Genomic DNA, 57327 nt, shown 5'->3' on the forward strand with positions numbered 1-57327 from the left:
CGGCGGCGGAAGCGAACGTGCATGAAGTGGCCGGTGCCACATCATAGGGAGCGGCTGGAATGGCGAAGGGTTACTGGATCGGACGGGTCGATGTCCACAATGACGAGGGCTACAAGCCCTATGCTGCGGCGAATCCCGCGATTTTCAAGAAATATGGCGGACGCTTCGTGGTGCGCGGCGGACCGTTCGAATGCCCGGAAGGCGAGGCGCGCAGCCGCAACGTGGTGATCGAGTTTCCCGATTATGCGGCAGCGCTTGCCTGCTACAATTCGCCGGAATATCAGGCCAACATCAAGGTGCGTCAGCCGCACGCGATCGCCGATATGATCATCATCGGAGGCTATGACGGGCCGCAGCCGTAGCCTCAAGCCGTCATTCCGGGGCGCGAACGCAGTTCGCGAACCCGGAATCCATAGCCACGACTGGGACTATGGATTCCGGGTCTCGCGCTTCGCGCTCGCCCGGAATGACGACGGTGTGTATATCCGCGGCGGAAGCTCGGAGACAAACCAATGTCCGATATGCGGCTGATCGTGGCGGGGGCGGGCGGGCGCATGGGGCGGACGCTGATCCGCGCCATCGCCGACACCAGGGGACTCACCCTGTCCGGCGCACTCGAAGATTCCGGCTCACCATTGCTTGGACGCAATGCGTCCGAGCTTGCAGGCGTCGGCGGCCAGGACATCCTGATCACCGACGATGCCGAGACCCTGCTTGGCGATGCCGACGGCATCATCGACTTCACCATTCCGAAGGCGACGGTGGCGCTGGCAAAACTCGCGGCCAAGGCCGGCATCGTCCATGTGATCGGCACCACCGGCTTCTCGGCGCAGGACGAGGCCGCCGTTGCCGAGGCCGCGAAAAAGGCGGTCATCGTCAAGTCCGGCAACATGAGTCTGGGCGTCAATCTGCTGGCTGCGCTGGTGAAACGGGTGGCGAAGACGCTCGATGAGGAGTTCGATATCGAAATCGTCGAGATGCATCACAACAGAAAGATCGACGCGCCGTCCGGCACTGCGCTGCTGCTCGGCCGCGCGGCCGCGGAAGGCCGGAACGTCGATCTCGATCAGCGGTCGGTGCGCGCGCGCGACGGCCATACCGGGGCACGGCAGGCGGGAGATATCGGCTTCGCCACCCTGCGCGGCGGCACCGTGGTCGGCGAGCACAACGTGATTTTCGCCGGCCCCGCCGAACGGATCGAGCTTGGGCATCGGGCCGAAGACCGCATGATCTTTGCGCGCGGCGCGGTAAAGGCCGCGCTGTGGGCGCGCGGCCAGAAGCCCGGATTGTATTCGATGGCAGATGTGCTGGGGCTGCAGGATTTTTGAGTTCTCCACCGCCCTCATCCTGAGGAGGCTGCGAAGCAGCCGTGTCGAAGGAGAGGCGGCCCCATCCTTCGAGACCCGGCCTTCGGCCGCTCTGGGTGAGGCCGAACAACCGAGGAAGTGCAAGCGATGTCTGACCGTCTTCTCGTGCTCGTGCGTCACGGCCAGAGCGAATGGAATCTGAAGAACCTGTTCACCGGCTGGCGCGATGTCGATCTGACCGAGCAGGGAATCGCGGAGGCGAAAGAGGCCGGCCGCAAACTGAAGGCCCAAGGCATCGCCTTCGACCTTGCCTTCACCTCGGCGCTCAAGCGCGCGCAACGCACGCTCGACCTCTTGCTGGCGGAGATGGGCCAGAGCGGCGTTCCGGTCGTCCGCGACCAGGCGCTGAACGAACGCGACTACGGCGATCTGTCCGGGCTCAACAAGGATGATGCCCGAAAAAAATGGGGCGAGGAGCAGGTGCATATCTGGCGGCGCTCGTACGATATCGCTCCGCCCGGTGGTGAATCCCTGCGCGATACGCTCGCGCGCACCTTGCCGTATTATGTGCAGGAGATTCTGCCCTGTGTCCTGCAGGGCAAGCGCACCCTGATCGCGGCGCACGGAAATTCACTGCGCGCTCTGGTCATGGTGCTGGAGAAGCTGTCGCCCGAGGGCATCCTGAAGCGCGAGATTGCGACCGGTGTTCCCATCATCTATCGGCTCAACGCCGATGCCACGGTGGCATCGAAGCTGGACCTCGCGGCGTGACCGAAACAACACGCTGAAAAATTATGGTTGCGCGATAACCTTGATTCGCCGTTGAGCTTGATCGCGGGCCCCGGCATGCTCATTGCGGGGGAATGAGAATGCTGACGGCCTTTCTGGGCATCGCGGTTGCGACCGCGACCCCGCAACCGGGAAACGCGCAGACCGGGCGCATGCCGGTGGAGCGTCCGCCGCAATTCGTCGCCATCGCCTTCGACAATTGCACCGAGCTTGAGCGCTGGCAGGAATGGACCGACTTCGCGGCCGGCCTCAACCGCGGCGGCGAGCGTATCCGCTTCACCTTCTTTGTCAGCGGGATCAATTTTCTCGCCAACGCCAAGAAGCATCTCTATCAGGGACCGGGGCAGGCTCGCGGTGGCTCGCGCATCAATTTCGGCGGCTCGGTCGAGGACGTGCGCCGCCGTGTCGCCTTGATGAACGCGCTGCACCGCGATGGGCACGAGATCGCCTCGCATGCCGTCGGTCATTTCGACGGGCGATCATGGCCGGCCGCTGCCTGGACCAGCGAGTTCAACAGTTTCGATAGTCTTCTTGCCAACGTGGCCCGCAACAACGAATTCGCGCCGGACCACGGGTTCGCTCTGAGCCCGAAGGATATCGTCGGATTTCGCGCGCCATATCTTGCGCACAGCCCCGGTCTCTATGCGACGCTCGCGGAGCGTGGTTTCCGCTACGACACCAGCGCGACCATGCCGGCCCACGCCTGGCCGGAGAGGCGCGACGGCCTCTGGCGCTTCAATCTCGCAGGCATCAAGCTTGCAGGTTCGGGTCGTGCGACCCTGTCGATGGACTACAATTTTCTGGTCGCCCAGTCGGGCGCAGCTCCGGTCGCGAGCCTGCGTGAGCAGTTCCGCCAGCAGATGCTGGATTCCTATCTGAATTATTTTCGCGCGAACTACACCGGCAACCGCGCGCCGATTCACATCGGCCACCATTTCACGGACTATCAGAACGGCGCCTATCGCGAAGCGCTGAAGACGTTTGCCCGCGCGGTCTGCGGACTGCCCGAAGTGCGCTGCGTAACCTACAGAGCGCTTGCCGATTTCATGGATGCACTGAAACCGGAAACGCTGGCGGCGTATCGCAAGGGCGACTTTCCACGTGCCGGCGAGCCAGCCTTTGCTGGGGTCTCGGATACCGTCCGGTTGAACCAGTAGGCAGCGGGCTTCGTCGAAGCGAAGCGGATCGGAGGGGTCAAGCCACCTGTCCCGCTTCCCAGCCCAGCATCGCACGCTTGCGCGTCAGTCCCCAGTGGTAGCCGGTCAGTTCGCCGCTCTTGCCGATGACGCGGTGGCAGGGAACCACGAAGCAGACCGGATTTTTTCCGACCGCGGCGCCGACCGCGCGCGCAGCCTTCGGCTTGTCGATGGTCCGCGCGATGTCGGAGTACGTCGTGAAGCGCCCCATCGGAATTTTCAGGAGCGTGTCCCAGACCCGCACTTCGAAATCGGTGCCGATCAGCACGACCCGCAGCGGTTGGTCCGGCCGCCAGAGCTTCGAATCGAAGATGCGCGCAGCGATCGGCGCGGTGGTTTCGTGATCCTCGACATATTTGGCCTTCGGCCAGCGGCTCTTCATGTCGGCGAGCGCCGCGCGCTCCTTGCCGACGTCGGCCAGCGCCAGTCCTGCAAGTCCGCGTGGCGCGACGATCACCAGCGCGGTCCCGAACGGGGACGGATGGAAACCGTAACGCAACGTCAGCCCTTCGCCGCCGGCCTTCCATTCGCCCGGCGACATCGCCTCGTGGGTGACGAAAAGATCGTGCAGCCGTCCCGGCCCCGACAGCCCGACCTCGTAGGTTGCGTCGAGGACGCTCGCGGAATCGCGCAGCAGCGTGCGCGCATGATCGAGCGTCAGTGCCTGAAGAAAGGCTTTGGGCGTGAGCCCCGCCCATCGCCGGAACAGGTGATGCAGTTCGGTCGGCGTGACTCTGGCCGCCTCGGCGATCGTGTGGATATCGGGCTGCTGACGCCAGTTGCCGCGGATATGGGCGATGGCGCGCCGCACCACGTCGTAGTCGGCGGCCGAGGCGGCAAGCGTCTTTGAGTCGGGGATGCGATCGGGGGACAGCATGGCGGCTCTCGTCATGGATGTGCCCCTCCGGGTTAAGCTCGCCGCTCCGGCCGGCCCACCCGATTTCTGCTCAGGCCAGCGCCGTGCGGTCCGGCCCGCGTTTGGCCGCCGCAAGCGCCGCCTGCAACGCGTTGCCGAAGCTTTCCTTCTCTTCCGGCGCGAGGAAGCTTGCGATGGCGCGCCGCTCTCCGCGCGAGACCAGATGCAGGCTCTGCACGCCGAATTCCTCGTGCACGTCCCAATCCAGTTTGACCCAAAGCGGATTGCAGCGCCACTCGATCGAAGCGCCGCGCGCGCTGACCTTGCGGAACATCAGCTCGGTCGGCGTCACAACGATCTGCTCATAGGCGCGTCCGTCGCGGTAATTGACCCGGAAAGCCCAGTAGATCAGCAGCACGTCGAGCCCGAAAAAACCGGTAACCGGCCACGCGCCGGCAATGGCGAAGATGATGCCTGCGATGAAACTGATGCCGGCCACGGCCAGCATCAAAATGCCGAAGCCGCGCTTCCCAAGCGAGCGGTTCGGCGACATCACCGCCGAAAACAGGGGGGTATCGGGATTCGGGTCGTTGTTCGCAGTCATCCCGCACAATATAGGGGAGAAATGGCAAAAAAGACGACCCGCCCGGCCGCGAAAGCCGTGAAAAGGCGCAAGGAGCGCGCCAAGGCAGCCGTGAAGGCGGCGAAAGCCGGCAAGGCTGCCAGGCGCAAATCCGCAACGGCGCAGGCCGAGGCCGATGTCGAGGCGGGCCACGGCGATATCCGGCCATGGACGCGGCCCGAGGTGATGGAGGCCTTCCGCCGTTTCCAGTCGGTGGAACCGGCGCCAAAGGGCGAGTTGCAGCACGTGAATCCGTTTACGTTGCTGGTCGCGGTGGTGCTGTCGGCGCAGGCGACGGACGCGGGGGTCAACAGGGCGACCCCCACGCTTTTCGCCGAAGCCGACACGCCGGAGAAAATGGTCGCGCTCGGCGAGGCACGGGTCCGCGACTTCATCAAGACCATCGGGCTCTTTCGCAACAAGGCGAAAAACGTCATCGCACTGTCGGAAAAGCTGATCGCGGAGCATCGGGGTATCGTGCCGGGTGATCGGGAGGCGCTCGAGAAACTGCCCGGTGTCGGACGGAAGACCGCGAATGTGGTGCTCAACATGGCATTCGCTCAGCCGACCATGGCGGTCGACACGCATGTGTTCCGGGTGTCGAACCGCACCGGGCTGGCGCCGGGGAAAAATCCGCTGGAGGTCGAACTCAGGCTCCTCGAAGTGATTCCCGGCGAATTCATGATGCATGCGCATCACTGGCTGATCCTGCACGGACGCTATGTGTGCCTCGCGCGCAGGCCGTTGTGCGAAAAGTGCATCATTGCGGATCTGTGCCGCTGGCCGGGGAAGACAATTCTTTCCCCCTCCCCGCTTTAGGGGAGAGGGAAGACGGATCACTCCGCTGCCTGCTTCCAGGTATCGATCTGCGGCTTCGGCTTGGCCTTCAGCCGCAATTCGGTGAGATCGGCGCGCTCGCGCTCCGAATTGCGCAACAACTGGTCACGCCCCGAGAGATATTGCGGCGGACAATGGATGTCCTCGGCCCCATACCAGCCCGCCGCGCGCATGGTGAAATAAGGGTCGATCAGGTGCGGGCGGGCGAGCGCGACCAGATCGGCGCGCGCGGCAGCGACGATGGTATTGACCTGATCGGCGGTGGTGACGGCGCCGACCGCCATGGTGGCGATGCCGGCCTCATTGCGGATCTGGTCGGAGAACGGAGTCTGGTACATTCGCCCATAGATCGGCGCGGAGAGCGGGTCGGTCTGGCCGGTCGAGACGTCGATCATGTCGCAGCCGGCCTCCTTGAACATCAAAGCGATCGTCACCGCGTCGTCGCCGGTTACGCCCCCGTCTATCCAGTCGGTGGCGGAGATGCGCACCGACATCGGCTTGTGCTCCGGCCAGGCCTTGCGCATCGCGCGGAACACTTCCAGCGGAAAGCGCATGCGGTTCTCGAGCGAGCCGCCATATTCATCCGTGCGCCTGTTGGTGATCGGCGAGATGAAGCTCGCGATAAGATAGCCATGCGCGGCATGCAGTTCGATCATGTCAAAGCCGGCGCGCCGCGCGCGTCCCACAGCCGCAACGTAATCGGCAACGGTCTTGTCCATGTCGGCACGGGTCATTTCGCGCGGGACCTGGCTGTGCGGGTAATAGGGCAGCGGCGACGCCGAGACGATCGGCCATGCGCCATTTTCGAGCGGCTCGTCGTTGCCTTCCCAGGACAGCTTGGTTGCGCCCTTGCGACCGGCATGACCGAGCTGCATGCAGATTTTTGACGCGGAATTGGCATGCACGAAGTCCACGATGCGCTTCCAGGCGGCCTCCTGTTCGTCGTTGTAGAGGCCGGTGCAGCCTGGCGAGATGCGCGCCTCCGCCGACACGTCAGTCATCTCGGTGAAGACAAGGCCGGCGCCGCCGATCGCGCGGCTGCCGAGATGCACGAGGTGCCAGTCGCCGGGCAGGCCGTCCTTGGCCGAATACTGGCACATCGGCGACACTACCACGCGGTTCGGCACCACCATGTCGCGAAGCCGGAAGGGCTGGAACATCGGCGGCACCGGTGTCCTGGTGTCGACTTTGTCAAATCCCGCAGCCTTGGTCTCGTTCGCCATCATGTGCGCGACTTCGTCGACGAAATCGGGGGCCCGCAGCGCGAGATTGTCGTAGGTGATCGCCTTGGAGCGGGTCATGAGGCCGAACACGAAGCGGGTCGGATTCATGTCCCAGAACCGCTTCACATGCTCGAACCAGACCAGCGACACATTGGCGGAATGCTGGGTCTTTTCCACCTCCTCCCGGCGCGTTGTCTCGTAATGCGAGAGCGCGGCCTTTACGTTCTGGCCCCCGACGGTACGGAAGGAATCGTAAAGACCGATCGCGTCTTCCATTGCGAGCTTGGTGCCGGATCCGATGGAAAAATGCGCGGTCGCCTTGGCATCGCCAAGGATCACGCAATTCTCGTAGACCCAGCGCTCGCAGCTGATGGCCGGAAAATTGCGCCACATCGAGCGATTGATAATCAGCTTGTGACCCTGCAATTCCTCGGCGAACAGCTCCTCCATCAGCGTTGCGGTGCCGGGCTCGTCGAGCGGATCGATTCCGAGTTTCGCAAACGTTTCCGGATCGGTCTCGAAAATCCAGGTCGATCGGCCCGGCTCGTACTGATAGGCATGGACAATGATGATGCCGTACTTGGTTTCCTTGAAGTAGAAGGTGAAGGCGTCCAGCGGCTTGGTCGAGCCCATCCAGGTAAACCGGTTCGGCCGCAGGTCCACTTCCGGCTTGAAATGATCCTTGAAGGTTTCGCGCACGCGCGAATTGATGCCGTCGGCCCCGATGACGAGGTCGGAGTCGCGCATCATGGCTTCGATATCGGTGATCTCGACCTGGAACTTCAACTCGACGCCGAGCGCCTGCGCGCGCTGATGCAGCAGCCGCAGCAGGGTTGCCCGCGAGCAACCGCAGAAGCCGTTGCCGCCGATGCGCCGCGTCGTCCCCTTGAAATTGATCTCGATGTCGTCCCAATAGGCGAAATTCTCGGTGATCGACCGGTAGCTTTCGAGATCGTATTTCTGGAACGTCTCGAGTGTCTGGTCGGAGAACACGACGCCGAAGCCGAAGGTGTCGTCGGGGCGGTTGCGCTCATAGACGGTGATCTGAGCCTGCGGCCATGCCTTCTTGTACAGGATCGAGAAATACAGCCCGGCGGGGCCGCCGCCGATCACATTGACCTTCATGGGAGCCTCCGCGCCTTGCGGCCGTTTTGATTATTTTAAGCTTAAAACAAATCCGCGCAAGCGGGATTTGATCTGGGTCAAGAATGGCGGCTTTTCGTCGTCTCGGAGCATGGCCAATGCTCCACCAGACGCCCCGGAATGATAGCATCCACTGCTTGAGCCCTATAAATTTTAAGCTTAAAGTATCCTCCGGTACCCCGGCGGATTTCGGACCCTCATGGCTCAGCTTTCGGGACGGCAGGCTCTCGTCACCGGCGGCGGCCGCGGCATCGGCCGCGCCGTGGCAGCCGCCCTGTCGGCTGCCGGGGCAACCGTGACGGTCCTTGGCCGCCAGAAGGCGGCGCTCGATGATGCTGTCGCGGCGGGTCATGCGGCTGGCGCCATCGTCGCGGATGTTACCGATCCCGCCGCCGTGGAGGCCGGGATCGGGCAGGCCGAAGCCGCCCGCGGCCCCTTTGACATCCTCGTCGCGAATGCCGGCGGCGTCTCTACCGCGCCTTTCGGCAAAACCGATCCGGCGCAATTCCAGAAGCTGTTCGACCTCAACGTGATGGGCATCGTGTACCCGGCGCGGGCGGTTCTGCCCGGAATGGTCGCACGCAAGTTCGGCCGCATCGTCGCGGTCGCCTCGACGGCGGGGCTCAAGGGCTATCCTTATGTCAGCGCCTATTGCACCACCAAGCACGCGGTGGTCGGCCTCGTGCGATCGCTGGCGGTCGAGACGGCGAAGACCGGCGTCACCGCGAATGCGATCTGTCCCGGATACACCGACACCGATCTGGTGCGGGAGTCGGTCGCGGCGGTGTCGGGAAAGACCGGCAAGTCGCGTGAGGACGTGGTCGCGCAATACGTGAAAGACGTGCCGATGGCGCGGCTCATCAGGCCGGAGGAGGTCGCTGCCGCCGTGCTGTATCTGTGCGGGGCCGATGCCGGTGCCGTCACCGGGACCGCCATGACGGTCGCCGGGGGAGAAATCTGAATGAACGGCGCAGCAACGTTACCGCTCGATGCGGAAACCAAGGTCGCCGAACGGCCCGCCGATCACGAGGCGGAACTGCGGCTGTGGCTGCGCCTTTTGACCTGCACGACACTGATTGAAAACGAAATACGCCAGCGGTTGCGCGCGGAATTCGACGTGACGCTGCCGCGCTTCGATCTGATGGCGCAACTCGACCGCGCCCCGAATGGGATGACGCTCGGCGAACTCTCGCAGCGCATGATGGTGTCGAACGGCAATGTCACCGGTCTGGTCGAGCGCCTGGTCTCGCTCAACCTGGTCGAGCGCAGGCCAGCGCCGAACGACCGCCGCGCCATGATCGTGACGCTGACGGCCGAGGGCCGCCGTACCTTTCGTTCGCTCGCGCGCACGCATGAGAACTGGATTGCAGAGATTTTCGCCGGGCTGGAACCGCAAGAGATCGACACGCTGATGAAGCTGCTTGCCAAGACCAAGACATCCGCCCGCAATGCGATCGATGCGGGAGGCACCAAATGACCCTGAACACCCATCATCCTGTTCCGCTGCCGCTTGCCTCTTACAGGGCGCAACATGTGAAGTTCGAGGTCAGTGGCAAGCTCGCGACTCTGACGCTGAACCGACCCGACCGCAAGAATCCGCTGACCTTTCAGAGCTATGCCGAGATCGCCGGCATTTTCCGCGCGGCCGCGGGCGACGACCAGGTCAAGGCGTTCGTGATTACCGGAGAAGGGGGTAATTTCTGCTCCGGCGGCGATGTGTTCGAGATCATCGGTCCGCTGATCGAGATGGACACGGTCGGACTGCTGAAATTCACCCGGATGACCGGCGAGGCGGTGAAGGCGATGCGTGCCGCGCCGCAGACCATCGTCGCCGCGGTCGATGGTGTTTGCGCGGGCGCCGGCGCGATTCTTGCGATGGCGTCCGACCTGCGCATCGGCACGACGAAGGCGAAGGTCGCGTTTCTGTTCAATCGCGTGGGGCTGGCCGGGTGCGACATGGGGGCCTGCGCGATCCTGCCACGCATCATTGGGCAGGGCCGTGCGGCCGAGTTGCTCTATACCGGCCGCGTGATGGGCGGCGAGGAAGCGGAGCGCTTCGGCTTCTTCAATAGGCTGTCCTCGCCAGAAAACGTGCTCGCGGATGCGACCGCACTTGCGAACGAATTGTGTGCTGGTCCGACCTTCGCCAACGGCATGACCAAGCGCATGCTGGAGATGGAATGGGCGATGTCGGTCGAACAAGCGATCGAGGCGGAAGCGGTGGCGCAGGCGCTTTGCATGGAGACCGAAGACTTCAGGCGCGCGTTCCATGCCTTTGCGAACAAGCAGAAGCCGGTGTTCGAGGGCAATTAGATGTCGCTCGCAGAAACCCTGACATGGCCCTTCTTCAACGACGCTCACCGCGACTTCGCGAAGCGTTTGACGGGCTGGGCCGCGGACAATCTGCACAGGCTGCCGCATGACGATGTGGACGAGGCCTGCCGCGCACGCGTGAAGGCGCTGGGAGAGGCGGGCTTTCTCGCGCCGACCGTGCCTGCGGAATTCGGCGGTTCCCATCCGCAATTCGATGTGCGCACGCTCTGCCTCGCCCGCGAGATTCTCGGCTATCACGACGGGCTCGCCGATTTCGCCTTCGCGATGCAGGGGCTCGGCACCGGCTCGATCACGCTGTTCGGCTCGCAGGAGTTGAAACAGCGCTATCTGCCCAATGTCGGCAAGGGCAAGGCGATTGCGGCCTTCGCGCTGTCCGAACCGGAAGCGGGTTCGGACGTCGCCGCCATGGCGATGACCGCCAAGCCCGACGGCAATACCCATGTCCGGCTCGACGGCCGCAAGACCTGGATTTCCAATGGCGGCATTGCCGACCATTACGTGGTGTTCGCGCGTACCGGAGAGGCGCCGGGCGCCCGCGGGCTCTCCGCCTTCATGGTCGATGCCGATGCGCCCGGCCTTTCCATCGAAGAGCGCATCGAGGTGATCGCGCCGCATCCACTGGCGACGCTCCGCTTCGACAATGTGCGCATCCCGGTGGCCAATCGGCTCGGTGCGCCAGGCGAGGGTTTCAAGGTCGCGATGGCGACGCTCGACATCTTCCGCTCCACGGTGGGCGCCGCCGCGCTCGGCTTCGCGCGGCGTGCGCTGCACGAGATGACCGAACGCGCCGCAAACCGGAAATTGTTCGGTGCGCCGCTCGGAGACCTGCAGATGACGCAAGCTGCGCTCGCCGATTCGATTGTCGATGTCGATAGCTCGGCGCTGCTGGTCTATCGCTCCGCCTGGACCAAGGACAATGGGGCGCCGCGCGTCACCAGCGAAGCCGCGATGGCCAAGATGCATGCGACCGAAGCCGCCCAGCGCGTGATCGACCGCGCCGTGCAGCTGTTCGGCGGGCAGGGCGTGACCAAGGGCGTCAAGGTCGAGGAACTCTACCGGGAAATCCGGGCGCTGCGCATCTATGAGGGCGCGACCGAAGTGCAGAAGGTCGTGATCGCGCGCGAAGCCTTGAAAAATCATGCGGCCGGAAAGTCCGCAGGCAAGTGATGGGCGAGGAAAAGAGCAGGGGTCAGACACGGAGCAACATCATGATCCGCTCGGGACATATCGATACCTTCGCGCGGGACAACCTCCCGCCGCAGGACCAGTGGCCGGAATTTCTGTTCACCCTGCCGGAACTGCAATATCCGGACCGGCTGAACTGCGTGACGGAATTTGTCGACCGGTGGGTGACGTCGGGGCAGGGCGGGCGCACGGCGATCGTTTCGCCCAACGAGACGCTGACCTATGCACAGCTCGCCGAGCGCATCAACCGCATCGCCAATGTCCTGACCCGCGATCTCGGCTTCGTGCCGGGCAATCGCGTGCTGCTGCGGTCCGCCAACAATCCGATGATGATCGCGGCCTATCTTGCCGTGATGAAAGCGGGCGGCGTGACCGTCGCGACCATGCCGCTCCTGCGCGCGAAGGAGCTGTCCTACACGGTCAAGAAAGCGAAGATCAAACTCGCTTTATGCGACAAGCGGCTCGGCGACGAGATGGAGAAGACCAGGGCTCTCGCGCCGGAACTCGAGCGCGCCGTCTATTGGGGCGAGGGCGAACTCGAAGCCCTGATGAACAAGCCGGGCTACGAGAACTTCACCGCCTGCGACACAGCGATCGACGATGTCTGCCTGATCGCCTTCACGTCCGGAACCACCGGCGAGCCAAAAGGCACCATGCATTTCCATCGCGACATGCTGGCGCCCTGCGATTCCTACGGAAAGTACGTGCTGCAGGCCTCGCCGGATGACCGTTTCATCGGCTCGGCGCCGCTGGCCTTCACGTTCGGCCTTGGCGGGCATGTGCTGTTTCCCTTCCGCATCGGTGCCGCGACGATTCAGCTCGAGAAGCTGACGCCGGACGAACTCCTGCCGGCCATCGAGAAGTACAAGGCGACGGTGGTGTTCACCGCGCCGACCGCGTATCGCGCGGTCACGCCGCATGTCGGCGCGCATGATATTTCAAGCCTGCGCAAATGCGTGTCGGCGGGCGAGACCCTGCCCAAGACCACCTTCGATGCCTGGAAGAAGGCGACCGGCCTCACAATCCTGGACGGCATCGGCGGCACCGAGATGATGCATATCTTCATCGGTTCTCCCGAGGCGCAAGTCCGCGGCGGATCGACCGGGCAGCCGGTGCCGGGCTATATCGCAAAAGTCGTGGACGACAGCTTCAACGAGGTGCAGCGCGGCACGATCGGGCGCCTTGCGGTGAAGGGACCGACCGGCTGCCGGTATCTCGCCGATCCGCGCCAGACCAAATACGTGCTGAAGGGCTGGAATTTCCCCGGCGACACCTACGTGCAGGATGCCGACGGCTATTTCTGGTACCAGGCGCGCTCCGACGACATGATCATCTCGTCGGGCTACAACATTGCCGGACCGGAGGTCGAGGAGGTGCTGCTCGCCCATCCGGCAGTCGCCGAGTGCGGGGTGGTCGGGGCGCCGGATCAGGAGCGCGGCCATATCGTCAAGGCTTACATCGTGCTGCGTGCCGGACATGTGGGTGACGCGGCACTGACCAAGGCGCTGCAGGATTATGTGAAGAACACCGTCGCGCCGTACAAGTATCCGCGCGCGATCGAGTATGTCACGGCGCTGCCGCGCACCCAGACCGGCAAGCTGCAGCGCTTCGAACTGCGCAAGATTGCGGAAGCGGGCGGGGAAAAGCTTGCTTCCTAATTTTCGATGGTCAAGCGCAAGCTTGACCCGCGCATCCATCGTGTTCGTTCGATGGATGGCAGGTTCAAGCCGGCCATGACCAAGAAAAGAAATCAGGAGAAGTGCCGTGTCGGACACCGCCGTTAGGACGCCCGCGACCAATATTGTTCTCAATCCACCCGGCTGGCCGCAGCCGAGAGGCTATGCGAATGGCGTCAAGGCGCGCGGCGAGATGGTGTTCGTGGGCGGGATGATCGGCTGGGACATTCACGGCAAGCTGCCGGACGGTTTCGTCGCGCAGACCAAACAGCTACTGGAAAACATCGTTGCCGTTCTCAAGGAGGGCGGCGCGGGGCCGGAACACGTCGTGCGCATGACCTGGTACGTCACCGACATGGACGCCTATCGGAACTCGCTGCCGGAACTCGGCAAGGTCTATCGCGAGATCATGGGCCGGAATTTCGGTGCCATGGCGCTGGTGCAGGTGATGTCGCTGGTGGAGAGGGGCGCACTGCTTGAAATCGAGACGACGGCGGTGGTCCCCGACTGAAGTCCTTTGACTCTCTCGCTCCAAGCGGCTGAGGTGAAAGCTCGGCCAACCTGGAGCCGTCGCCTTTGCCCTGGCTGTTGAACCGCATCAGCTTCAGCGCCGCGATCATCGCGGTGTCGGTCGCCGTGCATCTCGGCTTTGTCGGTGCGATCGTGCTGGCCGAGCGGCGGATTCTGCCGCCATCCGAGGTGCGGTCGATCGATGTCGACCTGGTCAGACCCGAGGAACTCGAACCGAAAGTGCCGGAGCAGCCAAAGCCGCCGGAACAGTTGAACCTCGAGACCCCGAAAATCGCGGAGGAAAAGCCGCGCGAAGCGCCGAAGCCGGCCCAGCAACGTCCGGAGCCGCCCACCAGGCAAGAGTCGCAAACGTCCCCCGCACGATCGGCCAAGGCCGCGCCGCCGGACCAGGCAGAGATCCCGGAGGCGCCGAATGAGAAGCCGGCGAGGCCCGAGGCGCCGGCAGGCGGCCCGCCGAGCGAAACCAAATCGAAACTCACGCCCGAAGAGATCGCGTCGTTGCGCGCGCAAATCCAGAAGTGCTGGAAATTGCCGGTCGGAATCCCAGGCATCATGGGGCTCGAAGTGGTGATACGGGTGGGCTTCGGACCCAAGGGCCAGCTCGCGGGCGAGCCGGTGCTGCTGCAGGCGCCGGCCTCCGAGCGCGGCCCAATGCTGGTCGGGATCGCCATGAACGCGCTCCAGGGCTGCTATCCGTACAAGCTGCCGCCGGCGAAATATGCTGACTGGAAGACGCTCGACCTGAAGTTCAATGCGACCGGCATGATGGGCCTTGGGGTGGCGCCGAAGCTGCCGAAGGCAGCGAAGGGGAAAGGCTGACTCAAAATCGGGTCGAATAGGATGGCAATCTAAAAGATAATATCTTTACTACCTTTCTGTCCTGCGCTAGCTTTCCGGCCTCCAGGATGGAAAGAGGCTGAAATCAGCCGTGAATAGCCAAACCAAGCTGATTTCCCGTTCCGGCGAGCCGTTCATCGCCGGCCGTTCCGGATCGCTATCGGCGCAGATCGTCGCCGACGTACGCGACGCCCTCACTGAGAAGCGGCTGAAATCCGGCGATCCGATCGGCACCGAGAAGGACCTCGCCGCCCGCTATGGCGTAAGCCGGATCGTGGCGCGCGACGCGCTGCGCACGCTGCAGGCGCTCGGCATCGCCGAAATCCGCATGGGCAAGGGCGGCGGCGCGCGCGTGGCGCGCGGCAACCCGCGGCTGTTCGCCGAAGCACTCGCCGTCCAGCTCGATCTCACCGGCGTCACCGCAGCCGAGGTGATGGATGCGCAGCGCGCGATCGAGACGCTCGCGGCCGAACTCGCCGCCGAGCACGCCACGCCCGCGGATCACGCGCGGCTGAAGCGGCTGCTCGCGGAGGCGGAAGCGATCATCGACGACGGCGACGCCTATACGCGCTCGTGCCGCGATTTCCATCTCGCGATCGCGGAAGCCTCGCATAACCGCGTGCTGGTGGTGCAGTTCATCTCGCTCAATCACATCTCATGGCCGTCGCATAACCGCACGCTGACGCCCGAGGTATCGCGGCGCGTTCTGGCGGTCCACAAGGAGCTCGCCGCATTGATCGAAATGCGCGATCCCGCGGGCGCGCGAAAGCTGATGGACGACCATGTCAAGATGATCCGCGCGCGCCGCGTGTCGGAGCGCGATCACGCGCATGGCGACGGCTGCTGCTGATGGTGTCGAACATAAATCCATCCATCCGCTCGTCCCCGCGAAGGCGGGGACCCAGAGCCAAGAAGAAGATTGGATTCCCGCCTTCGCGGGAATGAGCGGAGCTAGCACTCAGACAAGACTGACGACACTCGAAACGAAGCGCAAACGGGAGAACGCAAAATGGCAACCAAGCAAAAATTCATCATCGAACCGCATTTCCGCCTGCAGGAATGGATCGCGGAGGAGAAGGGCTACTTCAAGGACGAGGGGCTCGACTACATTTTCCGCGAGATGGTGCAGTCGACCGACGGCAAGATCCACGACAAGGGCAACAAGGTCGGCGCCTACCAGTCGTTCGAGGAAGGCCGCAAGTCGGACGTGAGCTGCGCCTGCCACTGGACCGTCAATGTCGCGGCCGCCTCCGGCCACGGCCGGCTCAATCGCGATGTCTATTCGGTGGCGCCGTCCGGTATTTTCGTCGCGCCGGATTCGCCGATCAGGACGCCGGCCGATCTTGCCAATGTGCCGATCTCGGTCGGCTTCCAGTCCGGCTCGCATTATGCGTCGATCCAGGCGCTGGAAAGCTACATGCCGAAGGATCAGATCAAGCTGTCCTTCAACGACGGCATGCTGTTCAAGCGCATGGAAATGCTGCTCGACGGTCAGGTGCCCGCGGCGACGCTGTTCTCGGGGCCGTATTACCTCGCCGAGCAGCTCGGCTTCCGCAAGATCATGGACAACACTTTCATGATCGCCAACATGATCCACGGCGATCCCGATTCCGAGGATCTGCGCAAGTATTTCACCGCGCTGAAGCGGGCGCAGCGCGACCTCGACCTGCGGCCGGAACTCTACACGCACTACTATAGCAGGGAGTTTCCGAAGCGCTGGCACGACATCATGGATACGCGGCGCTGGGGTCCTGGCGAGCGCATCGTGTTCGAGCCCTACACCGAAGAGACGTTCCAGGTGTCGCGCGACTGGATCGCCGACCACGACATTTTCGAGGGCGGCGACCTCGGCAAGAAGCGCTACGAGGACGCAACCGTCAGCGTGATGTGACGTATCCGCAGGCTGTCATCGCCCGCGAAAGCGGGCGATCCAGTCTTCGGGGGGGCATGAAAAAAACACTGGATGCCCCGCTTTCGCGGGGCATGACACTGTGATGGCTATTCCACCTTCAGCCCGATCAGACGTTCCAGCGTGGCCTCGTCCCGGATCAGTTCGGCCGACGGGGCGCGATGCGCCACTTCGCCCCGTTCCAGCACGATCGCATTCTGCGTCAGCGACAGCGCGATCTCGGCATGCTGCTCGACCAGAATGAAGGCGGTGCCCTGTTCGGCCAGCATCTTGCGGATGGCGGCGGTCAATTCCTCGACGATGATCGGAGCAAGTCCTTCGAACGGCTCGTCCAGCAACAGCAGTGACGGATTGGTCATCAGCGCGCGCGCCAGCGCCAGCATCTGCTGCTCGCCGCCGGACAGCTGGTTGCCCTTGTTGCCGCGCCGCTCGTCGAGACGCGGCAGCAATTCATAGATGCGTTCGATGGTCCAGTGCCCGGGCCGTGCGGTGACGGTCAGATTCTCCGCGACCGTCAGCGAGGGAAAGACTTCGCGCTCCTGCGCCACCCATCCGATGCCGCCGCGCGCGCGTCTGTAGGGCGCAACATGGGTGACGTCCTCACCGCGCCAGCGGATGCTGCCACGCGTCAAGCGCGTGAAGCCCATGATGGTGAGAAGCAGTGTCGACTTGCCGACACCGTTCCGGCCCAGCACCGCAAGGCTGCCGTTGTCGGCGAGATCGAACGAAATATCGTTCAGCACCACGGCGTCACCGTAACCGGCGCGCACGTTCTGAAGCGAGAGCAGTGCGTCAGCCATGATGCGCTCCGCCGAGATAGACTTCGCGCACGCGCGGATCGGAGGAAATCTCCTTCGGTGTGCCTTCCAGCAGGATCGCCCCGCCGACCATCACGATGATGCGGCTGGCGAATCGGAACACCACGTTCATGTCGTGCTCGATGAACAGCACGGTGATGTCCTGCGACAGATCGGCAATCACCGAGAACAGTTCGGAGCTCTCCTCCGGCGGCACGCCGGCGGCGGGCTCGTCCAGCAGCAGCACCTGAGGCCGCGTCGCGAGCGCCAGCGCGATTTCGAGCAGCCGCTGCTGGCCATAGGCGAGTTCGCGGGTGGTACGGTAGGCGTGATCGCCGAGCCGCAGCGAATGCAGGATCGAATAAGCCTCGTCGGCATTGTCGCGATAGGACGGCAACGCCTTCCACCAGGTGCCGGCATCGCCGGTGCGCTCGCAGATTGCCAGCGTGACCGCCTCAAGCGCCGACAGGTTGGGGAACAGTGTGTTGATCTGGAAGGTCCGCACCAGTCCGCGCTTCACCCGAGCATCGGGATGCAGCGCGGTGATGTCATCATTGCCGAGCATGATCTGCCCGGAATCAGGTTTGATCATGCCGGTCATCAGATTGATCAGCGTGGTCTTGCCGGCGCCGTTCGGTCCGATCAATGCATAGCGCTCGCCCTTCGGGATCGCGATCGAGATGTCGCGCGCGACCTGGAGCTGGCCGAAGCTCTTGTTGAGGTTGCGGGTGGACAGCGCTGGTGCGGTCATGTCCGGCGCCGTCCCATCAGCGCGCGGTACAGATGCGAAAGGCCGCCGAGGATGCCATTCGGCAGCAGCATCACGGTCGCCACCAGCAGAAGGCCGATCCAGAAATACCAGTATTGCGGATTGATCCCGGAAAACTGGTCGCGCGCGACCATGAAGATCACCGCGCCGATCAGACCCCCATAGAGCATGCCGGCGCCGCCCAGCACGAGCATGACCAGCACGTCGGCGGAGCGCTGGAAGTCGATCGAGCCGAGCGACACCGTGGAGGTCGTCTGCGCCAGCAGCGCCCCGGCGATGCCGGCAATGGCAGCCGACATGGTGTAGATCTTGCGGATATGCGCATCGCTCGGTGCCCCGATCGCGGGCATGCGCACGGAGTTTTCGCGAATGCCGCGCAGCGCCAGCCCGAACGGCGAATTGGTGAGCCGCCGCGCCACCAGGAAGATCACGAACAGCACGACCAGCGAATAGGTGTAGGCGGTGCGGCCCCAGAGATCGAACTCGAACATGCCGAGCAGCTTGCCGATGCGGATGCCCTGCAGTCCGTCGGCGCCGCCGGTCAGCCAGTGTGCGCTGTTGGCAAGCTCATGCACCAGAAAGCCGAGCCCGAGCGTGATCATGATCAGCGCCAGATGCTTGAATCGCGCGACGATGAAGCTCGTGGACAGACCGAACAATCCGGTCACCAGCGCCGCGGCCAGCAGGCCGAATGTCGGATCGCCGTAACCGTATTTCGAAAGGATGCCGGCAGTATAGGCGCCGATGCCGAAGAACGCCGCGTGGCCCAGCGACACGATGCCGGCATAGCCAAGGATGAGGTCGAGCGAGAGCGCGAACAGGGCGGTGATCGCGATCTGGCTGGCGAGCGACAGATAGTTCGGGAACAGGAAGAAGGGCAGAATGGTGGCAAGCCAGAACAGATATTCCAGCGGATGCCATCGAACCTGGGCGCGCAGATAAGTATGCGGTGTGACCGACGGTGCGCTCATCATCTCACCGCTTTCCGAACAGGCCCTGCGGCCGCCACATCAACAGCACGATCATCACCAGATAAATCATGAAGGCGCCGACCTGGGGCACGTAATACTTGCCGGCGATATCGCTGACGCCGATCAGCACCGCGGCGACAAACGAGCCCCAGATCGAGCCCAGCCCCCCAACCGACACCACGATCAGCACATACACCAGATAGGTCAGGGCGAAGGACGGGTCGAGGCCGACGATCTCGATCGCAAGCGCACCGCCCAGTCCCGCAAGCCCCGAGCCGAGCGCGAAGGCGACCGCGAAGGTGCCGTCGACGTTGATGCCGAGGCCGCGCGCCATGCGCTGGTTGTCGACCGCGGCGCGTACCTGCTGCCCGAAGCGGGTATATTCCAGCATCAGCACCAGCAGCAGCGTGACCGCGAGGCCGACCGCAACCAGGAACAGGCGATAGACACCGAAATTGATGCCGAAATATTGCAGCGAGCCGCGCAGATAGGACGGTGTCGCGGCGGGCTGAAGAATCGTGCCGAAGATATAGGCCGCGGTTGCAATCGACATGAATGCCAGACCGATGGTGAGCAGCACCTGGTCCAGCTCGCTTGCGCGGTAGAGCCGCCGGTAAAGGGTGCGTTCGAGAGCGACGCTCACCACCGCGGCGGCCAGAAATGCCACCGGCAAGGTCGCAAGGAACGGCCAGCCAAAGGTGTTGACCAGCGTCACCGTCACGTAACCGCCGAGCATCGCGAAGGCGCAATGCGCGAGGTTCACGAAATTCATCATGCCGAGCGTGACCGACAGTCCCACCGACAGCAGGAACAGCAGCATGCCATAGGCAAAGCCGTCAAACAGAACGCCGATGATAGGCCCCAAAGTCGTCCCCTCAGCCTAGCGTGTTCCCACCGGACAGATGCTGTACTTGCTGAAATTGCGCCCCGCAAGCCAACGCCCGGAGCAGGAGGCCCCGGGCGCCGGACGGTTCCAGAAAGCGGACGAACTATTTCTTCTTCATCCGCTCCTTGACCGGGTCCTTCACGTTCTCGACCTTGTCGAACTCCACGTTCTGGACCTTGCCGTCGACTTTCTCGACACGGCGGATATAGACGGTCTGGATGATGTCGCGGGTTTCCGGATCGATCGAGATCGGGCCGCGGGGGCTTTCCCACTTCGACCCCTTGGCCGCGTCGACCATCGCCTGCGCGTCGGTCTTGCCATTGGTCTTCTTCAGCACGTCATAGATCAGTTGCATGCCGTCCCAGCCGCCGATCGAGAAGTAGTCGGGATTGCGGCCGTAATCGGCATTGTAGGCCTTCACGAAGGCGGCGTTCTTGTCCGACTTGTGTGCCGGGTCGTAATGGCCGGCGGTGATGATGCCGAGCGCGGCGTCACCGAGTGTCTTCAGCGCGTTGTCGTCGGTGACCTCGAGCTGACCCATGACCTTGGTCTTGCGCGCATCGATGCCGCGTTCGGCGAGTGCCTTGCCGAGCGCCCCCGGCTGCGCGCCGCCCGGCACCCAGATATAGATCGATTCCGGGTTCAGGTCCTTGGCGCGTTGCACGAAGGCCGAGAAGTCCGGATTGGCGACCGGCATCTTCACCTGCCCGATCACCTCGCCGCCGGACTGCTTGAAGCCCAGCGTGAAGGCGCCTTCGGCATCGAGACCAGGCCCGAAGTCCGACACCATGGTGTAGACCTTCTTCTGGCCATCCTTCTTCACCGCCCATTCGCCGAGCGCCTGGTTGAGCTGCGGCGTGGTGAGCGAGGTGCGCACCATGTAGGGCGACTTGGTGGTGATGATCGAAGTGGCGGCGTTCATCACGACCATGAATTTCTTGGCCTGGTCCGACACGTCGCCGGCCGCGAGCGCGTTCGGGGTCAGGACGAAGCCGGCCAGAATGTCGACGCCGTCGCGCACGACCAGTTCCTGGGCGAGACGCTTGGCAACGTCCGGCGCGATGCCGCCGGTATCCTTGCGAATGAACTCGACCTTGCGGCCGGCCACGGTGTCACCGTTCTGCTTGACGAAAAGCTTGATGGCATTGTCCATCTGCGCCGCGGCATCGGCGAATTGGCCCGAATAGGGCATGATGAGCCCGATCTTGATCGGACCCTGCTGCGCCATGGCCGCGCCGGCAAACAATGCCGCGGCGGCAAAGGCGCCGAAACCAGTCAGTCGTTTGGACATTTTCGGTATTCCTCCAGATTTGCTTGAAGCTCGTGACATCCATATAGGCCGAAATCAGCGGCTTGCCGGTCGCCAGCTGGCACGATTCGTGACCTGCACGATCTGCTATTTTGCCATGCGGGCCTTGACCGGATCCTTGACGTTCTCGACCTTGTCGAATTCCACATTCACCAGCCCGTTTGGCGTTTTTTCGACGCGGCGGAAATAGACCGTCTGCACGACATCGCGCGTCTGCGGGTCGATCGAAATCGGGCCGCGCGGGCTCTCCCAGGCCATTCCCTTCGCTGCGGCAAGAAAGGCGTCGCCGTCGGTCTTGCCGCCCGTCTTCTTCAACACCTCGTAGATCAGGTGCATTCCATCATAGCCTCCGACCGCGAACAGGTTCGGATTGATCCCCCCGGACAGCGCCCGGTAGGCCTGCACGAATTCCTTGTTGCGGGCGGAACCATGATTATGGTCGTAGTGGTAAGAGGTGATCACGCCGAGCGCGGCGTCGCCGGCGCTCTTGAGTGCGGTGTCGTCGGTAATCTCGCCCTGGCCGAGAATTTTGATCTTGTCCGGCGTAACCCCGCGTTCCGCCATCGACTTCATGATGGCGGCCGGCTGGATGCCGGCGGGAACGAAGATGAAGATCGATTCCGGGTTGGCATCCTTGGCGCGCTGGACGAAGGCCGAGAAATCCGGGCTCGCGATCGGCATGCGCAATTGTCCGACGATCTCGCCGCCGGCCCCCTTGAAGGAGCGGTGAAAGGCGGCTTCCACGTCGTGACCTGGCGCATAATCGGAAACCATGGTGAACGCCCGCTTGATGCCCTGCTTCGCGGCCCAGGCTCCGAACGGCTCGATCAGCTGCGGCAGAGTCATCGAGACGCGCAGGCTGTAATCGGATTTCGTGGTGACGATCGAGGTGCCGGCATTCATGATCACCATCGGCTTCTTGGCCTGCGCGGAAACGTCGGCGGCCGCGAGCGCGTTGGGCGTCAGGACGAAGCCGGCCAGGATGTCGACGCCGTCGCGGGTCACCAGTTCCTGCGCGAGGCGCTTGGCGACATCCGGATTGGCGCCGGCCGTATCCCTGCGGATGATTTCGATCTTGCGGCCGGCGACGGTATCGCCGAACTTCTGCATATAGAGCTTGATGCCGTTGTCCATCTGGGTTGCGGCATCGGCGAACTGGCCGGAAAAGGTGCCGATAAAGCCGACCTTGACGCTGTCTTGTGACTGAGCGGACGCCGTTGAAGCGAACACGGCTGCGAAGACGCCGCAGGCGATCGAAAGATTGCGCATTTCTCGTCCTCCCAACCGTTTCCTGTCGCAAGCGTTTGTTGGTTCTGGTTTTTCGGGAAACTAGCGGCGGCGGCTGGCAACGTCAATTTTCGGTCCGATAGTTGCAGCGCGAACGGCCATGGAATTCGCGCGAGCGGTGGGCAGAGCGATGGGACATTGCCAAACCGTAAGGAACGGTTAGGAATTGCACAGATGTCAGGCATTCAATTTCAGCTCAACGGCCGCTGGCGCACCGAAAACAACGTCGCCCCGACGACGACGCTGCTGGATTATCTGCGGCTGAATGCGCGCCTGACCGGCACCAAGGAGGGCTGTGCGGAAGGCGATTGCGGCGCCTGCACCGTGGTCATCGGGCTGCCGCAGGATGACGGGCGCATCGCATATCGTGCGGTCAATTCCTGTCTGGTGCTGGTGCCGCAGGTGGATGGTCTGCCGGTCATCACGGTCGAGGGTCTCGCGCAGCCCGACGGCACCCTGCATTCGGTGCAACAGAGTCTGGTCGACGCCGACGCCACCCAGTGCGGCTTCTGCACGCCCGGCTTTGCGATGGCGATGTTCGCGCTCGCGCAGGGTGGCGAGGCGCGCGATGACGGCACGATCCACGAGGCGCTGGCGGGCAATCTCTGCCGCTGCACCGGCTATCGCCCGATCGTGGAAGCGTGCAGGACCATGCGCGCCGATCCGCCGGGCTGCGGTCTGGCCGAGCGCGTCGGCGAGGCCGCGTCCGAATACCGCCAGGGTGCGCAGCTCTATCTTGCGCCGCGCAGCGTCGACGAACTGGTGGAGGCGAAAGCCAAACACCCCGATGCGTTCGTGCTTGGCGGCGGCACCGATCTCGGCATCCGTGTTTCCAAGGAGCGCGAGGCATTCCCGGTCGTGATTTCGACCCAGTGGGTGCGCGAGTTGCGCTCGATCTCGGAAGACAGCGGGAAGCTCGCCATCGGCGGCGGCGTCACCTATACCAGGGCGCTGCCTTTCCTCGACCGGCATTTTCCGTCCTTCGCCGCGATGGTGCGCCGGATCGGTTCACGCCAGATCCGCAATATCGGCACGCTCGCCGCCAACATCGCCAATGCCTCGCCGATCGGAGACACCATTCCCTGCCTGATGGCGCTCGACGCTTCGATCATCCTGCGCTCAAAGCGCGGCGCCCGCAGTGTGAAGGCGGATGAGTTTATCATCTCCTATCGCAAGACCGCGATGGAGAAGGACGAAATCATCGCTGCGATTGAAATCCCGCTGCTCAAGGACGGAACAAGCTTCACCACCTATAAATTGTCGAAGCGCTTCGACCAGGACATCTCCACCGTGATCGGCGCCTATCGGCTCCGCGTGGACGGCGGCAAGGTCGCAGAACTGCGTGCAGCCTATGGCGGCATGGCAGCGACCACGGCGCGCGCGACGCATGTCGAGGCTGCGCTCGTCGGCAAGCCGTGGACGGCTGAAAGCTTGCGCGACATCGACGCATTGATCGCGCAGGATTTCCAGCCGATGACCGACCATCGCGGCACCGATGCCTATCGTTTGAAGGCCGCGGCCAATCTGATCCGGCGGCTCCGGATCGAAACCACGGGCGGTCAGCAAACCGGAGTGTGGCAGCTATGAACGCACCTCTCTCCCGCATCCGTGGCGGCGTGCATTCGTCGGTCCGTCACGACAGCGCCGCCGGCCACACCAATGGCCAGGCGCTCTATCTCGATGACATTCCGGCCGTGCCGGGCACGCTGGAAACCGCGCTGGTGCTTTCGCCGCATCCGCATGCGCGGATCAGGTCGATCGATCTTTCCGCTGCGCTTGCATCCGAGGGCGTCGTTGCGGCTGTCACGGCCGCCGATATCCCGGGCAAGAACGACATCGCGCCGATCCGAACCGACGAGCCGCTGCTGGCCGCGGGCCTTGTCGAACATGAGGGGCAGGTCGTCGCTGCGGTCGCCGCGGCGACACTCGATCTCGCACGCGCGGCCGCGAAGCTGGTCAAGGTCGAATACGAGGTGCTGCCGGCCGTGCTCACGGTCGAACAGGCGGTGGCGAAGGAGCTTTATGTGGCGCCGGTCCAGAAGATGGATCGCGGCGACATCGATGCTGCGCTGAAGTCCGCACCACATCGGCTTTCCGGAGAATTCCGCTGCGGCGGGCAGGATCACTTCTACCTGGAAGGCCATATCGCCATCGCTACCCCGGGCGAAAGCCGGGATGTTCATGTCTATTCCTCGACGCAGCATCCGACCGAAGTTCAGCATGGCGTCGCACATGTGCTTGGCATCCCGTTCAATGCGGTGACGGTCGAGGTGCGGCGCATGGGCGGCGGCTTCGGCGGCAAGGAGAGCCAGCCGACCATCATCGCCGGGATTGCCGCGCTGCTGGCCGTCAAGACCCGCAAACCGGTCAAGCTGCGACTGCCGCGCGACGACGACATGCGCGCCACCGGCAAGCGCCATCCGTTCTATTATCGATACGAGGTCGGCTTCGACGATGACGGCGCGATCCTCGGCCTCGACCTTCTGCTTGCGGCCAACGGCGGTCACGTCGCCGACCATACGCCGGCGGTGCTGACGCGCGCGCTCTGCCATGCTGACAATTGCTACTGGCTGCCGGTGCTTCGCTTTCGCGGGCTCGCCTGCAAGACCAACACGGTGTCGAATACCGCGTTTCGCGGCTATGGCGGACCGCAGGGCATGTTCGCGATCGAGACCATCGTCGACATGATCGCGCGGCATCTCGGAAAGCCGCTGGAACAGGTGCGCAGGCGCAATTTCTACGGTCACGGCCGCGACAACGTCACGCCCTACGGCATGACGGTCGAGGACAACATCATCCAGCGTGTGATCGACGAACTCGATGCCAGCGTCGATCTGAAGGCGTGGCGCGACAGCGTGATCGCTTTCAACCGGACGAGCCCCATCGTGAAGAAGGGCCTCGCCACCATGCCGGTGAAATTCGGCATCTCGTTCAACCGGCCTGCGCTCAATCAGGCCGGCGCGCTGGTGCATGTCTACATGGACGGCAGCGTGACGCTGAACCACGGCGGCACCGAGATGGGGCAGGGGCTGTTCGTCAAGGTCGCGCAGGTGGTCGCCGAAACCTTCCAGATCGACATCGACAATATCAGGATCACCGCGACCACCACCGGCAAGGTGCCGAATACCTCGCCGACTGCCGCCTCCTCAGGCTCCGATCTGAACGGTATGGCGGCGCAGAACGCCGCCGAGCAGATCAAGGACCGCATGGCCGACGTCGCGGCCGAGCAGTTCAATGTCCCCAAGGCCGAGATCGTTTTCTCCTCGAACCGCATCTATGCCGGCAACCGCTCGATCTCGTTTGCCGAACTCGCGGCCTTGTCATGGGAGAAGCGGGTGTCGCTGTCGGCGACCGGCTTCTACCGCACGCCGAAGATCCACTGGGACTTCACCACCAATAGCGGGCGACCGTTCTATTACTTCACGTACGGCGTTGCCGCGGCGGAGGTTGCCATCGACACCCTGACCGGGGAAATGCGGGTGCTGCGCGCCGAGCTTCTGCAGGATTGCGGGGAATCGCTCAATCCGGCGATCGATCTGGGCCAGATCGAAGGCGCCTTCGTGCAGGGCATGGGCTGGCTCACCACGGAAGAACTGGTCTGGGACACAAAAGGCAATCTGCGCACGCATGGGCCCTCGACCTACAAGATCCCCGGCAGCCGCGACGTGCCGCCCGTGTTCAACGCCCGCATTTTGCAGAACGCGCCGAACCGGGAAGAGACGGTGTTCCGCTCCAAGGCGGTCGGCGAACCGCCGCTGATGCTGGCGCTTTCGGTCTGGCTCGCGGTGCGCGATGCGATTGCGTCGCTGTCGGATTACCGGCTGGCGCCTTCGATCGACGCGCCAAGCACGCCGGATCGCGTGCTCGCAGCGGTGGACGAGATGAGGGCAAGGGCCGCGTCCTGATTCGTCATTCCGGGGCGCGACCAGCGGGTCCGGCCCGCTTGGGCCGGCCCGATGACAAGCTCCGTCGCGAACCCGCAATCCTGTGTGATCAGCGATTGTGTATGCGGTTCTGGATTCCGGGCCCGGGCGTCACACGCCCGTCCCGGAATGACAAAGCGCCTACAACGTCAGCTGCCGCACCGCGTCCTCTGCGGCCTTCACCTTGCCGTCGATCTCCTTCTGCAGCGCCGCGTCGCGCTTCTCGATCTCGGCGAGCCTGTCTTCCTGCGTCTTCAGCGTTGCGAGATACCGCCGGCCGAGGTCGGAACCCTGCCCGACGGCCTGGAGGTTGCTGCGAACACGTTCCTGGTCGCTGGTGATCTTCTCGCGCTCGCCGTCGAGCTCGCTGCGCTGCGCTTTCGCCCGGTTCATCTCCTCGACCAGCGAAGCCAGCCTGGCGACCGTTTCCTTGAGCGCCGGACTGTCGTTCTCCAGACCGCGAATCCTGACCAGCATGTCGCTGGTGTCAAGTTCGGTCAGCACGATCCGCTCGCTGTCCAGACGCTCGGTGACGAAGCTCGCCTTGGTGGTCGTCCCTTTGCGGGCGGAAATGGTGTGGCGGTATCGCGTCGGCGTTTCCTCGATGCCGGGACTGCCGGACGCCGGAACCCAGCCCGCGATCCGCGCTTCCTCGACCACGATCTCGCGATCCTCATCCGGCGGTGTCGTCACCTCGTAGTCGATCGTGCGCCGCGAACGGGTCTGCACGGTCAGCGTGCCGTTCAGCGCCTTGCCGAGCGTGCTCCTGACGACGCCCTTGTCATCGCGGCGGATCGCGGTCTTGGTGTCGACGGCGAAGGTCGCGAGCCGCGATGCGTCTCTTGGCAATAGCGGCAGCTGGGCGTCGCCGACGAAATTGGTTCTGCCGTCGCCGGTGACTTCGTAGGCGGTGACGAGACCGGCCGGCAGCGCGCTGTCGCCGTCGTTGCGGATGCGCATGGCGGCGAGCGGCCGGTTTGGCACCACGTCCGGCTGATACAGCCAGACGCGGGTGACGGGCAATTCGCGGTCGGCGAACGGCACCATCATCGTGTGACCCGTCGCCAGCGAGAGCCTGGCCGGGAAGCGGTAGAGGAGCTGCGTGGACGCTTCCTCGGCAGCCGCGGCGTTGGCCGCCTTCGCTGCGGGGGGCGGGGTGAAAGCGGCCAAAGGTGCCGCCGCGCTGCCGGGTGTGATCGCGAGCTGCCGGGTCCGCGATGCGACCGCGAGCCTTTCGGCGCGGGCGGCCTCGGCGGGTGGAGAGTCGCGCTCCTGCACGTCATCCTTTCGCGGGACGACCCGCGTCCCGGTCGAGACCGGGACTTCCGGCCGGTTCGCGAACAGCGCCGTGTAGAGCGGCTGCCGCAGGGCGACCGGGTTGCCGGAAACGAGGGTCAGATCGACATCCTTCCAGTCACCGCCGGTCAGGTTTTCGACCACTGCCCAGCCCTGCAGCCGCGCCGTCTTGCCGTCCTTCGGCAGCACGACCCGGTAGGCGGTCTTCCAGACCGGAGCGCCGACCACATAGCTGATCGCGACATCGCGCTTGCCGGCGCCGAGAAATCCGACCGACAATGTGCGCCGCTCTTTCGCGCGATTTTCGATCAGGCCTGCAAGGAGCCGTTCGATCTGCTGGCGCGTCTGTGGATCGCTGAACCGCAATTCGGTCACTTCCTCCAGGATCGCCTGGGTCAGACCGGACGGCGTCATCAGCGTGAGTCGGTGCCGCGTCGTGGTGCCGCCATTATTTGGCAGGGAAACCTGCTCGCGCACGACGCGGAATACGCGACCCCTGGCGTTGACCGGCCCGGCAATCTCGATCTCGCTGCCGGTCAGGGCGTTGAGCAGGTCGGGCGACGAATTCAGCGCCTCGGGCCCGAATGGAAGGTCTCGGAACAATTCGGGCAGGGGCGTCTTGCCCGGCAGGCTGACGGTGCCGACCGCGCCGGCGCGGTCAAACACGGTCAGGCTCTTGAGAATGTCGTCGACCTGGTCCAGCCGGACCACCAGCTCGATCACGGAATCGCCGGTCACCGGCCCGGCATGCGTGAACTGGGCAAGCCCGGAATTCGACAGAACCACCTGTTTGAGCGGCAGCTCCGCGGCGCCGGCGGAGCATGCCGACGCGGCGGCCAGAATTGCCGCTCCAAGTGCTGAGCGAGTCATGGAATGGATCTCCGCGTCCCCGTGGGATTGATCTGGTCGCGCCAAGTCGGATGGTAGACGAAACGGCGGGACATCGGGATGACGAGCCTGTGTCCCAATTCAGGCCGGGATGAGGAACAGACCGCCGGTCCCCGGTGGTCCAGCGGACGGCTTTCGCTCGGCCAATGGCCGAGGATCCGGTACCGATCGGTTTTCTTGGGGTCTCGGATCACAAACTTTCGGCGCTGTTCTCCGCGATCGCCATTGACTTGCCCAGTTTCATCTGAATATCAGAGCGAACATTCATTCGTTTTATGCTGCGTCGCACAATAGCTCGGAGAGCTTCCTTGCGTCAGGCCAATGCCCAATTGCGCTCCGACCGCCGCTCGGAAATCCTCGACGCGGCGCGGCGATGTTTTGCCCGCATGGGTTTCCACCAGACCTCGATGCAGCAAATCTGCGCCGAAGCCGGGATGAGCCCTGGCAACGTCTACCGCTATTTTCCGTCGAAGGAAGCGATCATCGCCGGCATCACCGAGCGCGACCGCGCCGAGGTGGCCGCGCAACTCGCGAGTGCGCAGTTTTCCGCCGACTTCTTCTCGACCTTTGCGGCGCTCGCACGGCATCATTTCGTCGAGCGCACCGCAGAGGAGGTCGGGCTGTGCGCGGAAATCATGTCGGAGAGCCGTCGCAATCCGACCATCTCCAGGATCATGAACGAGTTCGACGCCGATGTGAAAGAGCGGCTGATCACCATGCTGCAGAGCGCGCAGGCCCGCGGCGACATCGCGCGCGATGCCGATATCGGCACGGTGGTCGAGATGCTGATGATCATCGCCGACGGAGTCTGGTGGCGACGCGCGGTCGATCCGAATTTCGACGCCGAGGCGGTGCTGCCGATGTTCTTCGACGTCACGAAATACATGCTGCTCGATCGCGGCGCAGGCCGGAAAGCGGAGGCCGACTGGGTCAGTGCGAGCGCGGCGGGAGAGAGACAATGAAAGCGAGCCGGATAGTTGCGGTCGGCCTCGTTGCCGGCGCGGTCGCATGGGTCGCATCGGGGCATCTGGTGCCGCATGAATCCGCCGAAAGCCGAGCGGCGATCCGTGCCGAAGCGGGCGGCGCGAAGCCGTTTCGCGTCGCCGTCGCGGAAACCCGCGTCGCACCGCATGCGCGCAAGCTGACGATGTCCGGCCGCACCGAGGCCGACAAGAAGGTGACCATCACAGCGCGCACCGGCGGCGTACTGACCGAGATGCGCGTGCGGCGCGGCCAGCATGTAAAAAAGGGCGATATCATCGCCGTTCTGTCCGACGACGCGCGCGAGGCGCAGGTTGCGCAGGCGACCGCAATCTTCAACCAGCGCAAGGCCGAATTTGAAGCGCGCCGCAAGCTGATCGAGCAGGGCTCGCTGCCGAAGCTTGAGGCGGTCAATCTGGAAGCACAGTTCAAATCCGCCGAAGCGGGCCTGGCCGCGGCAACGGCGGAACGCGATCGTGGTGTGCTCCGTGCGCCGTGGGACGGCATCATTACCGACAACGCCGAGGTCGGCGGAGCGGCATTCGCCATGGCGGGCGCGCCTGTTGCCCAGATGGTGGCTCTTGATCCGATGCTGGCGGTGGTCGAGGTGTCGGAACGCCGTCTCGGCGGGCTGAAGATCGGCGACGAGGCGGAGGTGCGGCTCGTCAACGGTCAGAAAGCAATGGGGCGCGTGCGCTACATCGCCAAGATCGCAAGCCAGACCACGCGGACCTATCGCGTCGAGGTTGAGCTGAAGAACGCGGACGGCGCGATCCCCGATGGCATCACCGCCGAGGTGTCGATACCGATGGCGCCGGTGCCGGCGGCGCGGGTGCCGCGCTCGGCGCTGACCTTCTCTTCATCCGGTGATCTCGGTGTGCGCATCGTCAAAGGCGACACCAAGGTGGATTTCGTCCCGATCAGCGTGGTGGAGGACGACCAGAATCACATGTGGGTGGCCGGCATTCCGGACGGCGCGCGCGTGATCGTGCAGGGACAGGATTTCGTGCGCGAAGGCCAGCAGGTGGTCGCGGTGCCCGCCGAAGTGGCGGTGGGATCGGCACGTTAGTTTTTCCTCCCCCGCAAGCGGCGAGAGGAAATCGCGCGTTGCGCGAAGGTTGTTGGGAACGGACTGAATGTTCAGGCTCATCGATTACGCCATCGGTCATTCGCGGCTGACGATCGCGACCCTGATCTTCCTGCTGGTGGCGGGCTTCGTATCCTATCGCACCATCCCGAAAGAGGCGGAGCCCGACGTAAAGATTCCCATCATCTATACGCAGCTCACCCAGCGCGGCATTTCGCCGGAGGATTCCGAGCGCCTGCTGCTGCGTCCGGTCGAGACCCAGCTGAAGTCGGTCGGACACGTCAAGGAAATGCGTTCGACGGCCTATGAAGGCGGCGGCTATGTGCTGCTCGAATTCGAAGCCGGCTTCGATTCCAAGGCGGCGCTGGCCGATGTGCGCGCAAAGGTCGACCAGGCCAAGCGCGATCTGCCGCGCGACGCCGACGAGCCGGTGGTGACCGAGGTCAATCTCTCGCTCTATCCGGTGCTGGTTGTGGCGCTGTCCGGCGACATGCCCGAGCGCTCGATGCTGCGGATCGCGCGCAACGCCAAGAACCTGATCGAGCAGGTTCCGGGTGTGCTGTCTGCAGAACTGCGCGGTTCGCGCGACGAGGCGGTGGAGATCATCGTCGAGCCGATGCTCCTGAAAAGCTATGGCGTCTCGCTTGACCAGCTGATTTCGACGGTCAACGCCTCCAACAGCCTGGTCGCGGCGGGCGCGCTGGAAGGCGGAACCGGACGTTTTGCGGTGAAGGTGCCGGGCCTGATCGAAAAGCCGCAGGATGTTCTGAAAGTGCCGGTAGCCGCGACATCCGGTGCGGTGGTGACCGTCGGCGATGTCGCGCAGGTCAAGCCGACCTTCAAGGATGCGACGTCGATCACCCGCGTCAATGGCCGCTCCGCGATGACCATCGAGGTCTCCAAACGCACCGGCGCGAACCTGATCGAGACCGTCGACGGCGTCAAGGCGGCGGTCGAGAAGATGAAGGCGACCTGGCCGGGGTCGGTCGACGTCACCTTCACGCAGGACAAGTCGAAGGTGATCCGGCAGATGCTGGCGGACCTTCAGAATTCGGTCGCAACGGCAACGCTGCTGGTCGCCGTCATTATCCTGTTCGCGCTGGGCTTCCGCGCCTCCCTGTTCATCGGCATCGCGATCCCGGCATCATTCCTGGCCGGCGTGCTCGGACTGCAGCTTGCCGGGCTGACGATCAACATCGTGGTGCTGTTCTCCCTGATCCTTGCGGTCGGCATGCTGGTCGACGACGCCTTGATCGTCTCGGAATTTGCCGAGCGCCGCATGTCGGAGGGCATGCCGCCGAAGGAGGCCTATTCGCTGGCAGCCAAGCGGATGTCAGGTCCGGTGATCGCGGCGACCGCGACCCGCGTGGCGGCGTTCTCGCCACTCCTGTTCTGGCCCGGTGTGGTCGGCGAATTCATGAAATACATGCCGATCACGCTGATTGCGACACTCTCCGCATCTCTGGCGGTCGCGCTGTTCTTCACGCCGACGCTCGGCGCGCTTCTTGGCAAGGCGTCTCCGATACCGCATGACGAACGCGTCTCCGATCGCGGCCCCTACATGCGCACCGTGAAGTTCGCGTTGCGCTATCCGGGCGGAACGCTCGCGGCTGCCTTCGCGCTGCTCGTTGTGGTGATCGTGGTCTATGGCAAGGTCGGCAAGGGCGTCGAATTTTTCCCGAGCGTCGAACCCGATTACGGCCAGGTGATCGTGCATGCGCGCGGCAATATTTCGCTCGATGAGAAGAATCGCATTCTCGGCGAGGTCGAAAGGCGCGTCATGGAATTCGACGGCCTGACCACGGTCTACACGCGGGTCGGTGAGCAGCCCCGCGGCATGAGCGAGATCAGCGAGGACACCATCGGGGTGATCCAGTTCGAATTCGGCAACTGGCAGCGGCGCGATCCGGCGAACAAGATCATGGACGCGATCCGGGCAAAGACCGCGGACATTCCCGGGATCCTCGTGGAGGTAACCGCGCCGCGCGCGGGGCCGCCGACCGGAAAACCGGTTCAGGTGCAGATCGGGGCGCTCAATCCGGAGGTGCTGCCGGGCGTAGCGAAGAAGGTGGCCGGAATTCTCGCACAGCGGAGCGACGTGCGCGATCTCGACGATGGGTTGCCGCTGCCCGGCATTGACTGGAAGATCGATGTCGACAAGGCCGAGGCGGCAAAATACACGGCGAGCCCGAACACGGTCGGCACCGCGGTGCAACTCGTCACCAATGGTGTGAAGGTCACCGAATATCGTCCCTCGGAGAGCGACAAGGCGGTCGATATCCTGGTCCGCTTCCCGAACGACCGGCGTAGCCTCGACCAGATCGACGAATTGCGGGTGCAGACGCCATCCGGACAGGTTCCGATCGGCAACTTCGTGAAGCGGGTGCCGGCGCAGCGCGTGGGCTATATCAACCGCGTCGGCGGCAACCGCGTGATCACGGTCTCGTCCAACGTCGCGGAAGGCGTGCAGAGCGCCAGGGTGCAGCAGGAGATTGCGGCCGAACTCGCCAAGACCGATCTCGGGCCGGGCGTTACGTTCCGGCTCAAGGGCGAGGACGAGGAGCGCGAGAAAGCCGGCGCCTTCCTGATGAAGGCATTCGGCACGGCGATCTTCCTGATCTTCGCGATCCTGCTCGCGCAGTTCAATCGCCTGACCTCGGTCCTCCTCGTGCTGAGTGCGGTGATCCTCTCGACCATCGGCGTTCTGATCGGGTTGATGGTGATGGGCCAGCCGTTCGGCGTGGTGATGACGGGCATCGGCATCATCGCCAATGCCGGCGTGATCGTGAACAACAACATCGTGCTGATCGACACCTATGACCGGCTGCGGCGAGAGGGCATGGCGGCCTATGAGGCGATTCTCGAAACCTGCCGCGAGCGCGCCCGCCCGGTGGTGCTGACGGCAATCACCGCCATCCTCGGCGTGCTGCCGATCGCCTTTGGCGTCAATCTCGACTTCATCCTGCGCGAGGTGACGATCGGCGCCCCGGCGACGCAATGGTGGATTTCGCTGTCCACCGCGATCGTGTTCGGGCTCGGCTTTGCGACCATCCTGACGCTGATCGTGACGCCTGCGGCGCTGATGCTCATTGCCAATGGCGCATCGTGGCGGGTGAGCAAGGTGGCGAAGCTGCGGTCGTGGTGGGGACGGCGGAAGATGAAGACCGCAAGTGCAGCCTGAGAGCTTCCATCGTCACTCCGGCGCGCGCGCCGAAGTTCAATGCTCCGCCAGCAGCGACCCGAACCCGTCCATCCGGTCCTCGATCCCGTTCTGCCGCAGCGCCCACCAATAGGTTGCCGTGTTGATCGCAAGCACCGGCTTGTCGAGCCAGAATTCCGCAATGGCGGCGAGCCGCGCCATCGCGAGATTGGTGCCGACCTGGAGCACGGCGTCCACATCGTCGCCGTCGACCTCGACGATCGCGTCGCGCAATTGCCGCTCCGAGACATGCGCGATTGCGACCGGGCTTGCGCATTTCAGGCCCTTCAGGCGCACCACCTCGAACCCGCAATCGCAGAGAAAGCGCCGCACCTGATCGTCGCCGACCGGCATATAGGGCGTGATCACGCCCAGCCGCTTGACACCCGGATAGCGGCGCAAGGCCGCCTGGCAGGCATCCGAGCCCATCGCGACCTTCACGCCGGCATGGTTCTCGATCCGCTGCTTCAGCGCGATCGAGCCCTCGAGCCCGTCCCAGAAGGTTTCGGAGGACATGCCCATGACGAGGTAGTCCGGCTCGCAGGTCATGACCCGATCGATCGCGCGAAGCAGTTCGCTGCGGATATTCACCATCAACTGGTTGAAATCATCGTCGTTGCGGATCGGATCATTGGGAATATGCACGCGCCCGAAATGATTGGTCACGCCGCGCGGCCGCATGGCGTCGAATTCCGGCTGCACGCTGGTGTTGGTGGAAGGCGCGACGACGGCGAATTTCCTGCGGTAACCGAGCGAGTCCGTCATGCCGTCCCTGGCCTTTCCTTTTCCGTTCGCGCAGGTACCCGGCTTGCCGGTGGGCTGCGGAAATGTCGCCCCTGACCTACAGCCTGGTGCGAAATCGGCAAGATCGAAATCGGCAAGATGATGCCCTGATATTTCAGGGCGGCCGCCGGCAAATCTACAGCGTCGCTGCCACCGCCTGCCGCAAGGCCTTCGAGACATTTGGGCGTACGCCATAGAACGCTTCGAATGCCGGCACCGCCTGGTGCAGCAGCATGCCGAGGCCGTCGACCGCGGCATTTCCGCGCCTGCGCGCAGCGGCGAGCAGTTCGGTCTCCAGCGGGTTGTAGACGATATCCGACACCATCGCGGTCGCTGGCAGGGCATCCAGCGACAGGTCGAGCGGCGGATAGCCGACCATGCCCTGGCTTGTGGAGTTGACGACAAGAGCGGCGCCATCGAGCGCATCGTGGCGCCGGGCCCAGTCGATCACATGAATGCGGGACGGATCGATCCGCGCCAGCTCCTGCGCGCGGTCCTGGGTCCGGTTGGTCAGCCTGATGTCCGTCGCCCCGTCATCGAGCAGGGCGACCGCGACCGCCCTTGCGGCGCCGCCCGCGCCGAGGATCACGATCGGCCCGGTGCCGGCCCGGAAGTCCGGCCGCGCATCGCGCAGGCTTGCCAGAAAGCCATAGGCGTCGGTGTTGAAGCCGGACAGCGTGCCGTCGTCCTGCACCACGACCGTGTTCACCGCACCGATCCGCGCCGCGACCGGATCGACCCGGTCGACCAGCTTCAGCACGCCGGGCTTGTGTGGAATCGTGACATTGCAGCCGGAAAACCCGAGCGCAGGCAGGCCGCGGATCGCATCGGGCAGCCGATCCGGCTGCACCGGCAGTGGCAGATACGCGCCCCTGATTCCGTATTGTGAAAGCCAGTGTCCATGCAGGACCGGCGATCGCGACTGCGCGACCGGCCAGCCGATCACGCCGGCCAGTCTGAAGGATTGCGGTGATGCGGCAGGACTCATGATGATCGGTCTGGTATCTCACGCCGCGGTTTTCGTCGAGGCGAGGCGTCATGAGCAAACCGATCCAGATCCGAATGGGTGGTTACGGTCCGGCCACGACCGGCTTCAGCAAGGCGCTGGCGTTCATCGGCGACCGGCTGATCGCGGAATTCGGCGATCAGGTCGACATCAGGTATGTCTGGAACATCCTGGATTTGGGCTACCGCTCCGAGGACATCCTCTGGCTGGTCGAATCCGGCGTGCTGTCGCTCGGCTACCAGTCGTCGAGCTACCTCACCGATCGCGTGCCGGAGCTTGGCCTTGTCGATCTGCCGTTCCTGTTCGCGACAAGGGCGCAGGCGCGAGGCGCGATGGACGGCGCGCTCGGAGCGAGGCTGGCACAGGCGATCGAGGACAAGGTCGGTTACCGGATCGTCGGCTGGTTCGAGAACGGCTTTCGCCATATCTCCAACCGCCTGCGCCCGGTGCGCAGTCCCGCCGATCTCGCCGGCATGACCATTCGCGTGCTGCCGAGCGAGATTCAGAAGCGCACCTTTGCGTTGCTGGGTGCGCTGCCGCAGCGCCTCGATCTCACAGAAGCGCTCGAACGGATTGTCGCCGGTACCATCGACGCGCAGGAAAACCCGCTCGCCAACACCGTGACCTATGGCGCGCACAAATATCATCCCTTCCATACGCTGACCGGTCATTTCTACATTTCGCGGCCGATCTTCATCTGCCGCGCGCAGTTCGATTCATGGCCGATGCCCCTGCAGGACGCGATGCGGCGAGCCGCGCGCGATTCCGTCGCTTTCCAGCGCAGCCTGGCGATCGAGGAAGAGCGCGATGCCCGGCGCGCCATCGAGGCGCAGGGCTGTCGAATCGAGGAACTGACCCCGGCCGAGCACGAGCGTTTCGCACGCGCGGTGGCTCCGATGATGGCGGAAGCGGCCCAAGTTTTTGGTCCTGAAATGCTGCGGCAGGTGGGCAGGTGAAAAGAAATTTCATATCGCGAAATCAGACTTTGCCATCTCGAAAATGCCTTGACTCTGCTGCCCACCCGCCGTTTTCTGTGGGCAACAAATAACAAGCTGCCAGAGGGAAACGCCGTGTCTGATACCGCGATCAGCCCGATTCCGCTTGCTTCCATGCCATCGAATGGAAGCGCCAAGTCCTCCAACGGCAGCGCGAAGTCGCCGCATCGCGGTTCGATACAATCCGTTGACCGCGCGCTTTCTCTGCTGGAGGGGCTCGCTGAAGCGGGCGGTGAGGCTTCTCTCACCGACCTGTCGCGGCGCACGCATCTCAATGTCTCGACCTGCCATCACCTGCTCTCGACGCTGGTGAACTGGGGCTATGTCGCGAAAGTCCCGGGCCGGCGGTCCTATGCGCTCGGCGCCCGGGTGCTGTATCTCGGTCACGCCTGCCTGCGGCAGGTCGACCTGCCGCGGCGTGCGCAGGCCCATATCGATCACATCAATCAGGTGACCGGCGAGAGCGTGCATCTCGCCGTGCTTCAGGCCGACAACATCATCACCCTGGTCAAGCGCGAGGCGCGTCACGCGGTGCGGGTCGATTCCGGCATGCTCGGGCGCAGCGATGCGCCGCATGCGACCGCCACCGGCAAGGCGATGATCGCCTGGCTGCCGGAGGATCAGATTCGCCGGATGCTCCCCGACGGCCTGAAACGGTTCACCGACGCGACGATCTTGGATTTCGACACGCTGATCGAGGAATTGCGGCATGTCCGGCGCAATGGCTTTGCCATGGATCGCGAAGAGTTCCAGCCCGGCGTGATCTGCGTCGGCTCTGCAATCCGCGACCATGCCGGCGCGGTGGTGGGCGCCGTCAGCGCTTCGGCCCCGGCGATGCGCGCGAGCGACGATCATATCGCACTGATGCGCCGCGAGGTCATCGCTGCGACCAACGCGCTGTCGGCCGAACTCGGCGAGCCGGGTGCGATGAAGCCGATCGCGGCAACGGTCTGATTTTCAGCGGCTTTCCTTTTTGCAATGGAGTTTGGGCGATGTACGCACCGGCGGGCGTGAAAACCAGCAAGGACTTTCCGGTCCCCGACATGATGAAGGCCTGGGTGCTCGGCGATCCCGGCGAGCTCAAGCTGATCGACAAGGCGGTGCCGGTACCGAAGAAGGCCGAGGTGCTGGTCCGGATCGACGCGGTCGCGATCTGCGCCACCGATCTCGAGATCATCTATCACGGCCCGCCCGCGATGATTCAGGGCGGCATGCCGCACAACAAGAACTTCACCCCGGGCCACGAATATATGGGCACCGTGGTCGCGCTCGGACCGGGCGTCGACGAATACAGGATCGGCCAGCGCATCACGGTCGAAATTCACGCCGGTTGCGGCCAGTGCAAGCGCTGCCGCGAGGGCATGTACACCTCGTGTCACAATTACGGCCTGAACTACGGCGACGTCGACAAGGGCCACCGTGCCAACGGCTTCACCACCGACGGCGGCTTCTGCGAATACCAGGTCAACCACATCAACACGCTGGTTGCGATCCCCGACGACATGACCGACGAGGAGGCGACGCTGGTCGTCACCGCCGGCACCGCGATGTACGGGCTCACTGAACTTGGTGGCCTGGTCGCGGGCGAGAGCGTGGTGGTGACCGGTCCCGGCCCGATCGGATTGCTTGGTGTGGCGGTCGCCAAGGCGCTCGGTGCGCAGCCCGTGATCCTGACCGGTACCCGCGACAACCGTCTGCAGATCGGCAAGGAACTCGGCGCCGATCACGTCGTCAACATCCGCAAGGTCAACGACGTCGTGCAGGCGGTGAAGGATCTCAACGGCGGCAAGGGCGTCGATTACGTGGTCGAATGCTCGGCCGCGCCGAGCGCGATGAACGAGGCCGTGAAGATGGTCAATCGCGGCGGCAAGGTCTGTCTCGCGGCGTTCCCGCATGGCGAGGCGCCGGTCGACATCGCGCATATCGTGCGCAACAACATCTACATCTACGGCATCCGCGGCGAGGGCAAGACCGCGACCCATCGAGCCGAAGCCTTCATGAAGCAGAAGCGCTTCGACGCCACCAAGATCCACACCCACACCTTCCCGCTGGAGGATCTCCCGACCGCGATCCGCTACGCCAAGGATCGAGTCGAGGATGCGATCAAGGTGGTGGTGAAGATGAAAGCCGGCGCCGCACAGCGCGTGGCGGCGGAGTAGTCGAAGTCGCGCGAGCGGCGATCTTTCTTCTCTCTCCCCTTGGGGGAGAGGGTGCCGAGACGCGTAAGCGGCGAGGCGGGTGAGGGGTCACAGCCTCACCGTCACCCCTCACCCGGCTCGGACCTTCGGTCCTCGCCAGCCTCTCCCTCACGGGGAGAGGGTGAACGGAGCAAGTGGCAACCATGCTTCTCTGCGACCAATATCTGACGCCGGTATCGCTCGATGAGGCCTTCTTCCTCATGGACGCGCATCGCGGGCGCTATCGCCTGGTCGCAGGCGCCACCGATCTGTTGCCCTGGGCGCGCCAGGGCCGCGCCGGTGACGTGCATATTCCGGTCCTGATCGACGTTGCGCGCATTCCCGAACTGCGCGAGCGCAGCGTCAACGACACGCAGGTCCGGCTCGGCGCCGCAACGCCGATCCAGCGCTTCCTCGACGATGCCGCGCTCGGCCGCGCGATGCCGGCGATGCCGCGCTGCGCGGTCTGGTTCGCAGACGACCAGTTGCGCGAGTCCGCAACCATCGGCGGCAATATTGTCAATGCATCGCCCGCAGCCGACGGGACGCCACCGCTGTTTGCCCATGACGCAGTGCTTGAACTGGCGAGCCGCAACAACGGGCGCATCGAAGCACGCAGAATCCCGATCGCGGATTTCATCGCCGGTCCCGGCAAGACCACCCTCGCCGACGACGAAATCCTTGTCGCGATCGAGTGCGCCGCGCTTCCCGGCTATGGCGGCAGCTTCGAGAAGGTCGGGCATCGCCGCTCGCTGGTGATTTCGACCGTTTGCCTGGCGGCAATGGTGAAGCTCGATGCCTCCGGCCGCACGTTCGAGGACGTTCGGCTCTGCATCGGCGGCATCGGCCCGATCCCGGATCGTCTGTACGACGTGGAAGCCTTCCTGAGATCCGGGCCGGTGAGCATGAATCGGCTGGAACAGGCTGCCGACATGCCGGTGAGCCTGGTTCGTTCGCGAACGCGGCAGGATTACCGCCGCGATGTGGTGCGCGGCTTCATGCTGCGCGGGCTGTTCAATGCGGCGCAGCGCGCCGGTGCGGAGCCCGATGTGCTGACGCCGGAGCTGGAGGCCGCTTGTGCCTGAGATTCGGATCGAGACGATCATCAACGGCCGCAAGATCGCGCGCAGTGCGGAGCCGCATCAGCGGCTGCTCGATTTCCTGCGTGACGACATGCATCTCACCGGCACCAAGGACGGCTGCGGTGCGGGCGAGTGCGGCGCCTGCTCGGTATTCGTCGACGGCGTCTTGATGAAGTCCTGCCTGATGCCCGTCGGCAAGGCGCAGGGATCGAAGATCGACACCGTCGAGGGGTTGGCGCAGAAGGGCGAGCTGTCGGTCCTGCAGAAGGCCTTCCACAAGACCGGCGCCAGCCAGTGCGGCTATTGCATCCCCGGCATGGTGATGGCGGCGACCGCGGCGCTCCGCGTCAATCCGTTCGCCGACCGCGAGGAGATCAAGGAGCGGCTCGGCGGCAATATCTGCCGCTGCACCGGCTACCAGAAAATCTTCGACGCGGTCGAACTGGCGCGCGACGTCCAGAACGGCCGGCTTCCCGTCACGGCGCTCGCCGAAAGTGAAGTCGCGGACGGCAAATATATCGGCGCCAATGTCCGCCGCCTCGATGCGCCGGGCAAGGTTTCGGGCGCGCTGAAATATGCCGGTGACATGACGATGCCCGGCATGCTGCATCTGCAGGTGCTGCGCTCGCCGCACCCACATGCCGTCATCGAGTCCATCGACATTTCTGAAGCGGAGGCCATGGACGGCGTCGGGGGTGTCATCACCTGCGACGACGTTCCGGGCGAGGACGGCTTTGGCGTGTTCGTGCACGATCAGCCGGTGATGGCGCGCGGCAAGGTGCGTTATGTCGGCGAGGCGGTGGCTGCGGTTGCGGCAGAAGATGTGGTCACCGCAAAGCTTGCGCTCGCGAAGATCAAGGTGACATACCGGCCGCTGCCAGCGATCTTCGGCGCGCTGGCGGCGATGAAGCCGGGTGCGCCGGTCATCCATGATTACGCGCCGGACAACGTCACCAAGCATATTCCGATCCGCAAGGGCGATATCGAGAAGGGATTTGCGCAATCCGACCTCGTGGTCGAGCAGGATTACGATACCCAGGCGATCGAGCATGCCTATCTCGAACCGGAGGCAGGCCTGGGATATGTCGACCACGACGGAGTCGTGACCATCGTGTCGCCGAGCCAGAACATCACCCATCACCGCCACATGCTGGCGAAGATCATCAACAAGCCGATCGCCAAGGTCCGCTTCATCATGTCGCCGGTGGGCGGCGGCTTCGGCGGCAAAGAAGACATGATCTATCAGGGCATGCTGGCCCTGATGGCGATGAAGACCGGCCGGCCGGTGCGTCTTGTGTTCACCCGCGAGGAATCGATCGCGACTACGGCGAAGCGTCATCCATCGCGCACCACATTGCGCATGGGGCTCACGCGCGGCGGCCGCATCCAGGCGGTGGCGCTGAAGATGATCTGCGACGGCGGCGCCTACGGTCTGTCGACCGAAGGCGTAATGCGCAAGGCGGCGATCCTCGGCGCAGGTCCTTATGCAATTCCGAACCTGCAGGTCGATACTTACGGCATCTACACCAACAACACGCCGTCCGGCGCCTTCCGCTCCTTCGGTGCGCTGCAGACGCAATTCGCGACCGAGTCCCATCTCGATATTTGCGCGGAGCGTCTCGGGCTCGATCCGTTCGAGATCCGCCGCATCAATGCGATGCGCGATGGCGCGGAGACGCATACGAAACAGCGGCTGAAATCGGTGAGCTATCTGCGCGTGCTGGAAGCCGCCGAACGCGGTTCGCGCTGGGAAAAGGGTGCGCCGGCCTCGCGCGGGGAGACGCGCTCCGATCTCGCAGGCAACGGCGTGCGAGAGCCGTGCAGTCTCGGCGCGCGGTTCACCACGGACGGCAAGCTGGAGGCGGCTGAATAATGGCACGCAGGCGCGGACGCGGCATGGCCGGCTGCTGGTACGGGATCGCCCGCACCGCGACGGTCGATCGTGCCGGCGCCTGGGTCGAGATCGACGATGGCGGATCGGCGAAAGTCGTCACCGGCGTCACCGAGATCGGCGAGGGCATCCTCACCGTGCTGGCGCAGATCGCGGCGGAAGAACTCGGCGTGCGTCCGGAGGATGTCACGATTGGCGACAACGACACCGCACGTTCGCCGGAAGCGGCGCATGCCGGCGCTACCCGCCAGACCTACATGATCGGCAACGTGGTCGCGCTCGCCTCGCGTGAAGCCTTCGGCAGGCTCGCTCAGGTCATGGCGAATGAATGGGGCGTGCCGCCCGAAACCATCGAGGCTGCGTCCGGCGAGATCTGGGCCGAGGGCACCAACCATCGCACCAGTATGGACAAGGCGGTGCATCTCGCAAAAAGCCGCGGCGTGGTGCCGCTTGGCTCCGCGAGCTTTGGCACCGACACCACCGGCCTGCATCCGGTGGATGGCGCCGGCCGCCCGTGGCAGGCCTATGTGTTCGGCTGTCAGGTCGCGGAGGTGGAGGTCGATACGATAACCGGCGAGGTGCAGGTGCTCGGCATCTGGGCCGCGCACGACGTCGGACGCGCGGTCAATCCGAAAGGCGTGGAAGGCCAGATCGAGGGCGGCATCGTGCAGGCGCTCGGCCAGGCGCTGATGGAGGATTACCGGCTGGAGAACGGCCACACCACCACGCCGGGCTTTGCGAAATACATCCTGCCGACCTCGCTCGATGTGCCCCATGTCACCTCGATCATCGTCGAGGACCCCGATCCGATCGGCCCGCTCGGCGTGAAGGGCATCGGCGAGCCGGCCATGGTGCCGACCATCCCGGCCATCATGAACGCAATCTACGACGCGGTCGGCGTGCGCATCACGTCGCTGCCGGCGACGCCGGAAAAAGTCCGGATGGCAATCCGCGACAAGGAGCGCATGGACCGCGAGCGGCGCCTTCACGTGGAGGCGGCGGAGTAATGCTCGACCGGCCCGTATCCGCAGCGCAGGTCTTCGACGCCGATCTCGCGGCGATCCGGGCGCTGGCGGCCGTGGTGCCAGGTCCTTTGCCGGTTGCCTTGAATGCGGTGAAGTTTGCGGCCTCGATCCGTCCGCGGAAATTCGTGATCGAAGGCGGCGACGAGACGCCGGTGACCATGCCGCGTACGGCGTATCAGGTGGTCTATCCGGACGGCACCGTGATGATCGATGCCGGGATGGACAAGGCCACCCATGATTCCTTCGGCGAGGGCGAGCCCTACGACAGCGACGCTTTCGCGCAGGTGATGCGGGCGCTCCGCGCCGCGCGCATGATCGTGCTGACGCATTATCACGCCGACCATGTCGGCGGCATCGTGACGGCGGAGGATTCCGACGCGCTCGCAACGAAGACGATCGCCACCGCCGAGACGTTGTCGCTGATGATGAACCAGCCGCATCGCCCGCATCTGAAATTGCCGGAGCGCCGCGCCGAGCATTTCATCTGCATCAGCTACGGGCGCTATTATCCGGTCGCGCCCGGCATGGTGCTGATCAAGGCGCCCGGCCATTCGCCCGACATGCAGATGATTTACCTCCGCCTGCAAAGCGGGCGGGAATACCTGCATTCGATCGACGCCGCCTGGAACGAGGCGAACATTCGTCATGTGAAAGGAAAAGCCGCGCCGTGGGTAAAGGAGGATGTGACGGCGGTGATGGCGCAACTGCGCTGGCTCAATCGGCTGACGAGCGATGAGCCGCAACTCCACATTTTGGTCACGCATGACGGCGAGCTTCTCGATCGGATGATCGGTAACGGTGCCGTCGGTGGAAGCCTCAAGGTCTGACAGGGACTGCACCATAACGATGAAGGGGAGAACAATGACTGCACGACGAACCTCCGTTGCGACGCTCACTCTCGCGGCAGCGTTGCTGCTGCCGGCGCTGGCGCACGCGCAGAATTATCCGTCGCGGCCGATCACGGTGGTGGTGCCGTTCCCGGCGGGCGGTCCGAGCGATGTGGTCGCACGGATCGTCACCGACGGCATGTCGAAGCATCTCGGCCAGTCGATGGTGATCGAGAATGTCGGCGGCGCCGGCGGTACGCTCGGTTCGGGCCGCGTCGCCACGGCCGATGCGGACGGCTATACGCTGCTGGCCGGATCGATGGGCTCGCATGTCGCGGCCCCCGTTCTGACCCCGAATGTCCGCTACGATTCCGAGCGCGACTTTGCCCCGATCGGCATTACCGCCGATGCACCTGCGGTGATCGTGACGCGCGGGGATTTTCCCGCGAAGAACCTCAAGGAATTCGTGTCCTATGTGAAGGCGAACGGCGACAAGGTGAAGCAGGCGCATGGCGGCGTCGGCTCGTCGTCGCACATGGCCTGCCTGCTGTTCACGACGGAGGCCGGCCTGAAGCCGACGCTCGTGGCCTACAAGGGCACCGGTCCCGCAATGAACGATCTGATCGGGGGTCATGTCGATTTCCTTTGCGAGCAGTCGGTAAGCGTTGCGGGGCAGGTCCGCTCCGGCAAGGTGAAAGCGCTCGGCGTGTCGACCGCCGGCAAGATCGAGGCGCTGCCGCAGGTGCCGCCGGCGAGGGACGGCGGCGTGAACTACGAGATGAACATCTGGTCCGGCATTTTCGCGCCGAAGGGCACCCCGAAAGAGGCGATCGACAAGCTCGCCGCGGCACTCGACAAGGCGCTCGACGATCCGACCGTGATCAAGCGGCTGACCGATCTCGGCGGATCCATCCCGGCAAAAGCCGAGCGAAATCCGGCGAAGTTCGACAGGCTGGTGAAGGATGAAATCGTGCGCTGGAAGCCGATCCTGAAGGCCGCCGCGCCGCAGCCGAAGAGCAACTAACGTCGCCTCTGGCGAGGATCCGGATCGGCCTCATCCTGAGGAGCGCACGCAGTGCGCGTCTCGAAGGATGGGGCCGCTTTCGCCCCTTCGAGACGGCGCTTCGCGCCTCAGGATGAGGGCGGAAGCTGGTACGCAAATTGGTTTGATCCCATGCTCACACGTCCCTCCGACGGCGAACAGCGCGACGCGATGCGTACGCGCGCCCGCGCGATCCATGAAGCAGGCTCGCTTGCAGAGGCGTTAGCCGGAGGCGCTCTGCCGAAGCTAGTTGAGACGACGCTGTCGGAAGCCCTCGTCCTCGGACTGCTGAAGCAGGGCGTGAGCAAATATCTCGCGATCTTCGGCCATGGCTCGACCGATCTCGGCGACGTGCTGCGCATCTACGAGGAGGAGGGCGTCACCCGCACCTTCAATTTCCGCAACGAGGTCGAGATGGCGCATGCCGCGACCGCGTTGCGCTGGCAATATGGCGAAATCCCCGCCGTCGTCACCTCGATCGGGCCGGGTGCACTGCAAGCCTTCGCAGGCTCGCTTGCGGCTGCATCGAACGGCGTCGGTGTCTATCATATCTACGGTGACGAGACGACCTTCGGCGAAGGCTACAACATGCAGCAGGTGCCGAAGGAGGAGCAGGGCCTGTTCGGCCGCATGACGGCGCTGATGGGTGGCTCCTATGTGCTGCACACGCCGGAAGCGCTGCGCGACGCGCTGCGCCGCGGCACACTCGCGGTCAATCATCCCTATCGTGCCGGCCCGTTCTATCTGCTGCTGCCGCTCAATACCCAGCCGCAGCGCATCACCGTGAACATCGCGGCTTTGCCCGACCGGCCCGATTTACCGGTGCTCGCGCCCGTCGACGACAAGCCCTATGTGAAGGCGGCGCGGCTGATCGCGCAGGCGACGAGCATTGCGATCAAGGCCGGCGGCGGCACCCGCGGCCATGACGCGGCCGTGCGGCGCCTTGCCGAGATGTCGGGCGCGGCGGTCGTATTGTCGCCGGGGTCGACCGGCGTCCTGCCCGACGCGCATCCGCAGAACATGCATGTCGGCGGCTCGAAAGGTTCGATCAGCGGCAATTTCGCGATGGCCAATGCCGAACTGGTCATCGTGATCGGCTCGCGCGGCGTGTGTCAGGCGGATTGCTCCGGCATTGGCTACAAGGCGGCGAAGCACGTCATCAACATCAACGGCGATTTCGCCGACGCGCTGCATTACAACCACACCACCGCGCTTGCGGGTGACATCGGCGCGGTGATCGAGCGGCTGTGCGTGCATCTCGCCGGCGCCAGCGCCAACAAGGCGGACTGGCTTAAGTCCTGCGCCGCGAAGAAGGCGGAATGGACAGCCTTCAAGAAGGCGCGGTTCGATGCGCCGCCGGCCCATGACGCGGCATGGCAGCGTGCGGTGCTCTATCAGCCCGCCGCGATCAAGGTGGTGGCGGATTTCGCCAAGGAAATCGACGCGGCAAAATTCTTCGATGCGGGTGACGTCCAGGCCAACGGCTTCCAGATCGTCGAGGACGACCAGACGGGCGACACCTTCACCGAGTCGGGCGCGTCCTATATGGGCTTTGCGGTGAGCGGTCTGCTCGCGTCGCCGATGGCCGACAAGCCGCGTTACGGCATTGCCTTCACCGGGGACGGGTCCTTCATGATGAACCCGCAGGTGCTGATCGACGCGGTCGAGCACAAATTGCGCGGCATGATCGTGATCTTCGACAACCGCCGCATGGCTGCGATCACCGGACTGCAGATCGCGCAATACGGCCGGGAATTCCGTACCAGCGATTCGGTCGCAGTCGATTACGTGCAGCTTGCCGGCGCGGTGAAGGGCGTGCGTGCGGCGCATGGCGGCTGCAGCGCGGACGAATTGCGCGCTGCTCTGAAACAAGCACACGCGCATAACGGCCTGTCCGTCCTGCATGTGCCGGTTTACGCGGGGCCGGAAGAACTCGCCGGGCTCGGCGCCTTCGGGCAATGGAATGTCGGCAACTGGTGCGAGGGCGTCCAGCGCGAGTGGATCACACAGGATATTTGAGGCGCCGGGACGCGTACGGGGCACGCGTACGGGGTCACAAGACCAGGCAAAATAAGACCTTCCCGCGCCGATATTAGCCTTTTTATCGACTTTTCCCTGGCAGCCGCTTGACCAGGGAACCCGTTGTTCCCCATGCTTATGGCTGTCGACCCGGCCAGGTGGTCCGGGTGGCAGTAGACGGCTGTCAGAGTATGGAGGGAGCCATGAAAAAAATCGCGATTGCACTTCTGATGACGGTTTCATTTGCAGCAAGCGCTTACGCCGCGGCACCGGCCAGCTGCGCCAGCAAGCTGGTCGGCGTATGGAGCCACCAGAACGGCTTCACGACCGTTTATCCAAACGGCGTGGCGGTTGCCGTGTGGCCCTACCGGTGGACTTGCAAGGGCAATCACTACACCTTCACCAGCCCGAGCGGTATGTCATGGACACAAAGATTGTCCCGGAACGGCAAATACTTGATCGGGCCGCCGTTTAACTCGGCACGGGTTCGCTAGAATCGTGTGAAGGAAGCGCTGCATGGGGTTGTGACCTCCGTTGCAGCGCGGTCGCACAGCCTTGTCCGGTGAGAATCGCCGGCAACACCAGCCGCACGTGATTGCGGCATCGGCGCCGCCGCTACCGGCGGCGGCAGTGGGTGAATTCGCCTCGACTTGTCGACGGGTGAGGCCGCAAGTGATTTTGCGTGCCACGCCGAATCCGGTCTTTGCGTTCGCGGCGGCGACCGCGACTATACGTGCTTGTACGCCCGCGCGTGATAGACCAGCGCCTTCTCGGCGTTGGCGAGCCGGATCGCCGCGACTTCGCCGAAATAGATGTCGTGGGTCGCGACCGACTTCATTTCAAGTACCCGACAATCGAGCGCGGAGATCGCGTTGGTGAGTACCGGCGCACCGGTCTCGAGCGCGATCCAGTCGCCGCGCATGAAGCGTTCGGCCATGAACACGCCGGTGCGGCCGGCGAACACGTTCGCCAGTTCTTCCTCGCTGGACGCCAGCGTGTTGACACAGAACACCTTGTTGTCGCGCATCACCGGTGTGATCTGGCTCTTGCGATTCAGGCAGACCAGTACGGTCGGAGGCGAGTCCGACACCGAAGCCACCGCGGTCGCCGTGAAGCCGGCCCGGCCGGCGGTGCCTGACGTCGTGATGATGTGAACCGCGGCGCCGAGCCGGCTCATGGCTTCCCGGAAGATCGCAGGCTCGGCCAGCGGCGCGCCGGGAACGGCTGGTGCCGCGGCCTGATCGCGCTCCCAGACACTGACGGGTGAATTGTCGATCCAGCTCATGCGTGCCGCTTCCAGGATTGCAGGAGCGGCGCTTGTCGACTACAGCCCCAGCAGCCGTTTCGTGTTGCCGCCCACGATTTTGCCCACCGTAGCAGAATCGAAAGCGTCAATGGAAGCCACATGACCGATCGGGTCGTAATCGGCCATGTCGAACGGATAGTCGGTCCCCATGACCACGTGGTCGGGCCCGAAGGCTGTTACCAGCGCCTCGAGCTGGTCGTTCGAGAACACGACGGTGTCGACATATATCTGTTTCAGATAGCTGGTCGGCGGTTTCGGCAGGTCGGCATGGGCGTCGGATCGCGCGCCCCAGACATGGTCGATGCGCCCGTAATATGCGCCGAGATAGCCGCCGCCGTGCACCGCCAGAAGTTTCAGCTTCGGGTGGCGATGGAGCACGCCGTCGAAAATCAGGTAATGCAGCGCGATCGTGGTCTCCAGCGGATTGCCGATGACATTGTTGAAGTAGAATCGCTTCAGCCGCTCGCCATGGGTGAAGCCGTTCGGATGGATGACGACCAGCAGGCCGAGCTCTTCGGCCTTCTTCCAGAACGGCGCGGCGACCGGATCGGACAATTCCCTGCCGTCGATATTGGTCAGGATCTGCACGCCCCGGAAGCCGAGGCTCGCGATCCGATCCAGTTCCTTCGCCGCTTCCTCGCCATGGGGCAGCGGCACGGTGCCGAACGGGATCAGACGGTCGGGCTGCCTGGCGCAATATTCGCCGATGCCGTCATTGACGAGCTGCGCCGCCTTGACGCCGGCCTCGACCGGCAGCGTGTAATAGCACTGCCCCGGCGGCGGCTTGATCACCTGCATGTCGATGCCCATGGCGTCGAGATTGCGAAGCCGCGGCTCGAATTCGACGATGCGCGTCTTCATGTCCGCGTCCTGCTTGGCGTTCACCGCGGCGACGTCAGCCGACTGGAAGTCGTGCAGCCCGGGATTGCGCGCATTCTGCTGCGCGACATACGCGCCGGCGGCGGGCACCGCGACATGCGAGTGAATGTCGATGGTCACACTTTGCGGCCGGCTTTCGCGACCGGGCTTGCCATGGTGGCGGGCTGCGGTGGGCTCGTACCTGTTCCAGGCGGTCATGGGTGCACTTTCGTTTCAGCAAGTTCCGGTGCGGCCGCAGGCGGGCTCGCTCGCTGCGCTGGCGCGCCGGTATGACAAGAAAGATGGTCCCGGAATGACAGCGAGAGGGGCTGTCATCAAAATACCCCGAGCTGCTGCGCGATCAATGCATGGTCGCTCTTCACCATGTCGGCGCAGCCATTGAACGCGACGCGCCCGGTATTGATGATCACGACCTCGTCGGCAAGATCGAGCGTGAGCTTGATGTTCTGTTCGACCAGCACGATCGACTGCCCCTCCGCCTTGAGCTGCGCGATGGTGCGGCCGACCTCGGCGACAAGCTGCGGCGCAAGTCCCTCCGACGGCTCGTCCATCAGCAGCACGCGCGGATTTCCCATCAGCGCGCGGCCGATCGCGAGCATCTGCTGCTCGCCGCCGGAGAGCGACCCGGCAAGCTGGGCTTGGCGCTCCTTCAGACGCGGAAACAGCGCGTAGACGCGCTCGAAATTCCATTCCGGCCGGCTGTCGGCTCGCTTGCGGCGCTGCTCGGCGACGCTGAGATTCTCCTGCACGGTCAGCGAGCGGAACACCCGGCGTCCCTGTGGCACGAGACCGATACCGCGATGGGCGATGGTGTCGGGCGCGAGCCCCGCAATCTCCTCGCCGAACAACCGGATCGAGCCGTGGCGGGGCTTCAGGAAGCCCATGATCGACGACATGCAGGTGGTCTTGCCGGCGCCGTTGCGGCCGAGCAGGCCGAGCAGATGACCTTCCTCCAGCGCGAAGCTCACGCCATGCAGGACGTGGCTGTCGCCATAATAGGCATCGACATCGGACACGGCGAGTGCTTGCGTCGCGGGATCAGTCGCCAAGATAGACCTCCCGCGTGCGCGGATCGGCCACGACTTCGCTCCGGCTGCCTTCCACGATCACCTCGCCGTAATGCAGGAGCGTGATCCGCTCGGCGAATTCCAGCGCGGTATCCATGTCGTGTTCGATCATCACGATGGTGACGTCGCGCGGAATCGTTTTCAGAAGCGCGCTCAGGGTCTTGCGTTCCTCCTGCGAGAGCCCGGCGAGCGGCTCGTCGAGCAGCAGCACCTTGGGTTTCTGCGCGAGAGCCATCGCGAATTCGAGGCGCCGGCGTTCGCCGTAGGAGGTTTCCGCAACGATCCGGTCGGCGCTGCCGTCGAGGCCGACCTGCGCCAGCGCCTCCTGCGCCGCCTTGTTCATGGCGGTCCGGCCCGACAGCGCGGCCCATGGATTCCAGCGCACCGGATCGAGCCCGAGCAAGGCGAGCTTGACGTTATGGAGCAGCGTTTCCTTCGGAAACAGCGTGAGTATCTGGTAAGTGCGGGCGAGGCCGAGATGCACCCGCCGCTCGGTCGGCATGCCGACCAGTTCCTGGCCGAACAGCTTCACCGATCCTGTGTCGGCGGTCAGATCGCCGGTGATGAGATTGAACAGCGTGGTCTTGCCGGCGCCGTTCGGGCCGATGATCAGCCGGCGCTCTCCGGGCATGACGGTCAGCGACACATTCCGGGTCGCCGGCAGGCCGCCGAACCTTTTGTTGAGGCCGTCGATGGCGATGGCAGGCGTCATTCGGCCGGCTCCGCGGCGGCCGTCGGAGCCTTGGGCCCGTTGCGATTGACCCACCGCATCCACAGCGCGCGGCAGCCCGGCACCAGCCCCAGCGGCATGAAGATGATGACCGCGATGAAGATCGCACCCAGCAGCGTGTTCCAGCGCTCGACATAGGTCGATGCGACATTCTTGATGAGGGTGATGATGGCGGCGCCGACGATCGGCCCGGTCAGCGAAGAGGCGCCTCCCAGGATCGCCATCAGCAGGATTTCGGCGGATTGCTGCAGCGTCAGCGCATGCGGCGACAGGAACACGTTGTAATAGACAAACATCAGCCCGCCGACCGATCCCCAGAAGCCTGCGATCACGAAGGTCAGCCACTGCACCATCCAAACATTGTGCCCAAGCATGCGCATGCGGCGCGGCTGGTCGCGGGTGCCCATCAGGCTGGCGCCGAAGGGCGAGCGCGAAAACCGCCACATGCCGAACAGCGCCGCGGCGAACACCACCAGGGTGAAATAATAGAACGATGTGGCGGTCGTGATGTCGAAGCCGAAGGGTTGCGGGCGCGCCGGCAGGCTGATGCCGTTGTCGCCGCCGGTCAGCGTGTTCGCACGATAGGCGATACCCCACACGATCTGCCCGAGCGCGAGCGTGATCATCAGGAAGCCAAGTCCCGGCGCGCGAAGCGACAGCATGCCGAATATGCCGGCGCAGATGGTGGAAAGGATGAGTGCGACGATCGCCGCCAGCAGCGGATGCCAGCCCGCGACGGTGAGCAGGATGCAGGTATAGCCGGCGACGCCGATATAGGCTGCGTGGCCGAGCGACACCATGCCGCCGAAACCCAGCATCAGGTTGAGGCTGAGCGCGAGTATCGCGAAGATCAGCACCTGGCTCGCCATGTTGATGTAGAATTCGTGCGTGATGATGCGTGGCAACGCGATCAGCAGCGCCGCTGCGATGACCAGCGCGATGATGTTGCCGCGGTTCACAATTGCACCCGTCCGAACAGGCCCTGCGGCAGGAATACGAGCACCAGCACCATCGGCAGGAACAGCACGAAATAGGCGAGGTCGGGCACCAGCGCGATGCCGAAATTATAGAGAAAGCCGACCACGAAGCTGCCGACAAAGGCGCCGAGCAGCGAGCCCGCGCCGCCGAGGATCACCACGATCAAGGCGAGCGGGAGCATGTCGGCATCGAGCCCCGGATAGGCATTCAGGATCGGTCCGCCGAGCACGCCGCCGGTGCCGGCCAGCGCCGCGCCGAGCAGGAACACCATGGTGAACAGCCGGCCGACCGGAATGCCGACGCCCCGCGCCATCTCCATGTCATCGACGCCGGCGCGGATCATCGCCCCGATGCGCGTGCGCTCCATCAGAAAATAGAGGCCGACCGCGGCAACGAGTGCCAGCCCCAGCACCACGAGGCGATAGGTCGGGAACGCCATGCCGAAATAGCGCAGCGGCGGACGCAATTCGGCCGGCGCCGGCAGTGGCATCGGATCGCCGGTCCAGATCAGCAGGCACAGGTCGGCGATGATGAAGGAAAGCCCGAGCGTGACCAGCACCTGGCCCTGTGCGTTGCCGGGCAGTCGCCGCAGCACGAAGCGCTCCAGAATGATCCCGACCAGTCCGACGCCGAGTCCCGCGCCAATCGCCGCGATCCAGAAATTGAGTTTCAGCGACAGCAGCGTATAGCCGAAATAGGCGCCGAGCATGAAGAACGCGCCATGCGCCAGATTGGGAATGCGCATCAGCCCGAAGATCAGCGAGAAGCCGGACGACAGCAGGAACAACAGGCCGCCGAACGCGACCGAGTTCAGCGTTTGGATGATCCAGAATTGCATTGCGTGATATGCGCCCCGGTGCCGCTTTAACCTCTCCCCGCGTGCGGGGAGAGGTCGGATCGCGAAGCGGTCCGGGTGAGGGGGACGCGCCGCAACGCAAGTCTCGAAGTGAGCCCCTCACCCGGCTCGGACCTGACGGTCCTCGCCACCCTCTCCGCGCTGAAGTGGGGAGAGGGAAGGAAGAGCGAGCTAGTTCTCCAGATTCTTCGCGGGCGGGAAGTCGCGCGAATAGACCGGCGATTTGAGGAATTCCTCCGGCTTGTAGGTCCAGAACTGGCTGACATCCGGATAGGTCTTGACCACCGCGTTGACCAGCTTGCCGTCCTTGCGTTCCACCTTGCGGATATAGAGGTTGCCGACCACGTTGCCGTATTCGTCGAAATGCATCGGGCCGCGCAGGGATTCCTTCATGTTCACGCCCTTCAGCGCTTTCATGAAGTTGTTCTTGTCCTCGATATTGCCCTTTACCTGCTTCAGCGCCTCTTCCAGCACCTCGCCGCAGAGATAGGTTTCGGCCGCATAGACGCCCGGATCGACCTTGTAGTCCTTCTGGATCGCGGCGACGAACCGCTTGTTGATCGGATTGTCGAGCTGCGCCGAATACCAGTTGCCGGTCACGGCGCCGAGCGCGTCGTCACCGATCTGCTGCAGCAGGGACTCGTCCACCGGCGTGAAGCCGCCGAGGATCTGCGCCTTGTTGCCGTATTCGCGCAGCTGCTTGATGAACTTGAAGCCGTTGGAACCGGCGTGACCGGTATAGACCGCATCGAGGTCCGGCTTGAGCTGCGATATATAGGTGCCGTAGTCCGGGGCATTGAGCGGCGTGAACAGTTTCTGCACCACCTTGCCGCCTGAATCCTCGAACACGCGCAGGAAGCCCGAGACATTCTCGTGCCCGAAGGCGAAGTCGTCGGCGAGCGCCGCAACCCGTTTGATCTTCATGTCCCTGGCGGCGAAGTCGCCGACTGCATGACTGGGCTGCGCGGAGGTCGAACTGGGGCGCACCAGCCACGGATTCGCCTTGCGCTGCGTCATGTCTTCCGCGCCGGCCACGGTGAGAATTGGCGTCTGGGTCGAGCGGATGTAGTCGTCGATCGCCAGCGCCTCGAATGCGGCGAGCGGTCCGATCAGGCAATTGACCTTGAAGCGCTCCACCAGTTCCTGGGTCTTGGTGCGGGTTTGCGCCGGATTGCCCGCGGTGTCGGCGGTGTGCATTTCAACCTTGCGGCCTGCCAGCGTGTTGTTGCGTTCCCTGAAGAAAGCCGTGAGGCCCTGTTCCATCTGAATGCCGCCCGAAGCGAGCGGCCCGGTTTTCACGGTGAGGAATCCGACCTGGATCGGCGCGGCCTGCGCAACGGCGGCAGGAATTTTCAGAACCTGCGAGCCCACACCAGCAGCGAGCGCGCCCTTGATGGCGCTCCGTCGATTGATCGTCACGGCATTACCTCCCTGTTGTTTGCTTCCGTGCGTGTTCGCGCCCGGAGCTATTGATTGGCGTTTCCTCTTGCGGCGCGACGCTTCAGCGTCTTGTTCCAAAATCTTGGTTGTTGTGCCGTCGCAAAGACTATAGCGCGCCTTTTCGGGCTTTCGTCCAGCGTTCTGCGATCACGATTGCCTTGATTTTGATCGTGAGTTTTGACCTGGCGGGATGACCGGCAGCAGCAGATAGGGTTTCCGGCTTCGGCTCCAGTGCAGGGATGTTGCACCTGCGAAGATTGCGGGCGGGCGATCCATCGGATCGTCATGCAGGAACGGGCCGCAGCCCTTCAGTTCGTTCTTGAAATTGGATAGCCGGCCGCCGCTTGACCCGCCATACTCATAGTCCTTTCCGCGAAGTGTGAGTGCCACGCGGTATCCCTTTGGGACCACGATGCAGGTCGGCCAGATCTCGACATCGAGTTCGGCAATTTCGCCGCGCTTCAGCGGTCGCTTTTCATCATGTGAATGATAGGGCCGCCACGGCTTCGACAGTTTGTGATCGAGCTTGCGATGCGAGGCGCGCAGCCAGCCCTGGGCGATCGGTGTATGCGGGTCGATCGCTCCCTGGAACACCACTTCCTTCAGGTCGGGCGAGAACACCCGCAGGATCGCGAATATGTCGGCATCGTTTGTGGAGGACGACACGAACAGTTTGAGTGCGGAAGGTCCGGTGAGTTCAGTGTCGCGGGGCAGCGGCGGTGTGAGAAAGGTTACACCATCGTCCATCGCATCGAATGTCACCTTGACCGCTTTCGCGGATGCTGTGGCCGACAGCGTACCGTCCGGCCGCAGATAGAACCTCGTCCAGCGCGTGCGCTTCAGCGGCCAATCGCTTTCGGCACGCTCGACGAACCGGTCGATATGGCGGACCTGGAGCAGCACGCGCGGCTGCCTGGTCCAGCCATTGTCCCGGCCGTGCAGAAAATGATCGAAGAAGCGAAGCTGCAGCTCGCGTCCGTAATCGGTATAGAAATGCGTCCAGTGCTCGATGCCGTGCGCTTCCAGCCATTTCTCTTTCGACGCCGCCCGGACAAAGCCTTCGAAATTGCCCCGCGGATGCAGACCCTGGCCGCCCCAATTGGCCGCGGACAGAAACGGCACCGTCACCTTCGACCAGTCCGGCGAGCGCGCCTTGTGGTAGTCGTCGTCGAGCGGATGCGCGCGAATATCGCTGCCGAAATCGCAGCGATTGGCCTGCAATTGCGCTTCGGTCAGCGTCTGCGGACCGCAGACCAGTTCGTCATGCACCCGCGACCGGCGCCCGCGTTCGCCCGCGCCGTATTGCACGGTCTTGACCTGCATGTCGTACCAGTTGGCCCAGAAGGTCGACAGGATGCCGCCATGATGCGTCATGTCGCGGTACCAGTCGGCGGCGCCTTCCCAGATGCACATGGCGGCGAGATGCGGTGGCTGCAGCGACGCGACATGCCACTGATTGATGCCGTAATACGAGACGCCGTTCAGGCCGACCTTGCCGTTGGACCAGGCCTGCATGCCGGCCCATTCGATGCATGCGTAGAAGTCGCGCGTTTCGCGCGGCGAGAAATGGTCGATGAAGCCCGGTGAACAGCCGCAGCCGCGGGAGTCCACGCGCACGCAGATATAATCGTGCGGGACCCATTTCTCCGGGTCGACCACCTCCCAGTTCTGATAGCGGTTGCTCGATCCGGCGGCGACGTCCGGATGCTGTGTGACCATGCGCTCCCAGGCGCTCGGATAGCCGTCCTGGAAGGCCAGGCCCTTCGCATAAGGCCCATAGGTCAGGAGCGCCGGATAGAGGCCGCTTTTCACTGGGCGAAAGACGTCGGCGCGCAGGACGACGCCATCATCCATCGCGATCGGCACATCGAAATCGATGCGCATGCCGTCGCGCGTCTCGCTGCGGTGCTGGTGAGTGTTCATTTCTCTCGGTCATTCCGGAGCGCTGAGGAGCAGCGAACCCGGAATCCGGGGCCTAGCATTGTGAGCATTTCTGGATTCCGGGCTCGTGAACTTCGTTCACGCCCCGGAATGACGCCATAGCGCGAAGCTTTTGCCAAGTGCGCTGCGGACGCGCTAACAATGGCGCAAGCTTCCATCAGCGGAGCCGGGAGGAGCGCTAGATGCGTGTCGGAATAGCCGGTCTCGGCAAGATGGGCGGGGCTATTGCAGCGCGGCTCATGGAGTGCGGCCACGACTTGATCGTCTGGAACCGCTCGGCGGACAAGGCGGCAGGGCTCGCCGATGCGGGCGCCAAAGTCGCGTCATCGCCGGCCGATCTCGCGGCACAGGCGGACGCCATCGTCACCATCCTCACCGATGCCGCCGCGCTCGATGCGGTGTATGACGGCCCGTCGGGCCTTCTCTCCGCCGACGTGACCGGCAAGCTGTTCATCGAGATGAGCACGGTGCAGCCGGCGACCGAAATCGCGCTCGCGGGGAAAGTCCGTGCCAAGGGCGCGGCGTTCGTCGAATGTCCGGTCGGCGGAACCACGGGCCCGGCGCGGCAGGGCAAGCTGTTCGGCTTCGCCGGCGGCACCGATGTCGATGTCGCGCGCGCGAAACCGCTGCTCGACCAGATGTGCCGCCGCCTGGAGCATGTCGGGGAGGTCGGCGCCGGCGCCGGCACGAAGCTCGCGATCAACCTGCCGCTGATGATCTACTGGCAGGCGCTGGGCGAGGCGCTGGCGATCAGCCGGCACCTGAAGATCGAACCGCAGCGCATGCTCGATATTCTCGCCGATACCTCCGGTGCGCCGGCCGCCGTGAAGAACCGGGGGCCGAACATCGCGGCGTGGCTTGCGGGCGGCGATTTCGGCGCCGTGACCTTCAACCTCGACGACGCGCGCAAGGACATCCGCACCATGATCGCGCAAGGCAAGGCGGTCGGCGTGGACCTGCCGCTGATCGAGAAGACACTCGCCTGTTTCGACGAGGCCAGCGCGGCGGGTTACGGTCAGGGCGACGGATCGGGGCTGGCGGTCTATTGGGCGCGCCGAAACAAGGCTTGAGGAGACACAGCAAATGAGCGGACTGACACTGGCACAGGCGTCGACCATTCTCGACACCGCGCTGAAGACGGCGCGCGAGAAAAGCTTCCAGCCGCTGACGGTCGCGGTGCTCGACGCCGGCGGTCATCTGGTGGCGTTCAAGCGCGAGGACAAGTCCGGCATCCTGCGTTTCGACATCGCGTTCGGCAAAGCCTGGGGGGCGCTCGGCATGGGTCTGGGCTCGCGCACGCTGTTCGAGCGCGCCGAGAAGACGCCGATGTTCTTCACCACGCTGGCGGCGGCCAGCGGCGGGCGCGTGGTGACCAATCCCGGCGGGGTGCTCATCCGCGATGCGGGCGGCGATGTCATCGGCGCGGTGGGGATTTCCGGTGACAC

51 protein-coding genes (1 of these 51 only partly in view) are annotated in these 57327 nt (G+C 64.2%); 31 read left to right on the plus strand and 20 right to left on the minus strand.

What is annotated here, in order from left to right:
* The first annotated feature begins 59 nt into the window (after positions 1-59).
* The 4 genes from AB7F49_RS01225 to AB7F49_RS01240 all read left to right on the plus strand — a co-directional run bounded on the left by AB7F49_RS01225 (position 60) and on the right by AB7F49_RS01240 (position 3253).
* Entirely contained in the window at positions 60-362 is a 303-nt protein-coding gene (locus AB7F49_RS01225) for a DUF1330 domain-containing protein (RefSeq protein WP_428519475.1), read from the plus strand.
* Positions 363-512: 150 nt separating this feature from the next.
* Complete coding sequence (gene dapB / locus AB7F49_RS01230) at positions 513-1328, plus strand: 4-hydroxy-tetrahydrodipicolinate reductase (RefSeq protein WP_428519477.1); 816 nt, start codon at positions 513-515, stop codon at positions 1326-1328.
* A gap of 126 nt (positions 1329-1454) precedes the next feature.
* Positions 1455-2078 (plus strand): 2,3-bisphosphoglycerate-dependent phosphoglycerate mutase, encoded by a 624-nt coding sequence (locus tag AB7F49_RS01235; protein ID WP_428519479.1) that lies wholly within the window; start codon positions 1455-1457, stop codon positions 2076-2078.
* Positions 2079-2176: 98 nt separating this feature from the next.
* Positions 2177-3253, plus strand: a complete 1077-nt coding sequence (locus tag AB7F49_RS01240; protein ID WP_428519481.1) for a hypothetical protein — start codon at positions 2177-2179, stop codon at positions 3251-3253.
* A 37-nt stretch (positions 3254-3290) separates the two neighbouring features.
* Here the strand turns inward: AB7F49_RS01240 and AB7F49_RS01245 are convergent, their stop codons facing one another.
* Complete coding sequence (locus tag AB7F49_RS01245) at positions 3291-4169, minus strand: methylated-DNA--[protein]-cysteine S-methyltransferase (RefSeq protein ID WP_428519885.1); 879 nt, start codon at positions 4167-4169, stop codon at positions 3291-3293.
* 70 nt (positions 4170-4239) lie between these two features.
* The gene (locus tag AB7F49_RS01250; protein ID WP_428519483.1) at positions 4240-4752 is read right to left on the minus strand and encodes a DUF2244 domain-containing protein; all 513 of its coding nucleotides are present in this window, start codon (positions 4750-4752) and stop codon (positions 4240-4242) included.
* A 21-nt stretch (positions 4753-4773) separates the two neighbouring features.
* Between AB7F49_RS01250 and nth the strand changes: the two genes are divergently transcribed.
* Positions 4774-5589 carry an endonuclease III gene (nth, locus tag AB7F49_RS01255; RefSeq protein ID WP_428519485.1) on the plus strand — a complete coding sequence of 272 codons (816 nt, stop codon included), beginning with the start codon at positions 4774-4776 and terminating at the stop codon, positions 5587-5589.
* Positions 5590-5606: 17 nt separating this feature from the next.
* Here nth and AB7F49_RS01260 read toward each other — a convergent pair whose 3' ends face one another.
* A complete protein-coding gene (locus AB7F49_RS01260) occupies positions 5607-7955 on the minus strand; it encodes a bifunctional salicylyl-CoA 5-hydroxylase/oxidoreductase (RefSeq protein ID WP_428519487.1) in 2349 nt (782 codons plus the stop codon).
* Positions 7956-8172: 217 nt separating this feature from the next.
* On the opposite strand from AB7F49_RS01260, the gene AB7F49_RS01265 reads away from it, so the two are divergent.
* The 9 genes from AB7F49_RS01265 to AB7F49_RS01305 all read left to right on the plus strand — a co-directional run bounded on the left by AB7F49_RS01265 (position 8173) and on the right by AB7F49_RS01305 (position 16427).
* Complete coding sequence (locus AB7F49_RS01265; protein WP_428519489.1) at positions 8173-8934, plus strand: SDR family NAD(P)-dependent oxidoreductase; 762 nt, start codon at positions 8173-8175, stop codon at positions 8932-8934.
* Positions 8935-9450: a MarR family winged helix-turn-helix transcriptional regulator gene (locus tag AB7F49_RS01270; protein WP_428519491.1), complete on the plus strand. Its 516-nt coding sequence runs from the start codon at positions 8935-8937 to the stop codon at positions 9448-9450.
* A complete protein-coding gene (locus AB7F49_RS01275) occupies positions 9447-10286 on the plus strand; it encodes an enoyl-CoA hydratase family protein (RefSeq protein ID WP_428519493.1) in 840 nt (279 codons plus the stop codon). Before AB7F49_RS01270 ends, AB7F49_RS01275 begins: the two co-directional genes overlap by 4 nt.
* Positions 10287-11474, plus strand: coding sequence for an acyl-CoA dehydrogenase family protein (locus AB7F49_RS01280; RefSeq protein WP_428519495.1), 1188 nt, complete (start codon positions 10287-10289; stop codon positions 11472-11474).
* A gap of 41 nt (positions 11475-11515) precedes the next feature.
* Positions 11516-13150: an AMP-binding protein gene (locus tag AB7F49_RS01285; protein ID WP_428519497.1), complete on the plus strand. Its 1635-nt coding sequence runs from the start codon at positions 11516-11518 to the stop codon at positions 13148-13150.
* 106 nt (positions 13151-13256) lie between these two features.
* Positions 13257-13679: a RidA family protein gene (locus AB7F49_RS01290; RefSeq protein WP_428519499.1), complete on the plus strand. Its 423-nt coding sequence runs from the start codon at positions 13257-13259 to the stop codon at positions 13677-13679.
* A gap of 65 nt (positions 13680-13744) precedes the next feature.
* Positions 13745-14518: a hypothetical protein gene (locus AB7F49_RS01295; RefSeq protein WP_428519501.1), complete on the plus strand. Its 774-nt coding sequence runs from the start codon at positions 13745-13747 to the stop codon at positions 14516-14518.
* 109 nt (positions 14519-14627) lie between these two features.
* On the plus strand, positions 14628-15386 hold the full coding sequence (locus AB7F49_RS01300) for a FadR/GntR family transcriptional regulator (RefSeq protein ID WP_428519503.1): 759 nt from the start codon (positions 14628-14630) through the stop codon (positions 15384-15386).
* 159 nt (positions 15387-15545) lie between these two features.
* The gene (locus AB7F49_RS01305; protein ID WP_428519505.1) at positions 15546-16427 is read left to right on the plus strand and encodes an ABC transporter substrate-binding protein; all 882 of its coding nucleotides are present in this window, start codon (positions 15546-15548) and stop codon (positions 16425-16427) included.
* A gap of 107 nt (positions 16428-16534) precedes the next feature.
* On the opposite strand, the gene AB7F49_RS01310 is transcribed toward AB7F49_RS01305, so the two are convergent.
* From AB7F49_RS01310 to AB7F49_RS01335, 6 genes are all read right to left on the minus strand, one after another.
* Positions 16535-17245: an ABC transporter ATP-binding protein gene (locus AB7F49_RS01310; protein ID WP_428519507.1), complete on the minus strand. Its 711-nt coding sequence runs from the start codon at positions 17243-17245 to the stop codon at positions 16535-16537.
* Positions 17238-17993 carry an ABC transporter ATP-binding protein gene (locus tag AB7F49_RS01315; RefSeq protein WP_428519509.1) on the minus strand — a complete coding sequence of 252 codons (756 nt, stop codon included), beginning with the start codon at positions 17991-17993 and terminating at the stop codon, positions 17238-17240. Before AB7F49_RS01315 ends, AB7F49_RS01310 begins: the two co-directional genes overlap by 8 nt.
* A complete protein-coding gene (locus tag AB7F49_RS01320; RefSeq protein WP_428519511.1) occupies positions 17990-18985 on the minus strand; it encodes a branched-chain amino acid ABC transporter permease in 996 nt (331 codons plus the stop codon). Before AB7F49_RS01320 ends, AB7F49_RS01315 begins: the two co-directional genes overlap by 4 nt.
* A gap of 1 nt (position 18986) precedes the next feature.
* The gene (locus AB7F49_RS01325; protein ID WP_428519513.1) at positions 18987-19847 is read right to left on the minus strand and encodes a branched-chain amino acid ABC transporter permease; all 861 of its coding nucleotides are present in this window, start codon (positions 19845-19847) and stop codon (positions 18987-18989) included.
* A gap of 124 nt (positions 19848-19971) precedes the next feature.
* Entirely contained in the window at positions 19972-21159 is a 1188-nt protein-coding gene (locus tag AB7F49_RS01330) for an ABC transporter substrate-binding protein (RefSeq protein ID WP_428519515.1), read from the minus strand.
* Between the two features lie 105 nt (positions 21160-21264).
* Entirely contained in the window at positions 21265-22446 is a 1182-nt protein-coding gene (locus AB7F49_RS01335; protein WP_428519517.1) for an ABC transporter substrate-binding protein, read from the minus strand.
* Positions 22447-22638: 192 nt separating this feature from the next.
* On the opposite strand from AB7F49_RS01335, the gene xdhA reads away from it, so the two are divergent.
* Both xdhA and xdhB read left to right on the plus strand, forming a co-directional pair.
* Complete coding sequence (xdhA, locus tag AB7F49_RS01340; protein WP_428519519.1) at positions 22639-24051, plus strand: xanthine dehydrogenase small subunit; 1413 nt, start codon at positions 22639-22641, stop codon at positions 24049-24051.
* The gene (gene xdhB / locus AB7F49_RS01345) at positions 24048-26369 is read left to right on the plus strand and encodes a xanthine dehydrogenase molybdopterin binding subunit (RefSeq protein WP_428519521.1); all 2322 of its coding nucleotides are present in this window, start codon (positions 24048-24050) and stop codon (positions 26367-26369) included. The genes xdhA and xdhB overlap by 4 nt, the downstream gene beginning before the upstream one ends.
* A 159-nt stretch (positions 26370-26528) precedes the next feature.
* Here xdhB and AB7F49_RS01350 read toward each other — a convergent pair whose 3' ends face one another.
* The gene (locus tag AB7F49_RS01350; RefSeq protein WP_428519523.1) at positions 26529-28553 is read right to left on the minus strand and encodes a DUF4139 domain-containing protein; all 2025 of its coding nucleotides are present in this window, start codon (positions 28551-28553) and stop codon (positions 26529-26531) included.
* Between the two features lie 326 nt (positions 28554-28879).
* Here AB7F49_RS01350 and AB7F49_RS01355 point away from each other — a divergent pair, with 326 nt between their 5' ends.
* From AB7F49_RS01355 to AB7F49_RS01365, 3 genes are all read left to right on the plus strand, one after another.
* Complete coding sequence (locus AB7F49_RS01355; RefSeq protein WP_428519525.1) at positions 28880-29533, plus strand: TetR/AcrR family transcriptional regulator; 654 nt, start codon at positions 28880-28882, stop codon at positions 29531-29533.
* Entirely contained in the window at positions 29530-30621 is a 1092-nt protein-coding gene (locus tag AB7F49_RS01360; protein ID WP_428519527.1) for an efflux RND transporter periplasmic adaptor subunit, read from the plus strand. The genes AB7F49_RS01355 and AB7F49_RS01360 overlap by 4 nt, the downstream gene beginning before the upstream one ends.
* A gap of 67 nt (positions 30622-30688) precedes the next feature.
* Entirely contained in the window at positions 30689-33820 is a 3132-nt protein-coding gene (locus tag AB7F49_RS01365) for an efflux RND transporter permease subunit (protein WP_428519529.1), read from the plus strand.
* A 36-nt stretch (positions 33821-33856) separates the two neighbouring features.
* On the opposite strand, the gene AB7F49_RS01370 is transcribed toward AB7F49_RS01365, so the two are convergent.
* Positions 33857-34603 carry a maleate cis-trans isomerase family protein gene (locus tag AB7F49_RS01370; RefSeq protein WP_428519531.1) on the minus strand — a complete coding sequence of 249 codons (747 nt, stop codon included), beginning with the start codon at positions 34601-34603 and terminating at the stop codon, positions 33857-33859.
* 154 nt (positions 34604-34757) lie between these two features.
* Positions 34758-35609 (minus strand): shikimate dehydrogenase, encoded by an 852-nt coding sequence (locus AB7F49_RS01375; protein ID WP_428519533.1) that lies wholly within the window; start codon positions 35607-35609, stop codon positions 34758-34760.
* A 50-nt stretch (positions 35610-35659) separates the two neighbouring features.
* On the opposite strand from AB7F49_RS01375, the gene AB7F49_RS01380 reads away from it, so the two are divergent.
* The 10 genes from AB7F49_RS01380 to AB7F49_RS01425 all read left to right on the plus strand — a co-directional run bounded on the left by AB7F49_RS01380 (position 35660) and on the right by AB7F49_RS01425 (position 47179).
* Positions 35660-36583, plus strand: a complete 924-nt coding sequence (locus tag AB7F49_RS01380; protein ID WP_428519535.1) for a TRAP transporter substrate-binding protein — start codon at positions 35660-35662, stop codon at positions 36581-36583.
* Between the two features lie 114 nt (positions 36584-36697).
* Complete coding sequence (locus AB7F49_RS01385) at positions 36698-37576, plus strand: IclR family transcriptional regulator (RefSeq protein ID WP_428519537.1); 879 nt, start codon at positions 36698-36700, stop codon at positions 37574-37576.
* A gap of 38 nt (positions 37577-37614) precedes the next feature.
* Positions 37615-38781: a zinc-dependent alcohol dehydrogenase gene (locus AB7F49_RS01390; RefSeq protein ID WP_428519539.1), complete on the plus strand. Its 1167-nt coding sequence runs from the start codon at positions 37615-37617 to the stop codon at positions 38779-38781.
* Positions 38782-38963: 182 nt separating this feature from the next.
* Positions 38964-39884 carry an FAD binding domain-containing protein gene (locus AB7F49_RS01395; protein ID WP_428519541.1) on the plus strand — a complete coding sequence of 307 codons (921 nt, stop codon included), beginning with the start codon at positions 38964-38966 and terminating at the stop codon, positions 39882-39884.
* Positions 39877-41754 (plus strand): molybdopterin-dependent oxidoreductase, encoded by a 1878-nt coding sequence (locus AB7F49_RS01400; protein ID WP_428519543.1) that lies wholly within the window; start codon positions 39877-39879, stop codon positions 41752-41754. The genes AB7F49_RS01395 and AB7F49_RS01400 overlap by 8 nt, the downstream gene beginning before the upstream one ends.
* Entirely contained in the window at positions 41754-42779 is a 1026-nt protein-coding gene (locus tag AB7F49_RS01405) for a xanthine dehydrogenase family protein molybdopterin-binding subunit (protein ID WP_428519545.1), read from the plus strand. The genes AB7F49_RS01400 and AB7F49_RS01405 overlap by 1 nt, the downstream gene beginning before the upstream one ends.
* Entirely contained in the window at positions 42779-43624 is an 846-nt protein-coding gene (locus tag AB7F49_RS01410) for an MBL fold metallo-hydrolase (RefSeq protein WP_428519547.1), read from the plus strand. The genes AB7F49_RS01405 and AB7F49_RS01410 overlap by 1 nt, the downstream gene beginning before the upstream one ends.
* Positions 43625-43658: 34 nt before the next feature.
* A complete protein-coding gene (locus AB7F49_RS01415) occupies positions 43659-44648 on the plus strand; it encodes a tripartite tricarboxylate transporter substrate-binding protein (RefSeq protein ID WP_428519549.1) in 990 nt (329 codons plus the stop codon).
* A gap of 150 nt (positions 44649-44798) precedes the next feature.
* On the plus strand, positions 44799-46685 hold the full coding sequence (locus tag AB7F49_RS01420) for a thiamine pyrophosphate-dependent enzyme (protein WP_428519551.1): 1887 nt from the start codon (positions 44799-44801) through the stop codon (positions 46683-46685).
* Between the two features lie 203 nt (positions 46686-46888).
* On the plus strand, positions 46889-47179 hold the full coding sequence (locus AB7F49_RS01425) for a hypothetical protein (protein ID WP_428519553.1): 291 nt from the start codon (positions 46889-46891) through the stop codon (positions 47177-47179).
* Positions 47180-47412: 233 nt separating this feature from the next.
* On the opposite strand, the gene AB7F49_RS01430 is transcribed toward AB7F49_RS01425, so the two are convergent.
* The 8 genes from AB7F49_RS01430 to AB7F49_RS01465 form a co-directional block, all read right to left on the minus strand.
* Positions 47413-47970, minus strand: coding sequence for a flavin reductase (locus AB7F49_RS01430; protein ID WP_428519555.1), 558 nt, complete (start codon positions 47968-47970; stop codon positions 47413-47415).
* Between the two features lie 39 nt (positions 47971-48009).
* Complete coding sequence (locus AB7F49_RS01435) at positions 48010-49068, minus strand: amidohydrolase family protein (protein WP_428519557.1); 1059 nt, start codon at positions 49066-49068, stop codon at positions 48010-48012.
* Positions 49069-49184: 116 nt separating this feature from the next.
* Positions 49185-49919 carry an ABC transporter ATP-binding protein gene (locus tag AB7F49_RS01440; RefSeq protein ID WP_428519559.1) on the minus strand — a complete coding sequence of 245 codons (735 nt, stop codon included), beginning with the start codon at positions 49917-49919 and terminating at the stop codon, positions 49185-49187.
* Positions 49909-50649 (minus strand): ABC transporter ATP-binding protein, encoded by a 741-nt coding sequence (locus tag AB7F49_RS01445; protein ID WP_428519561.1) that lies wholly within the window; start codon positions 50647-50649, stop codon positions 49909-49911. Before AB7F49_RS01445 ends, AB7F49_RS01440 begins: the two co-directional genes overlap by 11 nt.
* Complete coding sequence (locus AB7F49_RS01450) at positions 50646-51626, minus strand: branched-chain amino acid ABC transporter permease (RefSeq protein WP_428519563.1); 981 nt, start codon at positions 51624-51626, stop codon at positions 50646-50648. The genes AB7F49_RS01445 and AB7F49_RS01450 overlap by 4 nt, the downstream gene beginning before the upstream one ends.
* Positions 51623-52483, minus strand: a complete 861-nt coding sequence (locus tag AB7F49_RS01455) for a branched-chain amino acid ABC transporter permease (protein ID WP_428519565.1) — start codon at positions 52481-52483, stop codon at positions 51623-51625. The genes AB7F49_RS01450 and AB7F49_RS01455 overlap by 4 nt, the downstream gene beginning before the upstream one ends.
* Before the next feature lie 189 nt (positions 52484-52672).
* Complete coding sequence (locus AB7F49_RS01460; RefSeq protein WP_428519567.1) at positions 52673-53920, minus strand: ABC transporter substrate-binding protein; 1248 nt, start codon at positions 53918-53920, stop codon at positions 52673-52675.
* A gap of 168 nt (positions 53921-54088) precedes the next feature.
* Positions 54089-55864: a CocE/NonD family hydrolase gene (locus AB7F49_RS01465; protein ID WP_428519569.1), complete on the minus strand. Its 1776-nt coding sequence runs from the start codon at positions 55862-55864 to the stop codon at positions 54089-54091.
* Positions 55865-56064: 200 nt separating this feature from the next.
* On the opposite strand from AB7F49_RS01465, the gene AB7F49_RS01470 reads away from it, so the two are divergent.
* Positions 56065-56952, plus strand: a complete 888-nt coding sequence (locus AB7F49_RS01470; protein WP_428519571.1) for an NAD(P)-dependent oxidoreductase — start codon at positions 56065-56067, stop codon at positions 56950-56952.
* A 13-nt stretch (positions 56953-56965) separates the two neighbouring features.
* Positions 56966-57327, plus strand: partial view of a GlcG/HbpS family heme-binding protein gene (locus tag AB7F49_RS01475; RefSeq protein ID WP_428519573.1) — the 5' portion only. 82 nt of this gene lie beyond the right edge of the window; the window shows 362 of its 444 coding nt (coding positions 1-362); it begins with the start codon at positions 56966-56968; the stop codon falls past the right edge of the window.

Origin of the sequence: Pseudorhodoplanes sp. (assembly GCF_050250235.1) — a bacterium.
In the GTDB taxonomy this organism is placed as follows: Bacteria; Pseudomonadota; Alphaproteobacteria; order Rhizobiales; family Xanthobacteraceae; genus Pseudorhodoplanes.

What these genes read in the sequence shown, in the direction of transcription:
- AB7F49_RS01245 (WP_428519885.1), bottom strand. Translation starts at nt 4,169, where the DNA reads ATGCTGTCCCCCGATCGCATCCCCGACTCAAAGACGCTTGCCGCCTCG.
- AB7F49_RS01225 (WP_428519475.1), top strand. Translation starts at nt 60, where the DNA reads ATGGCGAAGGGTTACTGGATCGGACGGGTCGATGTCCACAATGACGAG.
- AB7F49_RS01380 (WP_428519535.1), top strand. Translation starts at nt 35,660, where the DNA reads ATGAGCAAACCGATCCAGATCCGAATGGGTGGTTACGGTCCGGCCACG.
- AB7F49_RS01235 (WP_428519479.1), top strand. Translation starts at nt 1,455, where the DNA reads ATGTCTGACCGTCTTCTCGTGCTCGTGCGTCACGGCCAGAGCGAATGG.
- AB7F49_RS01425 (WP_428519553.1), top strand. Translation starts at nt 46,889, where the DNA reads ATGAAAAAAATCGCGATTGCACTTCTGATGACGGTTTCATTTGCAGCA.
- AB7F49_RS01370 (WP_428519531.1), bottom strand. Translation starts at nt 34,603, where the DNA reads ATGACGGACTCGCTCGGTTACCGCAGGAAATTCGCCGTCGTCGCGCCT.
- AB7F49_RS01270 (WP_428519491.1), top strand. Translation starts at nt 8,935, where the DNA reads ATGAACGGCGCAGCAACGTTACCGCTCGATGCGGAAACCAAGGTCGCC.
- AB7F49_RS01265 (WP_428519489.1), top strand. Translation starts at nt 8,173, where the DNA reads ATGGCTCAGCTTTCGGGACGGCAGGCTCTCGTCACCGGCGGCGGCCGC.
- AB7F49_RS01395 (WP_428519541.1), top strand. Translation starts at nt 38,964, where the DNA reads ATGCTTCTCTGCGACCAATATCTGACGCCGGTATCGCTCGATGAGGCC.
- AB7F49_RS01320 (WP_428519511.1), bottom strand. Translation starts at nt 18,985, where the DNA reads ATGATGAGCGCACCGTCGGTCACACCGCATACTTATCTGCGCGCCCAG.
- AB7F49_RS01410 (WP_428519547.1), top strand. Translation starts at nt 42,779, where the DNA reads ATGCTCGACCGGCCCGTATCCGCAGCGCAGGTCTTCGACGCCGATCTC.
- AB7F49_RS01280 (WP_428519495.1), top strand. Translation starts at nt 10,287, where the DNA reads ATGTCGCTCGCAGAAACCCTGACATGGCCCTTCTTCAACGACGCTCAC.
- AB7F49_RS01250 (WP_428519483.1), bottom strand. Translation starts at nt 4,752, where the DNA reads ATGACTGCGAACAACGACCCGAATCCCGATACCCCCCTGTTTTCGGCG.
- AB7F49_RS01305 (WP_428519505.1), top strand. Translation starts at nt 15,546, where the DNA reads ATGGCAACCAAGCAAAAATTCATCATCGAACCGCATTTCCGCCTGCAG.
- AB7F49_RS01415 (WP_428519549.1), top strand. Translation starts at nt 43,659, where the DNA reads ATGACTGCACGACGAACCTCCGTTGCGACGCTCACTCTCGCGGCAGCG.
- nth (WP_428519485.1), top strand. Translation starts at nt 4,774, where the DNA reads ATGGCAAAAAAGACGACCCGCCCGGCCGCGAAAGCCGTGAAAAGGCGC.
- AB7F49_RS01365 (WP_428519529.1), top strand. Translation starts at nt 30,689, where the DNA reads ATGTTCAGGCTCATCGATTACGCCATCGGTCATTCGCGGCTGACGATC.
- AB7F49_RS01350 (WP_428519523.1), bottom strand. Translation starts at nt 28,553, where the DNA reads ATGACTCGCTCAGCACTTGGAGCGGCAATTCTGGCCGCCGCGTCGGCA.
- AB7F49_RS01315 (WP_428519509.1), bottom strand. Translation starts at nt 17,993, where the DNA reads ATGACCGCACCAGCGCTGTCCACCCGCAACCTCAACAAGAGCTTCGGC.
- AB7F49_RS01360 (WP_428519527.1), top strand. Translation starts at nt 29,530, where the DNA reads ATGAAAGCGAGCCGGATAGTTGCGGTCGGCCTCGTTGCCGGCGCGGTC.
- AB7F49_RS01260 (WP_428519487.1), bottom strand. Translation starts at nt 7,955, where the DNA reads ATGAAGGTCAATGTGATCGGCGGCGGCCCCGCCGGGCTGTATTTCTCG.
- AB7F49_RS01445 (WP_428519561.1), bottom strand. Translation starts at nt 50,649, where the DNA reads ATGACGCCTGCCATCGCCATCGACGGCCTCAACAAAAGGTTCGGCGGC.
- xdhB (WP_428519521.1), top strand. Translation starts at nt 24,048, where the DNA reads ATGAACGCACCTCTCTCCCGCATCCGTGGCGGCGTGCATTCGTCGGTC.
- AB7F49_RS01240 (WP_428519481.1), top strand. Translation starts at nt 2,177, where the DNA reads ATGCTGACGGCCTTTCTGGGCATCGCGGTTGCGACCGCGACCCCGCAA.
- AB7F49_RS01330 (WP_428519515.1), bottom strand. Translation starts at nt 21,159, where the DNA reads ATGTCCAAACGACTGACTGGTTTCGGCGCCTTTGCCGCCGCGGCATTG.
- AB7F49_RS01405 (WP_428519545.1), top strand. Translation starts at nt 41,754, where the DNA reads ATGGCACGCAGGCGCGGACGCGGCATGGCCGGCTGCTGGTACGGGATC.
- AB7F49_RS01465 (WP_428519569.1), bottom strand. Translation starts at nt 55,864, where the DNA reads ATGAACACTCACCAGCACCGCAGCGAGACGCGCGACGGCATGCGCATC.
- AB7F49_RS01275 (WP_428519493.1), top strand. Translation starts at nt 9,447, where the DNA reads ATGACCCTGAACACCCATCATCCTGTTCCGCTGCCGCTTGCCTCTTAC.
- AB7F49_RS01430 (WP_428519555.1), bottom strand. Translation starts at nt 47,970, where the DNA reads ATGAGCTGGATCGACAATTCACCCGTCAGTGTCTGGGAGCGCGATCAG.
- AB7F49_RS01285 (WP_428519497.1), top strand. Translation starts at nt 11,516, where the DNA reads ATGATCCGCTCGGGACATATCGATACCTTCGCGCGGGACAACCTCCCG.
- AB7F49_RS01470 (WP_428519571.1), top strand. Translation starts at nt 56,065, where the DNA reads ATGCGTGTCGGAATAGCCGGTCTCGGCAAGATGGGCGGGGCTATTGCA.
- AB7F49_RS01455 (WP_428519565.1), bottom strand. Translation starts at nt 52,483, where the DNA reads ATGCAATTCTGGATCATCCAAACGCTGAACTCGGTCGCGTTCGGCGGC.
- AB7F49_RS01335 (WP_428519517.1), bottom strand. Translation starts at nt 22,446, where the DNA reads ATGCGCAATCTTTCGATCGCCTGCGGCGTCTTCGCAGCCGTGTTCGCT.
- AB7F49_RS01420 (WP_428519551.1), top strand. Translation starts at nt 44,799, where the DNA reads ATGCTCACACGTCCCTCCGACGGCGAACAGCGCGACGCGATGCGTACG.
- AB7F49_RS01375 (WP_428519533.1), bottom strand. Translation starts at nt 35,609, where the DNA reads ATGAGTCCTGCCGCATCACCGCAATCCTTCAGACTGGCCGGCGTGATC.
- AB7F49_RS01435 (WP_428519557.1), bottom strand. Translation starts at nt 49,068, where the DNA reads ATGACCGCCTGGAACAGGTACGAGCCCACCGCAGCCCGCCACCATGGC.
- xdhA (WP_428519519.1), top strand. Translation starts at nt 22,639, where the DNA reads ATGTCAGGCATTCAATTTCAGCTCAACGGCCGCTGGCGCACCGAAAAC.
- dapB (WP_428519477.1), top strand. Translation starts at nt 513, where the DNA reads ATGTCCGATATGCGGCTGATCGTGGCGGGGGCGGGCGGGCGCATGGGG.
- AB7F49_RS01310 (WP_428519507.1), bottom strand. Translation starts at nt 17,245, where the DNA reads ATGGCTGACGCACTGCTCTCGCTTCAGAACGTGCGCGCCGGTTACGGT.
- AB7F49_RS01390 (WP_428519539.1), top strand. Translation starts at nt 37,615, where the DNA reads ATGTACGCACCGGCGGGCGTGAAAACCAGCAAGGACTTTCCGGTCCCC.